The following is a 57,671-nucleotide window of genomic DNA, read 5'->3' on the forward strand; positions in this document are numbered from 1 at the left end:
TGTGCGTATTGGCGAGAACAAAACCGTCAAAATCAAACAACAGTAGGTAATCTTGTCACGCCGGGTGAGGCGTCCACGCAGAGTGGGTTCAGCAGCAACAGGATTTTGGTCGCTGATTTTATGGCTGCTTCTGAGGCACTGAGAGGTGTTATCCGTCAGGCTGCTCCCTTCGATTGGCGCAACGGGTTCAGTAGCACGACTCTACTTCTCCTGTAGAGGAACGCATACTTCAGGAGATCACGGTCATGAGCTGTCGTAAATCCAGACTCATTGTTATTTCTATCGCTGTTCCCCTGAGTGATTCTGACTCGCTCAAACATATTCAGCAGAAGTAGTTCTGATGATGCATATTGAGTCTCGTGAAACATTTTCACCTTATGCGCTGAGCACTCGACATTAGTATAAAAACTCGCTATCTTCGGGCATCTGGATGTCTAAACGTTTAAACGTATGCTTTGAGGATATAAGGTTATGCCAATTCGGGTTCCTGATGAGTTACCAGCCGTCAATTTTCTGCGTAATGAGAACGTCTTTGTCATGACGTCCTCGCGTGCTAAAACGCAGGAAATACGTCCCCTCAAAGTGCTGGTGCTGAACCTGATGCCTAAAAAGATCGAGACTGAAAACCAGTTTCTGCGCCTGCTATCCAATTCGCCATTACAGATCGATATTCAACTGCTACGTATCGATAGTCGTGAATCAAAGAATACACCAGCCGAGCATTTGAATAACTTCTACTGTGATTTCGAGGACATTCAGAATGAAAACTTTGATGGCTTGATTGTGACTGGCGCACCGCTGGGATTAGTCGATTTCTGCGATGTTGTTTATTGGCCACAGATCTCACGTGTCATCGAGTGGGCAAAAGAGCATGTTACCTCCACATTATTCGTGTGTTGGGCTGTGCAGGCTGCTCTCAATATCCTCTACGGTATTCCCAAGATGACCCGCAAGGAAAAGCTATCTGGCGTTTATTCGCATCAAACGTTACAACCCCATGCGTTGCTGACCCGTGGCTTTGACGAAACGTTCTTGGCACCGCATTCTCGCTATGCGGATTTTCCGGTTGATGTGATTCGCCAGCATACAGATTTGGACATTCTGGTTAAGTCAGAGCAAGCGGGCGCCTATCTGTTTGCCAGCAAAGATAAGCGTCTGGCGTTTGTTACCGGACACCCAGAGTATGATGCCCTCACGCTAGCGGGAGAGTTTTTCCGTGATTACGACGCTGGATTGGATCCGGTCGTACCGGTTAACTATTTCCCTGACGACAACCCTGAACTGGAGCCGAAAGCGAGCTGGCGTAGCCACGGCCATCTGCTTTTTGTTAACTGGCTGAATTACTACGTCTACCAGATTACGCCTTATGATTTACGTCGAATGAATCCTACACTGGACTAAGCCACCTCCCTTCTTGTCTCTAAGGCACCTTTTAAGGTGCCTTTCTTTTTCGTGCTGAATCATTTCATTTCTGCTGATAGGTGAAAGTCATTTCTTTTCTCTTTCTATTTTTATCTTCATTTTTATTAATGGCTTAAGTTTAAAATAATATAAAAATGGAAATTGTTTTTGATTTTGTATTTTATTGTATTACGCTTAATTCTGTCGGCTAAGAAATGTACATACTGGTTTGCCGATTTGGCGGTTGTTGATGAATGAAGCGGAATCTGAAAAGGAACCACGAATGATGCAGCAGACGATAAATAGAGAATTGACGTTTAGTCAGCGTTTTGGCGAAGGTGAGAAGCAAATTCTTACGGAGGAAGCGATTGGTTTTTTAACGGAGCTGGTCGCGCATTTCACGCCATCACGTAATCAGTTGCTTGCCGAACGGCAGGTCCAGCAGCGTAATATCGATCAGGGTAAGCTACCTGATTTTATTTCAGAAACGGCTTCCATTCGTGATAATACGTGGACAATACGCGGTATTCCCGATGACCTTCAGGATCGTCGTGTTGAGATTACCGGCCCGGTCGAGCGTAAGATGGTAATCAATGCATTGAATGCCAATGTGAAGGTTTTCATGGCGGACTTTGAGGATTCACTGTCGCCGGGATGGGAAAAGGTCATAGACGGGCAAATCAACTTACGTGATGCCGTACGCGGTACGATTTCCTATATCAATGAAACAGGAAAAATCTACCAGTTGAAACCCAATCCTGCCGTATTGATTTGCCGTGTGCGCGGTTTGCATCTGCCCGAAAAACATGTGTCCTGGCAGGGGGAAGCGATCCCCGGCAGCCTGTTCGATTTCGCGCTGTATTTTTTTCATAACTATCAGGAATTACTGAAGAAAGGTAGCGGCCCTTATTTCTATCTGCCAAAGACGCAGTCATGGCAGGAAGCGGCCTGGTGGAATGATGTTTTCTGCTATACAGAAGATCGTTTTAACCTGCCACGCGGGACGATCAAAGCAACGGTGCTGATTGAAACGCTGCCTGCCGTGTTCCAGATGGACGAGATCCTCTATCACTTGCGCGATCATATCGTTGGGCTGAACTGTGGCCGCTGGGATTACATTTTTAGCTATATCAAAACATTAAAGAACCATAGCGATCGTGTTTTGCCCGATCGCCAGTCGGTGACGATGGAGAAACCTTTCCTTAGCGCTTACTCGCGGCTGCTAATAAAAACCTGCCATCGTCGTGGCGCATTCGCTATGGGCGGGATGGCGGCGTTCATCCCAAGTAAGGATGCGGAACGCAATAACTGGGTGTTGGATAAGGTGCGCAAAGACAAAGAGCTGGAAGCGAATAATGGCCACGATGGCACGTGGGTCGCGCATCCGGGACTAGCAGATGCCGTGATGGAGGTGTTCGATCGCGCATTAGGTGAACGTAAAAATCAGCTTGATATCAGCCGTGAACAAGATGCTCCCATTCGCGCCGAGGAATTGCTGGAACCTTGTCCGGGGGCGCGCACGGAAGTGGGGATGCGCGCGAATATCCGCGTTGCGGTGCAGTACATCGAAGCATGGATATCCGGCAATGGCTGTGTTCCGATTTATGGACTGATGGAAGATGCGGCGACGGCAGAAATTTCTCGCACTTCAATCTGGCAGTGGATTCGCCACGGCAAGACGTTGAACGATGGTCGTGTGATCACCAAAGCACTGTTCCGCCAAATGCTGGCCGAAGAGATGTTTGTGATCCAGGAGGAACTCGGTGAGGCTCGTTTCAGCGGAGGACGCTTTGATGAAGCTACTCGGCTGATGGAGAAAATTACCACGCAAGATGAGCTGATCGACTTCCTGACTCTACCCGGCTACGCATTGCTTGATTAATCCTGACTGAATAATAAAAAGGAATCTCTGCTATGACGACCTCTCGTACCCAACAAGTCCAGTATATCGAAAAAGAGTGGAAAACCGCGCGCTGGGAAGGCATTACGCGCCCTTACAGCGCAGAAGATGTGATTAATCTACGGGGATCGGTGAACCCAGAATGTACCCTCGCGCAACTTGGGGCGGCGAAGCTGTGGAGTCTGCTGCATGGTGATGCCCGAAAAGGCTATGTGAATTGCCTGGGGGCGCTGACGGGAGGGCAGGCTTTACAGCAGGCGAAAGCCGGTATTGAAGCGATTTACCTTTCTGGCTGGCAGGTGGCAGCGGATGCCAATCTGGCGTCGAGCATGTATCCCGATCAGTCGCTCTACCCGGCGAACTCTGTGCCCGCAGTGATTGAACGCATCAACAACACTTTTCGGCGTGCCGATCAGATTCAGTGGGCGAACCACATTGAGCCGGGCGACAAGCGTCATACTGACTACTTCTTGCCGATTGTGGCGGATGCGGAAGCGGGGTTCGGCGGCGTGCTTAACGCGTTTGAGCTGATGAAATCGATGATTGAAGCTGGCGCGGCGGCAGTTCACTTTGAGGATCAACTGGCGTCGGCGAAAAAATGCGGGCACATGGGCGGTAAAGTGCTGGTTCCCACTCAGGAAGCGGTTCAGAAGCTCATTGCGGCGCGTCTGGCGGCGGATGTTTTAGGGGTACCGACCTTGCTGGTCGCGCGAACTGATGCGGACGCGGCGGATTTGCTGACTTCCGACTGTGATGAATACGATGGTGACTTCATCATTGGAGAGCGCACGGTCGAGGGATTCTATCGTACCCGTGCCGGGATAGAGCAAGCGATCAGCCGCGGTTTAGCGTATGCGCCTTATGCCGATCTGGTGTGGTGTGAAACGTCGACGCCGGATTTATCGCTGGCCCGCCGTTTTGCCGAAGCCATCCACGCTAAGTTCCCCGGTAAACTGCTGGCGTACAACTGTTCCCCTTCCTTTAACTGGAAGAAGAATCTGGATGACGGCACGATTGCGCGTTTTCAGGATGAGCTGTCGGCGATGGGCTACAAGTATCAGTTCATTACGCTGGCCGGTATCCACAGTATGTGGTTCAACATGTTTGACCTGGCGCATGCCTATGCGCAGGGTGAGGGGATGACGCACTACGTAGAAAAAGTGCAGCAGCCTGAGTTTGAAGCAATTAAAGATGGCTATACCTTCTCATCGCATCAGCAGGAAGTGGGTACCGGCTACTTCGATAAGGTGACGAACATCATTCAGGGAGGTGAGTCTTCAGTGACAGCGCTGACGGGATCGACGGAAGAACAGCAGTTCTGATCCTAACCCGGTCAGTGTTCGGCTGGCCGGGTTTCATCTGGAGATCATGATGACGCGTGACCTTGAAAAGCTGGTGGCGCAGACGATCCTGCAAGGGTTTGATGCGCAATATGGACGTTTTCTCGAAGTGACGGCGGGGGCGCAGCAGCGCTTTGAACAGGCCGACTGGCCTGCCGTACAACAGGCAATGAAACAGCGTATTCACCTATACGATCACCACGTTGGTCTGGTGGTTGAACAGCTGCGCTGTATTACCGGTATTCGCTGTGATGATGCGGATTTTTTGGCGCAAGTGAAGCATATCTACTCCCTATTACTGCCAGACTACCCGCGCTTTGAGATTGCTGAGAGTTTTTTTAATTCTGTCTACTGTCGTTTGTTTAACCATCGGGAACTGACGCCTGATAAGCTGTTTGTTTTCAGTTCTCAGCCTGAACAGCGTTTTCGTGAGATTCCCCGACCTATCGCCAAGACGTTTGTGCCAACCGACGGCTGGCAGAACATGTTGGAAAAGCTGCTGGGTGATGTACCGCTGCGGTTACCGTGGGAAGATTTGCCGCGTGATATTGGCTATATCGCGGCGTATTTACAGCGCACTTTCTCTGCGGAACAGCTTGCGCAGGCGATGTTACAGATGGCTAACGAGCTGTTTTATCGTAACAAAGCGGCCTGGCTGGTGGGCAAGCTGTCGCTCCCTGACGGTATTTTTCCGTTCTTGTTGCCGATTCATCACAATGAGCGGGGGGCGCTATTTATTGATACCTGCTTAACCAGTCAGGCTGATGCCAGCATTGTGTTTGGTTTCGCCCGTTCTTACTTCATGGTGTATGCCCCGCTGCCGTCTGCGCTGGTGGCCTGGCTGCGTGACATTTTGCCGGGGAAGACGACGGCGGAGCTTTATCTGGCTATTGGCTGCCAGAAGCACAGTAAAACCGAGTATTACCGTGAATACCTGCACTACATTGCGGCATCAGAAGAGCAGTTCATCATCGCGCCTGGCGTGAAAGGCATGGTGATGCTGGTGTTTACGCTGCCTTCGTTCGATCGCGTCTTTAAGGTCATCAAAGATCGTTTTGCGCCGCAGAAAGAGGTGAGCGCAGAGCGGGTTATGGCGTGCTATCAACTGGTGAAAGAGCACGATCGCGTCGGGCGCATGGCGGATACGCAGGAATATGAAAACTTCGTTATTGATAAGCATCGCATCAGCCCGGAATTGCTGGATGAACTGTGGCGTGAGGTGCCAGAGAAGCTGGAAGATCTGGGCGATCGGTTGGTGATCCGGCACTTGTACATGGAACGCCGGATGACGCCGCTGAATCTCTATCTGGAACAGGCAAATGCACAGCAGTTGCATGATGTGATTGAAGAGTATGGCAATGCCATCAAACAGCTGGCTGCGGCGAACATTTTCCCCGGCGACATGCTATTCAAGAATTTCGGCGTCACGCGTCATGGGCGGGTCGTGTTTTATGATTACGATGAAATTTGCTACATGACCGAGGTGAATTTCCGCAAAATACCGCCGCCGCGTCACCCAGAAGATGAACTGGCCGCAGAACCGTGGTACAGCGTCGCGCCGAATGATGTGTTTCCCGAAGAGTTCCCCCATTTCCTGTGTAGCGACCACCACATTCGCACGCTGTTTGAGGAAATGCACGGCGATCTGTTTTGCGCGGACTACTGGCGAGCACTACAGCAGCGTATCAGGGAAGGGCACATTGAGGATGTTTACGCCTACCGACGCCGCAAGCGTTTTAGCCAGCGCACCGAACCGCTATATATCACTACTGGGAATGATTCTGGCCTTTGCCGTTATCCGGCGTAAAAAATTATGCAGCGGTGGGCTTGACCGCCGAGTGAGCGACAGGACGTCGCGAAAGCCAGTGCCGCGTCGGGAACGCGTCACTGGCGGCTCGACTAGCGGTCAGGAACACCGATGGGACCGCGCCAGCGGCATAATTTCTCGCCGAAAGCCTGGGGTCACGGGGCGAGCGGCGTGTGAGCCGTCCCGTGTCGGGCGCGTGCTACGAGGTAGCATGAAAATGACGGTATTATCGCGCACGAAACTTTCCCCCTGGTTTGCATAAATATGTGACTAAAAGTCCTGATGAGGGCACATCTTGCTCATAACCCGCTGTATTCCTGCATAACCTGTTTAGCGGCTTTGATCACCAGCGCGCCGAGTTCTGTGACGCGGTCATCCGTGATGCGCGACACGGGGCCAGAGATGGAAATGGCGGCGAAGGCGTCGTGATGTTCATCCAGAATACAGGCCGCGATACAGCGTAGCCCCAGCGCGTGCTCTTCGTCATCGAACGAATAGCCCTGTTTGCGAATCAGCACGAGATTTTCCTTCAGGGTTTGCGGTGAACTGAAGGTGTGTGGCGTGTAGCCGTGCAGTCCTTTTTTGTGCAGCAGTTGCGTAACCTGCGCATCGGGAAAATGTGCCAGAAACGCTTTCCCGGCACCCGAAGCATGCATAGGCAGTTTACCACCGATGGGGGCGGACATGCGCATCAGCGCCGTACATTGTACCTGATCGATGATGATCGCCTGACTATCGGTCTGATCGAGCACGGCCAGATTGACTGTCTCGCCCGAATCTTCCATTAGCTTGCGTAGGATAGGATGCACGATCGCCAGCAAGTTGCGGCTTTGCAGAAAGCTGCTGCCGACGATAAACGCGTGTGAAGCAATCGTCCACAGCCCCAGATCGCCAACCTGACGCACAAAGCCCTGTTGCTGCATGGTCGTGAGCAGGCGGTGGGTCGTGGAATTCGGTAAACCGGCCTGTTGAGCGAGATCGGTTAGGGCCACGCTGCCGTTTGCTTTGGCGATATATTCAAGCAGCGTTAGGCCACGGGTCAGCGACTGAACCTGCCCGGTTGGCTGCGCGGTGGTGCCCATACTGGCTCTGGGTTTCTTCCCGCGTTTGGCTGGTTCTGGTGGCGTCATGGCGTCGATTCCTTTTTAGAGTAATGGAATTGATTTTCGTTTTTTTACCACAGAATGCAACTCTTCTTGCTCTGTGCTTTTTATCAGCGAATGAACTGAAAAAGTCTCATGCTGCACGGCGTTAGTGTGTTCATTACTTATGCTAGGATATACCCGTCATACTCCAAGCTGCATGTGCGTTGGCAATACTCGGCTCATCTCTGAGCCTCGCTCTGAAGAGCCGTCGCAAGCGACGTTCAAATCGGCTTAGCCGATTTGTCCTTACTCACCCCAGTCACTTACTGATGTAAGCTCTTGGGGATTCGTGCGATTGCCGCGTTACGATGCTCATTATTGAGCATCGCCCTAAAGGGCTAACGCTTCGCGTTGTTCAAAACGTTAACGTTTTGTCCTGCAACTCGGATTATTTTGGGTATAGACACTATATATCGTATTTATTGGCCGGGAATGGGGTTCGCGTGAGTAATCGGATAGACGAATTGCGGCGTCAGTTGGCGCAACGCATTATGGTGCTGGATGGTGGTATGGGCACCATGATTCAGGGTTATCGCCTACAGGAAGCAGATTATCGTGGCGAACGCTTTGCTGACTGGCCGAGCGATGTGAAGGGAAATAACGATTTGCTGGTGCTCACCAGGCCACAGGTGATTAGCGAAATCCATGACGCCTATCTGGAAGCCGGTGCCGATATCCTCGAAACCAACACCTTCAACGCTACCACCATTGCGATGGCGGACTATGATATGGAAGCGCTGTCGGCGGAAATCAATACCGTTGCTGCACAGCTGGCGCGTGCCAGCGCGGACAAATGGACGGCACTAACCCCGGATAAACCGCGCTATGTTGCTGGTGTGCTCGGCCCAACCAACCGTACCGCCTCGATCTCTCCAGATGTAAACGATCCGGCATTTCGCAACGTCAGTTTTGATCAACTGGTGGAGGCGTATCGCGAATCGACACGCGCGCTGATCGCAGGCGGCGTCGATCTGATCATGATCGAAACCATTTTCGATACCTTGAATGCCAAAGCAGCGAGTTTCGTGGTTGAAAGTGAATTTGAGGCATTAGGGATCACATTGCCGGTGATGATTTCCGGCACGATCACAGATGCGTCGGGGCGTACGTTATCAGGCCAAACCACGGAAGCCTTTTACAACTCCCTGCGCCATTCCCGTCCGCTTTCCTTCGGTTTGAACTGTGCACTGGGGCCAGATGAGCTGCGCCAGTATGTCGCTGAGCTGTCACGTATTTCAGAATGCTATGTGAGCGCGCACCCGAACGCTGGACTGCCCAACGCCTTTGGAGAGTACGATCTGGATCCGGCCGATATGGCGAAACATATCGGCGAGTGGGCGCGCTCCGGCTTTCTGAACATCGTTGGCGGCTGCTGTGGATCGACACCCGCACACATTGCCGCGATGGCAAAAGTGGTGGAAGGCGTACCGCCGCGCAAGCTGCCAGAGATCCCGGTCGCCTGTCGCTTATCCGGCCTGGAACCGCTGACTATCGATGCCAACACCTTGTTTGTTAACGTGGGGGAACGGACGAACGTTACCGGTTCCGCACGTTTTAAACGTCTGATCAAAGAAGAGAAATACAACGAAGCGCTGGATGTCGCCCGTCAGCAGGTAGAAAGCGGCGCGCAGATCATCGACATCAATATGGATGAAGGCATGCTGGATGCGGAAGCGGCGATGGTCCGTTTCCTGAACCTCATTGCGGGCGAGCCGGATATTGCCCGTGTGCCGATCATGATCGATTCCTCAAAATGGGATGTGGTTGAGAAAGGGCTGAAGTGCATTCAGGGCAAAGGGATTGTTAACTCTATCTCTATGAAGGAAGGCATTGAGGCCTTTGTTCACCATGCCAAATTGGTACGGCGCTATGGCGCGGCCGTGGTGGTCATGGCCTTTGATGAAGTCGGCCAGGCGGATACCCGCGCGCGTAAAATTGAGATTTGTCGCCGGGCTTATCGCATCCTGACGGAAGAAGTCGGCTTCCCACCGGAAGATATCATCTTCGATCCGAATATTTTCGCTGTGGCAACGGGGATCGATGAACACAACAACTATGCGGTGGATTTCATTGAGGCCTGTGCAGACATCAAGGCGCAGTTGCCCCATGCAATGATCTCCGGCGGCGTGTCTAACGTGTCCTTCTCATTCCGCGGCAACGATCTGGTGCGTGAAGCGATCCACGCCGTCTTCCTTTATCACGCGATCCGTAATGGCATGGACATGGGGATTGTGAATGCCGGGCAGTTGGCGATCTATGACGATCTTCCTGCGGAACTGCGCGATGCGGTGGAGGATGTGATCCTGAACCGTCGCAGCGATGCCACCGAACGCATGCTCGAGTTGGCAGAAAAATATCGTGGCAGTAAAACGGAAGATGAAGGCAGTAAAACGCAGGCGGAATGGCGCGGCTGGGATGTGAAGAAGCGTCTGGAATATTCTCTGGTTAAAGGCATTACCGAATTCATTGAGCTGGACACTGAAGAGGCGCGCCAGCAGGCTACACGGCCGATAGAGGTGATTGAAGGTCCGCTGATGGATGGCATGAACGTGGTCGGCGATCTGTTTGGCACGGGGAAAATGTTTTTGCCACAGGTGGTGAAATCTGCCCGCGTGATGAAGCAGGCGGTGGCCTATCTCGAGCCTTATATTGAAGCCAGCAAGGCCAAAGGTACGTCCGCTGGGAAGATCCTGCTGGCGACGGTTAAAGGCGATGTTCACGATATCGGTAAGAATATCGTCGGCGTGGTGCTGCAATGTAACAACTACGAAATTATCGATCTGGGTGTGATGGTGCCGACGGATAAGATCCTGAAGACCGCGCGTGAAGAGAAAGTCGATATTATCGGGTTGTCCGGGCTGATTACGCCGTCGCTGGATGAAATGGTCAACGTGGCGAAAGAGATGGAGCGTCAGGGCTTTACGCTGCCGCTGTTGATTGGCGGTGCGACGACCTCTAAAGCGCATACCGCTGTGAAGATTGAGCAGAATTATAGCGGCCCGACGGTCTACGTGCAGAATGCCTCACGCTCTGTCGGCGTGGTGTCAGCGCTGCTGTCCAGTACGCAATATGACGACTTTGTTACGCGCACCCGTAAAGAGTACGAAACCGTGCGTATTCAGCATGCGCGTAAAAAGCCGAGAACGCAGCCCGTGACGCTGGAAGCGGCTCGTGCTAATGCCTCAACGCTGGACTGGGAAAATTACACGCCGCCGGTGGCGCATCGTCTGGGCGTTCAGGAAGTGACGGCCAGCATTGAAACGCTGCGCAACTACATCGACTGGACACCGTTCTTTATGACCTGGTCGCTGGCGGGGAAATATCCTCGCATTCTGGAAGATGAGGTCGTGGGTGAAGAGGCCAAACGCCTGTTTGCTGACGCCAACGCGATGCTGGATGACTTATCCGCGCGTGGTGCGCTGAATCCCCGTGGCGTGGTGGGCTTATTCCCGGCGAATCGCGTTGGGGATGACGTCGTGATTTATACCGATGAACGGCGTGAAACGGTGCTGTCAGTCAGCCACCATCTGCGTCAGCAGACGGAGAAAACCGATTTCCCGAACTATTGCCTGTCTGACTTCGTGGCACCGAAGTCTAGCGGTAAGCCAGATTATCTCGGTGCCTTTGCGGTAACTGGCGGGCTGGAAGAAGATACGTTGGCCGATCAATGGGAAGCTCAGCATGATGATTACAACAAGATCATGGTGAAGGCGATCTCTGACCGTCTGGCGGAAGCCTTTGCGGAATACCTGCATGAGCGTGTGCGTAAGGTCTACTGGGGCTATGCGCCGAATGAGAACCTCAGTAATGAGCTGCTGATTCGAGAAAACTATCAGGGGATTCGCCCTGCACCGGGCTATCCAGCTTGCCCGGATCACACGGAGAAAGTGCAAATTTGGCAGTTGCTGGATGTGGAAAAGCATACTGGTATGAAGCTCACCGAATCCTATGCCATGTGGCCGGGCGCGTCGGTATCCGGCTGGTATTTCAGCCACTCCGACAGCAAATACTTCGCCGTCGCACAAATCCAGCGCGATCAGGTGGAGGATTACGCGGTGCGTAAAGCTATGGATGTGAGTGAGGTAGAGCGCTGGCTAGCGCCAAACCTGGGCTATGATGCGGATTAAGTTTCGACGTAAGTCGAGTATGACAATATCAGCCTCGGAGATTTAGCCATCTCAACTATGCCCGTGAGGGGGCGTTTCGTGCGTGATAAGACACATGATTTCTCTGTGGCACTAGCACCACGCCCACTCAGGGCGCTCAGTCGCCGCTGCCCTGAGAACCCAGGCTTTTTGGCGGAAATTATGCCGCTTTGCGGTTCCTTCGGCATTCGAGAACGCTAATCGTGCCGCTAGTGACGCGCTCCCGGCGCGGCACTAGCTTTCGCAGCGTCCATGCTGCTCACACGGCGTCCTCGCTCGCCTCAGCATAATTTTTAACGCCACTTGAAAAGCCAAACCGGTTAGCACGCAGATGTTTTCTGCTTCCTAGCCTATCGTCATGCAAGATTGATTGTGATGAGAATAGTTATCAGTTTATTGATGCGTTTTCATGGTAATGGTAAGGTGAGCGCCAATTAAGCAGAAAGTGCTGTTCTGTTTTCATTCCACGCATTTCCGTTAATCGCAGGCCTGATTCTGGGCGTTAAACAGGATGAGGATATCTTCTCGCCTATGCTAAAACGATTCTTTTCCATTGAGGATTTCTTCGACATCGGTGAACGTTACGGGATTGATTACCGCTTCCCGCAGTTGTCGTCTTGCCGCGATCGTACGAAAGAAAAACGTATCGTCGTGCAGGGGGATGTCGAAGAGATGACGCTCTCCTCCGGTATTTGTCTGACGAATTCCAACGTGCGCGTGTTGCAGCCTTACGAATCGACGTCTTTGCACTGTTGCCCGTTTTATACGCTGGTGGTGCTGGAAGGGGGCGTCGCGCTGCGCCTGAACGGTAAGGCGTTTATGGTACGATCGGGCATGGCATTCAGCACCCGGCTGGGCGATCCGCTAGTCATGAACGCCAGCCACCTTGCAGATTGTCACCTTCGTACCGTATCACTGGGTATTTTTCCCGCCACTTTTGCTTTGAATCCGCTGTTGGGCTCGCTGCTGAGCGAGTGGGAACAAGGGGGAAACCCGACGTTTCTATGGCAAGTTCCCGGCTATGTGTTATCTGGGTTACAGCACGCGTTGGAAAACACTACGCCGGGACTATCCCGCCAGTTGATGCTGGAAGGCGTAATGCTACAGTTGCTGGGGCAAGGCCTGTCATTTGGGCAACGTGGTAGGGAACGGCGCGTATTGCCTCCACCTGGTGAACAAGAGCGTCTGGAGAACGTGCGGCGACGTCTGGCGCAACAGCCTGAAAAAGCGTACACCCTTAATGAACTGGCGCAGTTGGCCGCGATGAGCAGCAGCAGCCTGCGCACCAAGTTTCGTCAGGCGTATGGCCATTCGGTTTTTGATTACCTGCGCGACTGTCGGCTGGAGCTGGCTCGACGTTATCTGGCGCAGGGATACAGCGTTCAGCAGGCGGCCTGGATGTCGGGCTACCAGCACGCGACCAACTTTGCCACGGCTTTCCGGCGGCGTTACGGTATGGCGCCAAGCGATGCACGTATGCCCAGCTAGCGTTTCCTTTTATTACTCTTCCGAGCTTTATTTATGTCAGAGGTTGCCCGCTTGACGTTTTCTCTCTGAGTTCCCGTTTTGTCATTGCGCATACACAAGCTGTCATCGCGCATAGCTATTGCAAGACTAAAAACGGTAATAATTCTTATTTACAATAATAAGGTCTGTGGAGATTCCCATGTTCAGAAAAACGCGGCTGGCGCTGGTGGTCGGCTGTTTCACCAGTGGATTTATTGTGTCGGCACTGGCGCAGGATACGCCATCCTCTTCTTCTCAGGGCGATACGTTAGTCGTGACGTCTCAAACACAGCGTGGTGCGACCAAGCTGGAAACGCCTGATATTGAGACTCCTCAAGCCGTTTCTATCATTACGCGCGATCAGATTCAGGAACAAGGGGCGACCAGCGTTCGGCAGGCGGTTGGCTATACACCGGGTGTGTATAACAACCAGATCGGCGCGTCCAACCGCTTTGACTACATGGTTCTGCGCGGCTTTTCCGACGGCAGTCTTGATAACGTCTATCTCGACGGGTTGAAGGTGATGGGGGATACCAACTCCCATAGCTCACTGGTTATCGATCCCTGGTTTCTCGACAGCATTGAAGTGGTCAGAGGGCCTGCGTCCGTACTCTATGGTCGTTCTTCTCCGGGCGGGATTGTTGCGCTGAATTCCCGTCAGCCATCGTTCGATCGCAGCGGACAGATCAAATTATTCGCAGGTAATAATGCACAGCGCGGTGCGGCGTTTGACGTTACCGGACCGTTGGATGATGATGAACGTTTTGCGTTCCGTCTGGGGGGAATGGTTCGCGAGGCGGATACCCAATTTGGGCCGCTGAAAGAAGAACGCTATGCGATTGCGCCTAGCCTGCTGTGGCGGATTTCCGACAAGACGCGTCTGGAATTGATGGCCTACCTGCATCGCGATCCTGAGGGCGGCAGCCATTCGGGTTTACCGTATGACGGCACGGTGGTGGCGCATAACGGGCGGAAAATCTCGAACTCTTTCTATGAAGGGGAAGAGAATTATGAGAAATACGACCGTAAGCAAAACATGGTGGGATACAACTTTGAGCACGGCTTTGATAGCGGCTGGGCAGTACGCCAGAAACTGCGTTATCTGCGTACCAAGGTGCATTTGGATCAGGTATACGCCTATGGCTGGACGCAGCCAAGCGCGGATACGCTGACCCGCTACTACTCCGGTTCCCGTGAGTCGCTGTCGGCGCTCACGTTAGATAATCAGCTTGATGGCAGCGTGGATATCGGTGCGGTAAACCACCGTCTGCTGGTGGGAATCGACTATCAACAACGCCATAATGATGTGGACTGGCCTTCCGGTTCCTTCCCTGCAATCGACGCATTTAACCCTGTTTACGGTTCCGGTCCTACGGACATGTATGCCAGCACGATGGAAAAACATAAGCTGCAACAGACGGGCATTTACGTGCAGGATCAAATGAGCTGGGAGCGCTGGCGTTTAACGCTGGGCGGTCGGTACGATCAAGTGAAAGTGACCCACATTAACCAGACGAAAGGGACACACAGCGAGCTGGATAAAAACAACTTTAGCTCGCGTGCCGCGTTGCTCTATCTGTTTGATAGTGGCTTTGCGCCGTATGTCAGCTATTCCACTGCCTTTACGCCGACCAGCTTCGCCGATGATAATGGCAATGTGCTGGAGCCAATGAAAGGCAAACAGTGGGAAGCCGGGATGAAGTATCAGCCTGAAGGTTCTCAGGATCAGTACAGCCTGTCGGTATTCCGTATTAATCAGAAAAATGTGGCGACCAAAGTTCAGCCTAACGACCCTTACCGATCTGTTGGTGAAATCGAATCGGAAGGAGTGGAGTTAGAGGCCGTGAGCCATATTACCGATAATCTGCGTCTGCAAGCGGCTTATACCTATACGGATATTCGCTACAAGAAAAGCAGTGCGGCTGAGCAAGGAAAACGTGCGGTGTACGCGCCACGCAATCAGGTCAGCGCCTGGGCCAGCTATGATGTCAAAAGCGGTCTGCTGGACGGTTTGACTATTGGTTCCGGCGTACGCTACGTGAACGGTGTGACCTCCGATCGTGCCAATACCTACACGCTGCCTTCTTATACGCTGGTGGATATGGCGGTGGGATACGATCTCTCGAAAGTGGGTCTGAAAGGGTTGAGTGCGCAACTTAATGTGAACAACCTGACTGATAAACGCTACGTGGCGGCGTGTAACTCGCTGGAGTTCTGTTACTTCGGTGCCGAGCGTAGCGTAGTCGGCAGCGTCTCTTATTCGTTCTAATCGTCTGTTTTCTCTGTGATGAAAAGCCGGGGCAACCCGGCTTTTCATTCCATTCCTTCTCCCGCGTTCAATAGAGGCCAATCACCTTCCACCACAGCAAACCCGCACTCATAAAGATCGCCTGATTGACCAGACTGACGACGAAACCGGTGCGCCACCAGATGGTGGTGGGCACGTAGCCTGCGCCGAACAGGATGGGGCCGCGCGCGTGGGTGTATTGCGTTAGTGAACAGTACAGGCTACTGGTGAATGCCAGCATGAACGCCATCGGCACAGCTGGAATGCTCAGGTTGATCCCGACACCGAGGAAAACCGCAAAAAGCGCGGCGATCTGCGCGTTGCCACTGGCGAAGAAATAGTGGGTGTAGAAATAGGCGGCATTGAGTAGCAATAGCACCAATACCCAACTGGTTCCCTGCATCAAGTGGCCGATGTTACTGCCGATGAGATCGCCAAACCAGTTAGTGAAGCCGAGCTTTTTCAACTGATTTGCCATCATCAGCAGAGCGGCGAACCAAATCAGCGTATCCCAGGCACCTTTCTCGCTCTTCACATCTTCCCAGCTCAGTACGCCGGTCAACAGCAGGAAAGACAGCCCGACAAACGAGGCCGTTGTGGCATCCACGCCTAAATTGTCGCCAAAAATCCACAGCACCAGCAGCAGGATGACGGTGAATGCCATCAGCCATTCACCGCGGCTCATGTTGCCCATCTTTGCCAGTTCGGCGATGGCCAGTTTTGGCGCATCCGGCGTATGGCGAATTTCCGGTTTGGTCAGCCAGTAGACGAGGAGGGGGACAATGGCCAGAGAAATCAGGCAGGGCACGAGTGCCGCCAGAAACCAGCTTCCCCAGGTAATGGTCACGCCTGCGTTGGCCGCCAGTTTCACCGCCAGTAGGTTGCCGGTGTAGGCGGTCATAAACAGCGCGGCTGTCACGTCGTTAACATTTCCAATACAGGTAATCAGGAACGTGCCAATCTTACTGCGCGAGGCGTCTTCCGGTTTGGAATCGAAGCTGCGCGATAGGGAATCCGCAATCGGATAAATAATCCCGCCGCAGCGTGCGGTGTTGCTCGGCATGGCGGGGGAAAGCACCAGATCGGCAAAGGCTAGGCCGTAAGCCAGACCCAGCGTACGTTTTCCTAGCAGGCGGATCATCTGCAAGGCGATGCGGCGTCCCAGACCCGTTTTGATAAATCCGCGTGCGATCATGAAGGCGACAACAATCAGCCAGATCAGTGAGCTGTTCAGGTCGCTGAGTGCGGTCTGTATCGCACCACTGGCCGTTTTATCCCCTGCGGCGTACGTCAACGCAAAGAGCGTGATACTGATAATGCCGATAGCCCCAATCGGGAGCACGTTAGCGACAATAGATACGATCGTTGCGACGAAAAGGACAGCAGAGTGCCAGGCGGCGGCGCTTAAGCCTGTTGGGGGCTCCATTCGCCAAAAAAAGGCGGCGATGGCAAGAATAACGATCAGTGGAAGCCAGTTCAGTCCATACGAAGTTTTTGTTTTCATCCATTTTCCTTACTAAAAAGCCAGAAGGAGTACAGGGGATTCGCTACTACTATGCAATGTGCTAAATGTTAAGCCTGTAACCCATAAGAATTATAGGGATAAAAAGAGCATAGCGTTAACCGGGGAAGGTGTGAGGCAAAAGTATCGGCTTATTGATTTGGATCCTATTTTTTAAATATTGTCAGTTAATTGACTTTTGTTATCGGCTGATTGCTGGGCGATGTTATCTGGCAACGGGCTGCCTCGCAGTATGGCTTGCCAACATCTGGTAAGATGGTTGCTCATTACGTCATCAACACATGTTTAGCTGGAGGCGTGGACTTTTTGTTAACACTGCTGAATCTCCTTTCTGCGATTGCGTTACTGGTGTGGGGCACCCACATTGTCCGTACCGGTATCATGCGGGTTTATGGCACCCAGTTACGGCGAGTTCTCAGCGATAGCGTTGAGAAAAAACCGTTGGCTTTTATGGCTGGCATTGGCGTCACTGCGTTGGTGCAGAGCAGCAATGCGACCGCGTTGCTGACGACCTCGTTTGTCTCACAGGGATTGGTGGCGCTAACGCCTGCGCTGGTCATTATTCTCGGGGCCGATGTCGGTACGGCACTGATGGTGCGTATCCTGACGTTCGACCTGTCCTGGCTGTCTCCGCTGCTGATTTTTCTTGGCGTAATATTTTTCCTTAGCCGCAAGCAGACGCGGGTTGGCCAGATTGGCCGTGTGGCTATTGGGCTCGGGCTGATTTTGCTGGCGCTGGAAATGATTGTCGTGGCTGCGGTCCCGATCACGCAGACAGCGGGCGTGAAGGTGCTGTTTTCCTCGTTGACGGGTGACGTCATGCTGGACGCGTTAGCTGGCGCGCTGTTCGCGGTGATTACCTATTCCAGTCTGGCAGCGGTGCTGCTGACGGCAACGTTGACGGCAAGTGGTGTGATTTCGCTGGAAGTGGCGATGTGTTTGGTTATTGGTGCCAATCTGGGCAGCGGATTACTGACGATGATGAGCACCTCGGAGCAGAATGCAGAGGGCCGGCGTGTGGCGCTCGGCAGCATGTTGTTCAAGTTGATCGGGTGTCTGGTTGTGTTGCCGCTGGTTGAGCCGCTTTCGCGCTGGCTGACGCGTATTCCGCTGGGGGCCGAAGAGCTGGTGATCTACTTCCACCTGTTCTACAACCTGATCCGTTGCCTGCTGCTGATTCCGCTTACCGGCATGGTGGCGCGCCTGTCTTGTGTGATGATTGCGGACTCACCGCCGCTTGATCTCCAGATGAAACCGCGCCATTTGGACATCAGCTCGCTGGACACGCCAGCGTTGGCGCTGACCAATGCCGCACGGGAAACGCTGCGAATTGGCGATGTGCTGGAGCAGATGCTGCGTTTATACCGTGACGTGTTGCAGGGCGACACTATGCAGCGCCGGGAGATTCGTCGGCTTGATGATGATGTCGATATTCTTTACACCGCCATTAAACTCTATCTGGCGCAGATTCAGAAAGACGGGTTAGATGAGCGGGATTCCCGACGTTGGGCTGAAGTGATCGAAGTGGCGCTGAATCTGGAGCAGGCGGGAGATATTATCGAGCGCATGGCGGACGACATCGCGAATCACTCCTCCGGTGTACGGATGGCGTTTTCCGCTCAGGGACTGGAAGAGTTGAACCACCTTCATGAACAACTGCTGGCGAATCTGCGTTTGGGGCTGTCGGTTTTCCTGTCGGAAGATATCACCAGTGCGAAACGTCTGCGTCGTGCTAAACACCGCTTCCGTATTATGAACCGCCGTTATGCACACGCGCATGTCGATCGCTTACATCAGCACAACGTGCAGAGTCTGGAAACCAGTTCGCTCCATTTGAGCCTGCTTGGGGACATGAATCGGTTGAATTCCCTGTTCTGCTCGGTGGCGTATAACGTCTTGGTTGTGCAACAGGATGGGGAAGACGAGCGTGAAGAGTCACCGCTGACACTGTGACAACCTCCGGTTGGGCTTCTTAGTTATATTTTATGCAGACTAAGAGGCAGTTTCGTGCGCGATAATGCCGCTATTTTCATGCTACGTCGTAGCACGCGCCCGACATGGGGCGGCTCAAACGCTGCTCGCCCCATGACCCTCAGGCTTTTGGCGCAAGCTTTCGCCGCGTCCATGCGGCTCATCCTAAGCCCGCTATCTCCTCAGCATAATTTTTTACGCCGGATAACGGCAAAAACCGCATTCACATAAAAACATGACGAAGAGACAGACTAAGCGGCGCGAACTTACTCGAACAGGCTGCGGTGCAGCGTCTGTACCACCCGCTCGGCGTCGTCGCCAGGCACCAGGAAGCACAGATTGTTGCTGCTAGCACCGTAGCAAATCAGGCGAATACGGAAGGGTTCCAGTACGCCAAACACTTCTTTCCCGACGCCGCAGGCCTGAGACAGCTTGTTGCCGATCAGCGCGACCAGAGACAGATTCTCTTCAACCTCGACCCGACACAGCGAGGACAGCTCGGTCAGCAGAGCGCTGGACAGCAGGCTGTCGCCCGTTGAGGTGGAACCCGTGGTATCGAGCGTCAGCGCGACGTTGACTTCTGATGTCGTGATCAGGTCAACGGAGATGTTGTGACGCGCCAGAATACTGAACACTTCGGCGAGGAATCCGCGTGCGTGCAGCATATTCAGGCTGTACAAGGTGAGCAGCGTTTGTTTACGACGCAGCGCCAGTGCGCGGAATAGCGGCGGGTTTTCGGTTTTATTGCACACCAGCGTACCGCCAGCGGCCGGATCTTTGCTGGAGCCGACGAACACCGGAATATCGCTACGCACCGCAGGCAGCAGCGTAGCCGGGTGAAGGACTTTCGCGCCAAATGTCGCCATTTCGGCCGCTTCTTCAAACATGATTTGGTCGATACGTTTTGCCGTCGGCACCACGCGTGGATCGGTGGTGTAGATGCCGGGAACATCGGTCCAGATGTCAATTCGGCTGACGTTGAGCGCTTCGCCCAGCAGCGCCGCAGTATAATCGCTACCGCCACGGCCCAATGTGGTCGTACGGCCTTTCGCTTCACTACCGATGAAGCCCTGTGTGATCACCAGACCTTGCTCAAGGCGCGGCTGTAACTGGCTGCGAGTTAGTTCACCCAAGACGTCGCAGTCCGGCTGTGCACGGCCAAAGTTATCATCGGTACGCATAATTTTGCGCACATCGAACCACTCTGCCACTACACCGCGCTGACGCAGAATTTCGACAAACAGCAAGGTAGACATCAGTTCGCCGTGGCTGACGAGTTCATCGGTCAGGGCGTTCGAGGTGGCAAGCGCCGCCGCTTCAGACAGTGTCGTGATGCTATCTAACATGCGATCAATCTCATCACGAATCACGCTTTGGTTGCTGAGTCTGTCGATAATGGCGTATTGGATCTGGCGGATTTTCGCCAGATTCTCAGCACGCGCTTCCGGTGCCAGACCTTCTGCGAGTGCGACCAGTAAATTGGTGATACCCGCCGACGCCGACAGCACCACAACGCGTACATTAGGATGAGATAACACCACATCGGCGCTGCGATTCATGGCGTCAAAATCCGCCACGCTGGTGCCGCCAAATTTGGCAATAACGGTAGAATTCGCGTTTGCGGAAATTTCAGTTGCAGACATGTCAAAAAACCTCGTGTCAGGGGGTAAGCTGTTTTCAGTCAACAGCATTCCATTAATCAGCCTTGGCACAGGGGAGAGCAGAAGTAGGGGGCAGGCGTAGAAAATCGCTACGATACACCCAGAAGCGCTCCACCTTGCTAAACGTCCATCTGGACGAATCCGGTGACAACCCAGAGGATTCAGCCTCTGTAGTCGATAGAGTGAAAGCCGTATTTCACCGCATCTCGGCGTCGCTCCCCCTCGGATATCATCAGCGGATTACGGTTCCTCCGATACCTTACCTGGGCGACGCGCCTCTTCTGGCTTGCACACCGAGTGTGCAAGTACGGTGTTACAAATAACGGGTTATGCAGTTTCTGTCAATAAACAATCTTTCAGTAAACGACAGGGCATAAACCGCTTTTAGCAAGAAAAGGGATCTCAATCGGGATTTTAAGGGATACAATCGATTCAGTCACTTTGAACTCATGCTTAGAGAGAAAGTCGCATTATGAAAAATATTAATCCAAGCCAAACTGCCGCCTGGCAGGCATTACAAACCCATTTTGACGTGATGAAAGAGGTGCAAATCAGCGAGCTGTTTGCACAGGATAGCGATCGTTTCGCGCATTTTTCCGCTACGTTCGACGATCTGATGCTGGTGGATTACTCCAAAAACCGCATTACGGCGGAAACCATGGAAAAACTGCACGCGCTGGCGCGGGAAACCGACCTGTCTGCGGCGATGCAGTCCATGTTTGCCGGCGAGAAAATCAACCGTACGGAAGACCGTGCGGTTCTGCACATTGCCCTGCGTAACCGCAGCAACACGCCGATTGTGGTGGATGGCAAGGATGTGATGCCGGAAGTCAACGCGGTGCTGGCGAAGATGAAAGATTTTAGCGAGCGCGTAATTGGTGGCGACTGGAGGGGCTATACCGGAAAAGCGATCACTGACGTGGTTAACATCGGTATTGGCGGCTCCGATCTGGGCCCGTTCATGGTAACGGAAGCGCTGAAGCCTTATAAAAATCACCTCAACATGCACTTTGTCTCCAACGTTGATGGCACGCATATTGCTGAAACGTTGAAGCCGCTGAACCCGGAAACCACGCTGTTCCTCGTGGCGTCGAAAACCTTCACCACGCAGGAAACCATGACCAACGCGCACAGCGCTCGCGACTGGTTCCTGAACACGGCGCAGGATGAGAAACACGTTGCTAAACACTTTGCCGCGCTGTCCACCAACGCGAAAGCCGTCGGCGAATTTGGCATCGATACTAACAACATGTTCGAATTCTGGGACTGGGTGGGTGGGCGCTACTCCCTGTGGTCGGCAATTGGGCTGTCGATCATTCTCTCTTTAGGGTTTGAGAACTTTGAAAAACTGCTCAGTGGCGCGCACGCGATGGATAAGCACTTTGCTTCCACGCCCGCAGAGAAAAACCTGCCCGTGCTGCTGGCACTGATCGGTATTTGGTACAACAATTTCTTCGGTGCTGAAACCGAAGCGATTCTGCCGTATGACCAATACATGCACCGTTTCGCGGCCTATTTTCAGCAAGGAAATATGGAATCTAACGGAAAGTATGTCGATCGCAACGGCAATCCGGTGGATTACCAGACCGGGCCAATTATCTGGGGTGAACCGGGCACGAACGGCCAGCATGCGTTCTACCAGTTGATCCATCAGGGTACCAAACTGGTTCCGTGTGATTTCATTGCGCCGGCTATCAGCCATAACCCATTGAGCGATCACCACAGCAAGCTGCTGTCGAACTTCTTTGCACAAACGGAAGCGTTGGCATTCGGTAAGAGCCTTGAGGTCGTGGAAGCGGAATTTGCGGCCGCTGGCAAAAGTGCGAAAGATGTGGAACACGTGGCACCGTTCAAGGTGTTTGAAGGCAACCGCCCAACCAACTCCATCCTGCTGCGTGAAATCACCCCGTACAGTCTGGGTGCGCTGATTGCGCTGTATGAGCATAAGATCTTTACTCAGGGCGCAATCCTGAACATCTTCACGTTTGATCAATGGGGTGTAGAGTTAGGTAAGCAACTCGCGAACCGTATTCTGCCTGAGCTGGAAAATGACAGTACGATCGACAGCCATGACAGCTCCACTAACGGGCTGATCAACCGTTTCAAGGTATGGCGTCGTTGAGCGTGTTGTTAGGCGTCAGGTGCTAAAATGAAAAAGTGAGGAGAAAGCTCCTCACTTTTTTTACGGTAACCCGTCACAAATTGATGGGAATTTCAATACCGATACCTGCACCGACATCATCACTGGTGCTGTGATTGCTATCGGTGTACCAGGCCATGGTATCCAGTTTGATTTTTGAGTCAAAGTCATAGCCCCACCCTAACTCAATCCCTTTTAGCGTATCTGAGCGTGGGAATGCTAGGTTGATACTCTGGCTGTTGGGATTCACTTTGGCGTACATAATGCGGGTACTCCAACGCTGTCCGTCGTCGAGCGCCAGTTCTACTCGACCAGAAAGTACCTGGGCATCGCCACCTGCGGCATATCCCAGTGGATACCCTTGCTGATAATATCCATTCCTATAGATATGGTGACTATAGGTAACATTATCCGCGCTACCATTAGTTCGTGTATCCGTTCCCTCAATGTTCCAATTGATGGTAGACGTGCCCCATTCAGGGTGGCCTTCAATACCGAGTAGGTAAAAGTTTTTGGATGGCAGTATCCCCGCTTCATCTTCACCCACTACCTGTCCATACAAACTAATCGGAGCACCGACAAGCGTTGCCATTTTCAGCTTGAAATCAAATCCCGCTAGCTGATTACCTGGTTCTTCGTTCGTACCTGTATTATCACGTCCGGCTACGCCATCCCAAAATGAACTCCACGAACGAGGACGTCCTTCTCCTCCCCATTGCATGATGCGGGAAGCGCCGAGCTCAAGAAATTCTGTCGGTTGAATCGACAAGCGACCGCCGATAATTTTTGTGTCAGGTACGGCGGTGTATTGCTCCAATTGTCCGGCAGAGAGTTGATATTGCCAGCGACCCATCCATGACAGCCAAGGCGTTTCAAACGGTGATTGATCGGCGCGCTGCAATATAAATCCTGTGATAGGACGAGCGGCGTCGGATCGTATCAAACTACCCTCATAGCCCGGTCCCCACCATTGTGAGACTTTCCCGAACGACAACCATTGATTAAAAATTTTCACCGCACCATAGGAACCGTCAATATTTCCACGGGACTGATCTGCAATGGTTTGGTTGCCTTCAATGGTTCCTTTAAGGTTGATATCCCAGAATTCATCGCTGGCGCCGACACCGATAGATAATGCATGATCGCTGTCGTGTCGGCTATCGAAGCCTTGGGGCAGGCCGGGCCTGCCTGTTGATGTGTAGCCTGTGAGACGAACATTCGATTTAAGCTGACCGATCCGTTGTTCAACGCGGGTTATCACGGCTTTTTCTGTTGCCGTGACCGGTTTGGCACGAGAAAGAGCAGATTCAATTTCTTCCTGACTCACAGGCCAGGTCGTTAAGCTAGTCTGGATAACACCGCGGTCGGATAGCCAAGCCAGATCGTTACGAAGCGTCTTGTCTGGTGCGATAAGACCTGCAGCATGGCTAGTCGACACACATAAAAACGAACCTATAAGGGTGGCTAAGCATTTTTTCATCTCCATTCAAGGGTTTCCTTTATGTATTGTCTTAATATATCTACTAATTAGTGTTAATTACGTTAATGTGCTCGATGCTCAGAGTCTTTCCCATCAGGCGGTAACGTATTTATCAGACAGAATACAGAGTATGGAATTGCTGAAATAACCATAAATGGCATTTGAGGCATTATTCAGATAATGCTGAATGTTTTCTTACTAATTTCCCAGAAAAACTAAATTTTTACTAAGTTGAGATCAATCGCGTGAATTCTCATTTTTGACGTTCACCCAGTGTAAACGAGCGGGATGACAAGAGATTGCAAGGGAAACGTCGTATGATAGGCGGTGGGCAGTGATAGGTTTTCAATCGCAAGGAGGAAGAAATGCAGGTTCGTATTTTGTTGGGTCTATCAGCGGCTGTCTTGCTGGCGGGGTGCAGCAGCACCAGTCAGCTCAGCGCTGCCGGGCAGGCCGTAACGTTCACGGATACCAAGCCAGGAAGCGAATGTCAGTTGTTGGGGCAAGCCAGCGGTAGCCAGTCTAACTGGCTGGCGGGCAACCATAGCGACGGCAGTTCTATGCGCGGTGCAGCGAACGATCTGCGTAATAAAGCGGCAGCGATGGGAGGCAATACTGTCTATGGCACGACCAGCCCGAGTGAGACCTTCTGGTCAAGCTTTGCGCCGCTGGACAGCAAGATGAACGGCAGCGTTTACAAATGTCCTTAAACTAAAGAAAAACCCGGTGAGAGTGATCCGCTCTCACCGTTGTTTACTCACTCAGTCAACGCAATAGCCCGGTATCGTCCTGATGCTGCTTCATTCCTAAATCCAACGGCGTTTTGCTGGCTTCGCCACCGATTTCCCGCGCCAGACGCGGCACCAGATAGCCGGATACCTGCTCCATTAGCGCTTTGACCAAGATGCGCGCCTCGTTGTCATCCACCAGAAAATGCGCGGCACCCTGTACTTTGTCCAGTACGTGCAGGTAATAAGGCAGAATACCTGCGTCGAATAAGGCATTGCTGAGCCGGGCAAGTGTCTCTGCGCTGTCATTCACCCCGCGCAGCAGTACGCTTTGGTTGAGCAGCGTCACGCCAGCGCGGCGCAAACGCGCCATACTTTGTGTTAAATCAGGATCAATTTCCTGCGGATGGTTAATATGCGTCACCAGCAGCACCTGAAGCGAACTGCGTGACAGGCGATCGCACAGCGCGTCGGTGATGCGGGCAGGGATAACCACAGGCAAGCGGCTGTGAATGCGCAGGCGTTTAAGATGTGCGATGTGTTCCAGTTCGGTGATCAGCCAGTCTAACTCGTGGTCTTTGGCCATCAGCGGGTCGCCGCCGGAAAAAATGATTTCATCCAGCTCAGGATGCTGGCGGATATAATCCAGTGCCTGACGCCAGTTGGCCTTATTGCCCTGATTATCCTGATACGGGAAATGGCGGCGGAAGCAGTAGCGACAGTTCACCGCGCAGCCGCCTTTAACCAGCAATAACGCGCGGTTGTGATATTTGTGTAGCAGCCCCGGCACGACGCTGTGTTGCTCATCAAGCGGATCGTGGGTGAAGCCTGGCGTAGCAATAAACTCCTCACGTGCCGTCAATACCTGTCGCAGCAATGGATCGTCAGGGTTACCTTTTTGCATCCGTGCAGCGAATGCGCGCGGTACACGCAGAGCAAAAAGCCTACGTGCATCATTACCTTGTCTGAGTTTAGCGTGATCGTTCAGTGATAAAAGTTGCAGTAATTCATCAGGATCGGTAATTACGTCTGCAAGTTGCTGCAACCAATCTTCTCTGGAAGGTATATTTAGGGTTACAATGTGTGCCATTTTTTTGGCTTCGTACCAGTATTAAATTGTAGAGGGCCTTTATGGCGACTTATTCTAGCAACGATTTTCGTTCCGGTCTTAAAATCATGTTCGAAGGCGAGCCGTATGCCATCGAATCCAGTGAATTTGTGAAGCCGGGTAAAGGCCAGGCTTTTGCTCGTGTAAAAATGCGTCGCCTGTTGACGGGCTCTCGCGTTGAAAAAACCTTCAAGTCTACCGATTCTGCAGAAGGCGCAGATGTTGTAGATACCAACATGAACTACCTGTACAACGACGGTGAGTTCTACCACTTCATGCACCCTGAGACGTTTGAACAGCACCAGGTTGAAGAGAAGACCGTTGGTGATTCTGCTAAATGGCTGCAGGATAACGCTGAATGTATCGTTACTCTGTGGGATGGTCGTGCTATCGCTGTTCAGCCGCCGAACTTCATCGAAGCTGAAATCACCGATACCGATCCAGGCCTGAAAGGCGATACCGCAGGTACTGGTGGTAAGCCCGCTACGCTGAGCACCGGCGCGGTCGTTAAAGTGCCATTGTTCGTACAGATCGGCGAAGTTGTCAGAGTTGACACGCGTTCTGGCGAATACGTATCGCGCGTTAAGTAATTAATGCGAAAAAGGCCGCCTTCTGCGAGGGCGGCCTTTTGATTGATTCTTCATTCCAGCTTTCCTTTTCTGTCCCTGCCTTAAAAATCCTCCACAATAACCAAAATTGGCTACGCTTAAAATGCAGTCACTTTCGTACAGTTGAAATCCTATTCTCATAAAGAAGGAATCGAGTATGTTGAAGAAAGCTTTTGTTGCCATTTTCTCTCTGGTTATTCTCTCTGCTGTGGTTGGGTGTAATACCACCCGAGGGGTTGGACAAGATGTTGAGGCGGGTGGGAAGGCCATTCAGCGCAGCGCCCAATAATCAACATAGGAAATAAGTCGTAATAACTTTTCCGAGTGGAAGAAAATGCCGTTTATGGTGTTTTCTTCCCCGCAGCGAGATAATGTGAAAGTGGATCACTCGGAGAAGTAATAATGTCGCCTATTTTCATTACTGTCGGCATGCTGACATTGAGTAATATATTTATGACGTTTGCCTGGTACGGGCATCTACGCTATTTCAGCGGTCGTACCTGGATAATTGCCGCGTTGGTCAGCTGGGGTATCGCATTATTCGAATACCTCTTGCAGGTGCCAGCTAATCGGATTGGCTATCAGGTTGCCTCAGCCGGCCAATTGAAAATATTGCAGGAAGTGATCAGCCTTTCCGTATTTATCCCTTTCTCGATGATCATTTTAAAAGAGCCGTTCCGCACCGATTATATTTGGGCGGGTCTGTGCCTTCTGGGCGCGGTTTTCTTTATGTTTCGCGATAAGATCATGGGATAACATTCCGGTTATCCCATTGTTGCGGTAGATATGCTCCGATCACTGATTGACCCAGATGAGCGCCTCTGTCGGGAAGCCGTAGCGTTTGGCCGTGGCGACCAGTTTGTTGCGTGTGGCAGCCTCCAGCATTGGCGTGCGTGAGAGAATCCACAGGTAGTCACGGTTCGGTCCGCAAATCAGGGCGTAGCGATACTCGTCATCCAGTTCAATAATGTTGTAACCGCCGTAGAACGGTCCGAAGAACGACACTTTTAGCGCACCACGCTGAGGCGAGCCTGTGAAATAGGCTTTCCCGGTGCTTTCTTTCCATTCTTGTTTTTCGATGTTAAAGCCACGATTGATCACCGTGATGCCGCCATCATCCCGTGGGCTGTAGGTTGCCGTCACGCGTTCCAGATTGCGCTCAAAGCGGTGGTCGAGACGGGCGATCTCGTACCATGTTCCGAGGTAGCGATTGACGTCAAAATTTTCCACTACGGTGACGTTATCGGGCGGCGTTACGCTACAAGCGACAGAAAAGAGCGCCACCAGCGCGGCAATACCTGCCTTCCCGCATCGTCTGATTTTGAAGAAAAGGGTGTTAAAGCGAATCGCGTTAAAGTGCATCATATTGACGTCTCATCATTTTCATCTCTGTTCCAGTGTAGACGATGGACGTGATCAGACGGGGAAATAAAACGGCCTGCGATGAGGTCATGCAGGCCGTTAAGGACAAATTTACCGATGTTATCTCTACAGCGTAACGACACCGATGACGGTAACCACGGTCAGGATTGCCGCCAGACCGTAGAACACCCATTTCCCGGCAGGTACGTGGATTTTTAGGTCATGCATCGCGTGGTGGATACGGTGCAGGCCACACCAGAGCGGCAGCACAATCATCAGCAGTAAAAAGACGCGGCCGATAAAGCTCTGGCTGAACGCGGCGATGCGCTCATAGGTTAGCGCATCTGGGAACAGCCCCAGGGGCAGCATCACGCCGACCAGCAGGATAATCACCGGGGCGAAGAACGCGCTCCACATCCCACCGGCGCCGAACAGGCCCCAGAAAGGTGGTTCGTCAGAACGTTTTGGCGTTGGGTTAATCACGTTATTTCTCCTGTTCAGAATAGTAAGGCGATCGCCAGAACGGCTACGGTTACCACCACGGTGACAGCCCACAGCCCTTTAATGAGCGGCTCTGGCCCCATTTTTTCATCTTTAACGATGATGATGCTGGCCTTCGGCGCCAGTTCAAACCAGGTTTTTGTGTGCAGCGCGGCGGCCAGCAGCGCAACGATATTAATCAGCAGCACCAGCGGGTTTTGCAGGAAGCTGACGAAATTTGCCCATCCTTCCGGCCCGTTCTTCAGTGCGAAGATGCCGCACATCAGTACGATACTGAACCAGACGGCAGGGACAGCCGTCCCCTCACGCAGCATATAAAAGCGGTAGAACCCCAGTTTTTTCCACCAGGTCGGCGACATGTCGCGAACATACGCTTTACGTTTAGATGTCATCATTGTCCCTCCCTTATTGTGGTTTCAGCATGGCGATCATGAAGTCTTTAGCGCTCTCGACTTTGCCTTGCTGGATAGCGGCGGCTGGGTCAACATGCTTCGGACACACTTCTGAGCAGTAGCCCACAAACGTACAACTCCAGACGCCGTTATTACCGTTCAACTGCGGCATACGTTCTTTCTTGCCGTGATCGCGGTTGTCCAGGTTATAACGGTGCGCCAGCGTAATCGCCGCCGGGCCGATGAACTCAGGGTTCAGGCCAAACTGCGGGCATGCCGCATAGCACAAACCACAGTTAATACAGCCGGAGAACTGGTGATACTTCGCCATTTGCGCTGGAGTCTGCTTGTTCGGGCCGTCAGCAGGTTTACGATCGTTGCCGATGATATACGGCTTGATGGCTTCCAGACTCTCGATGAAGTGGGTCATATCGACCACCAAATCGCGCTCGATGGGGAAATTGCCCAGCGCCTCGACCTTCAGACCATTCGTGTAGTCTCGCAGGAAGGTTTTACAGGCTAATTTAGGGACGTTGTTCACCATCATGCCGCAGGAGCCACAGATTGCCATACGGCAGGACCAGCGGTAGGAGAGGTCCGGTGCCAGGTTATCTTTGATATAACCCAACGCATCCAGCAGGGAAGTCTGCGTGTTGTACGGGACATCGAACGCCTCAAAATAGGGTTTACTGTCCTGTTCAGGGTTATAGCGCATGACTTCCATTTTCAGGGTTTTGATCGTCTCAGCCATTCGCCTGCTCCTTCTTGCTGCCTTCCTGTGCATCACCTTCTGCACCGTATACGCGTTTGGCCGGTGGAAGTTTGGTAATTTTCACATCGCTGTACTCCAGACGAGGTGCGCCTTCCGCGTTATAGAACGCCAGCGTATGCTTCAGGAAGTTAACGTCATCACGCTCGGTGCAACCCTCATCCAGACGCTGGTGTGCGCCGCGAGACTCTTTACGGTTGATCGCCGAGTGCGCCATACATTCCGCCACATCCAGGCTGTGGCCCAGTTCAACGGTGTACAGCAGGTCGGTGTTGAACACGCTGGAGCGGTCGGTGATTTTCACGCGTTTGAAGCGCTCTTTCAGCTCCGCAATCTTATCGACGGTTTTCTGCATCAGATCGGTGGTGCGGTAAATACCACAACCTTCTTCCATCGACATGCCCATTTCGTCACGGATTTTCGCCCAGCTTTCGGTGCCTTCCTGATTCATCAGATCATGCAGGCGCTGTTCGATATCACGCGTTTGTGCGTCCAGCGCCGCGCCGTTGGCTGGTGCTGCTGCCTGTGTGCGCTGTACGGCGTGTTCACCCGCGACGCGACCGAAGACCACCAGTTCAGCCAGCGAGTTGGAACCAAGGCGGTTCGCGCCGTGCAAGCCAACGGAGGAACATTCGCCGACGGCGAAGAGACCCTTGATGCGGGTTTCACAGTTTTGATCGGTTTCAATGCCGCCCATGGTGTAGTGCGCGGTAGGACGAATAGGAATCGGCTCTTTCACCGGATCGACGCCGACATAGGCTTTTGCCAGTTCGCAGATGAACGGCAGACGTTCCAGAAGTTTCTTCTCGCCGAGGTGGCGCAAATCGAGGTAAACCACGTCGCCCAGCGGGGTTGAGACGGTGCGGCCTGCGCGCCATTCGTGCCAGAACGCTTGCGATACTTTATCGCGCGGCCCCAGCTCCATGTATTTGTTTTTCGGCTGGCCGAGCGGCGTTTCCGGGCCCATGCCGTAGTCTTGCAGGTAACGGTAGCCGTCTTTGTTGACCATGATGCCGCCTTCGCCGCGACAGCCTTCGGTCATCAGGATACCGGAACCGGGCAAACCGGTCGGGTGATATTGAACGAATTCCATATCACGCAGCGGCACACCGTGACGGAACGCCATGCCCATGCCATCACCAGTGACAATGCCGCCGTTGGTGTTGTAACGGTACACACGACCTGCACCGCCTGTTGCCAGTACCACGGCATTAGCACGGATCTGAATCAGCGAACCTTCCATCATATTGATGGCAACGAGACCGCGCGCCTGGCCGTCATCGACCAGAACGTCGAGGACAAAGTGCTCGTCGAAACGTTGGATTTGCGGATATTTAAGGGAAGTTTGGAACAGCGTATGCAGCATGTGGAAGCCGGTTTTATCGGCAGCAAACCAGGTCCGTTCGATCTTCATCCCGCCAAAGCGGCGAACGTTGACAGAACCATCCGGTTTACGGCTCCAGGGGCAGCCCCACTGTTCCAGTTGAATCATCTCTTCCGGGCAGTGTTTGACGAAATGCTCAACAACGTCTTGTTCACACAGCCAGTCGCCACCGGATACGGTGTCGTTGAAGTGATAATCGAAACTATCGTGTTCCTGAGTCACTGCTGCTGACCCACCTTCTGCCGCCACGGTATGGCTACGCATTGGGTAGACTTTTGAGATCAGTGCAATTTTCAGTTGAGGGTTGGCTTCTGCGGCAGCAATTGCCGCTCGTAGGCCAGCACCTCCGGCCCCGATAATGGCCAAATCGGCATTAAAGGTTTGCAATGCATTCCTCCAGTTACTTAAGTTAATTAAGTTAAAATAAGAAAATAATATCTATTCATTTCTGTCTTTATATCCGAGCTTAATATCAAACCCGCTGAAAATTATGTGATAGATGTATAAAGAATAGATAAACCTATAATTTTTGTGTGGGAATAATTATACCGAATTGTAGGTAGATGAAATTTGATGTGATCCCGCATTTTGTCGTTTTTTCAGAGAGTCTCGTATTTATTGATAAAAACGTGATCGAAAGGCTTATTTAAAGGGAAATGATGCTTTTATTTCTTTAATAACCCTTTCGAAGGGAATATAAGAAAATGATCCACTGGATATAATTTACGGCTGCTATCCTGAACGCTCCCTTCTAGAGGATAAAACATACCGTTCTGAAAAGCGCGTCTGGCCTTTTTTCCGCTGGAAATTTGGGCTGATGCGCGTAGACTGCACCCCCTGTTTGACTTTGGAGTAAGAACCATGCGCGAGACGACAAGTTGGCAACCTAGTGCTTCTGTCGCTAATTTGTTGAAACGAGCGTCGATCATTGCAGTTATCCGACGTTTCTTCACCGATCGTGGTGTACTGGAGGTCGATACGCCTGCGATGAGCCAGGCTACGGTAACGGATGTTTTTTTGTGCCCGTTTCAGACGCGTTTCGTTGGCCCCGGTGCGGCGGATGGCATGACGCTGTATTTGATGACCAGCCCGGAATACCATATGAAACGTCTGCTGGCTGCTGGCAGCGGACCGATCTTTCAGTTATGTCGCAGTTTCCGCAATGAAGAGTCAGGGCGACACCACAACCCTGAGTTCACCATGCTGGAATGGTATCGTCCGCACTATGATATGTACCGCCTGATGAATGAGGTCGATGACCTGTTGCAGCAGGTGCTGGATTGTGAAAGCGCAGAGATGCTCTCTTATCAGCAGGCATTTCTACGCCATCTGGAGATCGATCCGCTGTCTGTTGACAAAGCGCAACTGCGCGAAGCGGCAGAAAAAATTGGGCTGGGCGATATCGCCTGCCGTGAAGACGATCGCGATTCACTGGTGCAGATGCTGTTTACTTTCGGTGTGGAGCCGCACATCGGGCGTGACAAACCGGCATTTGTCTATCATTTCCCTGCCACACAGGCCTCGCTGGCCGAGATCAGTTCGGAAGATCATCGCGTCGCCGAGCGTTTTGAGGTCTATTTCAAGGGGATCGAGCTGGCGAATGGCTTCCGTGAATTGACCGATGCCGATGAGCAACGTCAGCGATTTGAGCAGGATAACCGCAAACGTGCCGCACGTGATTTGCCACAGCAGCCGATCGATGAAAACCTGCTGGCGGCGCTGCAACACGGTTTGCCGGAGTGTTCGGGTGTCGCGTTGGGGGTAGATCGTTTGATTATGCTGGCGCTGAATGCCGAGCAGTTGAGTGACGTGATTGCGTTCTCCGTAGAGCGCGCGTAACCGGTTTGAAACAGGGCGGCGCCACATCTGGCTGCCGCCCGTTTTCCTTTCTTATAAGCTGCCCGGCGTCCGCTGCCGTGGCGTCAGCGTTTTCCCACTGCGTGACAGATTGTCCATTTTCACCTGGAACGGAGGGAAAGGAAGATCCAGATTGTGTTTGCGGTAATTTTCCAGAATCAGTTGATGCAGTTCGTGGCGCAGCGGCATACGGTGCCCCATTTCGGCGGCAAAAATACGCAGCTCGAAGATCTGAATTCCCTGTTGCAGATCGACCAGAAACACTTCAGGCTCCGGTGTATCCAGAATCAGCGAACAGCGTTTCACCGCATCCATAAGCAGATCCGTCACTTCCTGACTGTTGGCATTCGCAGGGGCAGGCACCGTCATCACAACACGCGTGACCGAATCCGACAGCGACCAGTTGATGAACTGCTCGGTGATAAAGGCTTTGTTCGGCACGATGATCTCTTTGCGATCCCAGTCTGAAATAGTGGTGGCGCGGGTATTAATGCGCATGACACTGCCCGTGAGATCGCGGATTGTGACGGTATCGCCAATACGCATGGGTTTTTCAAACAGAATGATCAGGCCGGAAATAAAGTTGGCGAAGATTTCCTGCATGCCGAATCCCAATCCCAGACCGAGAGCGGCGACGAGCCATTGTAGTTTCGACCATTCGATCCCGATAAGCGAGAAGCCCATCATGCAGCCAATTAACATCAGAATATACTTACTGATCGTGGTAATGGCGTAGCCGCTGCCCGGCGACAGATCCAGATGTTGCAGGATCGCCAGCTCCAGCAGGGCGGGAAGATTGCGTACCAACTGCGCAGTAATAATGAAGATCAGAATCGCGATCAATACCGATCCCAGCGTAATTGCCTGTACGCTCTCTACGCCTTTAACCGTGCTGGAGACATCCCACAGGCTGATGTTTTCCAGGAAGGCGAAGGCCGAATGAATCTCCGACCACAGCGCGATCACAGAAACCAAGGCGATTAGCGTCAGGATGGATCGCACCAACTGCAAGGATTTAGCGCTGATGGCGTCCAGATCGACGACGGGTTCTTCCACCGCTTCCGAGCTGCTTTCATGGGATGATGCAGATGGCGCATCTTCTTCCCCCTTGGCACGCTGCGCCAGAATCTCCGAACGCCGCTGTTTGGCACGGTCGAAAGCGATGCGACGCCGCTGAATCAACATCCAACGGCGAATAATGTGGTAAACCACCAGCAGGAAGAACCAGATGGAGACGGAGGTTTCCAAACGTGCCAGCAGCGCCTGTGCGGTTGCCAGATAGCCGATGCAGGAGGCGAGTGCGGCAACGAGCGGCATAGCGATCAGGATGTTCCACATCGCACGGTTAATAGAGTTTTCCCCTGAGCCCTCTTTATCCAGATACAGCGGGATACCGGCGCGTTTTAATCCGGTCGTGACCAGACTCAACGCCATACAGAGAAGGATGAAACAGAGCCGCCCCAGCGTGCTGGAAAATTCGCGATCGTTGAGCTTATCGAACGTAATCAGCGCCATAATCAGCGGCACGATAAAGGCGATAGAAAGGCGATAGTAGCGCATCGCTCTGGCGACGCGTTCCGGCGACCAGCGGAAGTGGACAATGAACAATCCCTGCGGATGGGCGAATGAGGCGCTGATCATCACCAGCCACATCAATGGCACGGTGGCGGTCACGCTGTCGCCGATCGCAACGGCAATCGGATAAGGCCAGGCGTTTTGCAGCCCATAGCCCAGCGCGACCCAGAGTACTGGCAGCGGCAGTGCGGTAAGAATGGACCAGAACACGGTACGCAGCGTTAGCATAAAGTGATCGAGAGTGACCTTGCCGACGCGGCTGCTGGCGCGTTCCATAAACGCATGATAGTGACGACGAGAGCTGATACTGAAGCCCACCAGTAGCAGTGCGCCCAGCAGAGGCAGCACGGTTTCCTGACTGGTGACCATCATGACCAGTGCACTACCCAACTGCGTTAGTGTATCCAGTGACAGCAGACGCGTCAGGTCCTGTACCAGCTTGAGCGGATAGGCGAACGTTACGGGATTGACATCCGCCACCCAGAACAGGTCGCGATGGGCCGCTTCCCGTGTTTCGGTTAGTGCATCTGCCAACTGGTTATTGGCGACTTTGAGTTTGGTCAGTTCCAGTATCTGTGAATCACAGCCGGAGATCAGTGAAGTCAACAGGTCGCGCTGGGTACGTATTTGGTCAGTCAGAATACGTTGCTGTGCGCTGGTCAGCGGATCGCCGTTATCCTGTTTGGCTTTATCAAGATCCTGCGGTTTGTTGATCAGGTCTTCAAAGTGCAGCCGCTGTACGCGTAACTGCGCCATGTCGCTATCCAGCAACTGAGGTTTGGGCATTTCCGGCAGACGGGCTATCTGCGCCCGTAGCGTTTCTCCCAATATTGGTGAGACGCCGAGCCACTGCGCCTGCTCGCGAATTGTGCTCAACGCCTGACGAACCTGAATGGTGTGCGTGGCAGCCTGACGCTGTTGAGAGGCAATGAGGTCCATTCGCTGCGCCTGTTGGTTCAGCGCGACGGAGAGCTCGCGGTTCACCTGTAGCTGTTTGCTGATGACGCTGGGCAAGTCACCGCTTTGTTCTGCGAGAAGTTCTGTGCGCTCTAATGCTTGTTCGGCTTCGCGCTGGCGTAGGTTATTGAGCCTGCTGCGTAAATCCTGTTGCAGCAGATCCAGCCTGTCGTGGCGCTTTTTATACAGCTCGACGCGTAGCCGGGACAGTTCCTGACGATTGCTGGCTGACAGCTGCGCCAGTTCCAGTTCGTCCACCCGGCTTTTGCGCAGAGCAGATTCGGCCTGAAGCGCGACAAGCTGCGCTTGCCCCAACGGCGTGGCGGGCGTACCGAGAGACTGAATACGGCGTTCCGCATCGCTTTGCATGCGGCTGGCTTCGGTTTGCTGCTGCGGAAGCTGACTGAGTGAATCGCCGATTTCACGCAGCCTCTCCTGTTCCTGTTGGAGCTGGCGGGCTTGTTCCAGCAATTGGCTGCTTGTTTGCAGCAGTTGCTGTTCAAGATCGTTGCTGGATAGCCCCTCTGGAATAGACGAGAGTTTGCCATCTTCGGCATTAAGCTGGCGACGCAGTTCCTGAACCAGCTTGGGGAAATCATCAATAACACGCTGATACTGTGTGGCGCGTTCCAGCGCCTCTTTGCGATCCTGCAAGGTGTTGAGTGCAGCCTGATATTCCTCAACAATTTTTGCCTGATCGGCTGCACCTTTGTTGGCTTCTGCCTGCTGTAGTTGCTGGCGTAGCTGCGCCTCATTAGGCGCAGCGGCAGCCAGCGTGGCAGTTGATAATAAACATCCCAGAAGAAAAGTCAGAATCAGACGCACGTTAGCTACCTTCTTACAAACAACACTCTGTACAAGCGACTAAGGTCAGACGCTATTTACGGCGCATCGGGTTTGCGGCCCGTCTGGCCGGAGGCGTCAGCCGCAATATTTTGTTCCGCAGCCTGAACAGACCCAGGCGTTGCAACGACAGGCGACGGTGCGGCGTCGTTTGCTGCCAGTTCGGTTCCTTCCGGGAAGACGACAGGTGTTGGTTCATCCTGACGGACTTCGGCAAACGGTTCACCCACACGGGTCACGCTCATGGTATTCAGATGGGCGGCAAACTGGAGATTATTGCCTGCGGCAAACAGGTTAATCACCGTTGAACCCAGCTTGAAGCGGCCCATTTCCTCGCCTTTCGCCAGTACGACGGCGCCTTCTTCACCCGCCTGCGGGTAAGTCCAACGCTTGATGATACCTTCACGCGGTGGCGTCACCACGCCTGACCACACGGTTTCGATGCTACCGACAATGGTCGCACCGACCAGAATTTGTGCCAATGGCCCGAATTCAGTATCGAACAGGCAAATGACGCGTTCGTTACGCGCAAACAGATTCGGCACGTTATCGGCCGTCAGCAGATTGACGGAGAACAGATCGCCCGGCACATAAATCATCTCACGCAGCACGCCATCGCACGGCATGTGAAGGCGGTGGTAATCACGCGGTGAAAGATAAATGGTGGCAAACAGACCGTCGCGGAACAGCTCGGCCATCATATAGTTGCCAGCCAGCAGCGCTTCCAGCGTGTAGTCGTGCTTCTTCGCCTGAATCAACTTACCGTCGGTAATAGGGCCAAACTGCGACAGCACGCCGTCAGCAGGTTGCACCAGACGGTGCGCATGAGAATCAATAGGGCGAATACCTGGACGCAGAGGGCGAACGAAAAATTCGTTAAACGTGCGATAGGATGCGGTATCCGGCTGCTGCGCTTCCTGCATGTTGACGTTGTATTGGCGGACAAACAGATCGATCACCAGCTTGGTGAGTTTTCCCGCACGCTTATTTGCTCCCCAGCCAGCTAAGCGAGTCAGCCAGATCTTAGGAAGCCAATACTGTAATTTGATTTTGATATTATCCAGCACGGTGAGCCTCTTGGATTAATAGTGCGCCATAAATAAGCTGCTTGGGGAACACGCCTGACGTTGCCAGCGGTAGCCCAGAGAGTCAGCGGATTCGTTAACTCTCAAAGGGGGCGCATTGTAACGATGGTCATGATAAATGTCAGTTATCTGTATCTGAAAAGCCTTTACGCGTTTTTACTTGCGCCATGCTTTCCAGAATCCGGTGATAGTTATCATAGCGCTCTACGGCAATCTCTCCGCGCTTAAGTGCGGCGTTAATGGCACAGCCCGGATCGTTTTCATGTTTACAGTCGCGGAATTTACACGAGCCGATGTATTTGCGCAGCTCGATGAAACCACGCGTAACCTGTTCGGGTTCCAGATGCCACAGACCAAATTCGCGCACGCCTGGCGAATCGATGACGTCGCCGCCGTGCGGGAAATGGTAAAGTCGGGAGGCGGTGGTCGTGTGCTGTCCTAATCCTGAGGTATCGGAAACCTCATTCACCAGAATGCGTTCTTCATCCAGTGCGAGCAACGCATTAAGCAGGCTGGATTTCCCTACGCCTGACTGTCCGGCGAAAATACTGATACGGTCGGTAAGCGCCTGTTCCAGTTCAGCCATACCCTGTTGAGTATGGCTGGAAACCATCAGCACGCGATAGTTGAGCGCACGGTAGATATCCATCAACTTATCAATAAACTGGCGGGATTCGTCATCCAGCAGATCAATTTTGTTCAGTACGATCAGCGGTTCGATCTCCAGCGTCTCGCAGGCGACCAGATAGCGATCGACAATGTTCAGTGACAGTTCAGGCAAGATCGCGGAGACGATCACGATTTGATCGATATTGGCGGCGATTGGCTTAATGCCATCGTAATAGTCAGGGCGTGTCAGGACGGAATGACGGGGATGAACGGCTTCCACGATCCCGCTGATGCCAGCGAGCGATTCATGGCCGGGTCGCCAGACGACGCGGTCGCCAGTCACCAGCGATAAAATGGTCCGACGAATGTTGCAGCGGTGCACCACGCCATCGGTGGCTTCCACATCGGCGTGCATACCGAATCGGCTGATGATAATGCCTTCCTGCACATCGCCCAGTTGGCTATCTTCCCATTCGACTTTGCTTTCCGTTTTTTTCAGGCGACGCTGGTGGTTGGCGCTAACCCGACGCTGCTGACCTTTCGACAGTTTCTTTTTGCTCACTGAGCCTCACTTAATGCGATTTATCGTTCGCGGCAGTGCGTTATCGCCCGCCGCGTTTCAACAGACTATAATACACCCTATTTGATTTTAATTAACGGATACCACCTTGTCGGTATCAGCGCTGGGACTGATACTGTTATCCTTATATCGATGACAGGGCACAAGGCAACAGTAACACCCACGCAACAGGAACACCCACGATGGTAGATGAAAATAATCTGATCTGGATCGATCTCGAAATGACCGGCCTGAACCCGGATCGCGATCGCATTATTGAGATCGCAACGCTGGTGACGGATGCTAATCTGAACGTGTTGGCCGAAGGGCCGGTACTAGCGGTACACCAGTCGGATAGCCAGTTAGCGCTGATGGATGACTGGAATGTACGCACACACGGCGCCAGTGGCCTGACGGAGCGCGTCAAAGCCAGCACCACGGACGAACGAGCCGCCGAGTTGGAAACGCTGGCGTTTCTACAAAAATGGGTGCCGGCGGGTAAATCGCCGATTTGTGGCAATAGTATTGGTCAGGATCGCCGCTTCCTGTTTCGCTATATGCCGGAGTTGGAAGCCTACTTCCACTACCGCTATCTGGATGTCAGCACGCTCAAAGAGCTGGCGCGACGCTGGAAGCCGGAAATTCTGGCGGACTATAAGAAACAAGGCACGCATCAGGCGATGGATGATATTCGTGAATCACTGGCGGAACTGGCTTATTACCGTGAAAATTTTTTGCGGCTGTAGATGAAGCAAGATGGGTAGGGCGTGATGTGCAGCGAACTGCTGCTATTTACGCCATAACGTCTATTTTGTCAGCGTATTGTTTTTTTTATCAGCAGTCAGGCTATTTTTCATTTTTTGGGGCTTGCGGTTAAACGGATTTCTCGTATAATGCGCACCCCATACCGATGAAGAATTTCAATTAAAGAACTTCAACATTGAGTAAGAATTTCCCGGGCGGGAATAGCTCAGTTGGTAGAGCACGACCTTGCCAAGGTCGGGGTCGCGAGTTCGAGTCTCGTTTCCCGCTCCACATTTTATCGCTGTTTGTCACCATACAATCAGTGTGCAGTAATCAGACGTAACGCCTGTTAATGTCTGTCCGATATGCGGGAATAGCTCAGTTGGTAGAGCACGACCTTGCCAAGGTCGGGGTCGCGAGTTCGAGTCTCGTTTCCCGCTCCAATTCTTATTCTATAGACGTCCATCACGATCTGTAGCTATCTAATTTAACAAGCTAATCGCTCTGTTGAGCATCCAGCGAAATCCACCGTCAACCACGCCGAAGTAGTACACAATTAGTACACGAATAGTACACGAAAATCGGGTGCGTTACGGATGCGGCTTGTTTGCTGAGTCGCTTCCCTGTGCGCGGTACACCTCTCTTCAACCTTGAAGGAGGCATACCCTATGGCGTTAACTGATGCCGTCGCCCGGCAGGCCCGCACCACCGGCAAAGCCTATACCCTGAACGATACCGATGGGTTGTCGCTGTTCGTGGCCGCCAGCAGTGCGACGTCAAGGCGCTGAGTCTGTCCGTAAGGCCATCTATATGACGAATGTCATCGAATCGCTGAATAGTGTGATACGGCAGGAGAAACGCAAAGTGTGCCCAACGGATGACTCAGTGCGGAAAGTTGTTTATCTGGCGATACAGTCGGCGTCGAAAAAATGGAGCATGCCAATCCAGAACTGGTGGCTGGCGATGAGCCGTTTTATTCTTGAGTTCGGTGACCGCATGACAGCCACATGCCCCCGCCTCCTGCGCTATGGCGTGGCTGCCATGCAACGCTATCTCGATGCTGGGCATAAAAAGCTGCTGCTGATCATCCCGGACGACGGCATCATGACCTACCGTAGTATGGCAGCGAGAAGGGCATTCAGTTGGGCGAGCAGAAGGGCCTCGAACGTGGCCGCGTCGAAGGCCGTCAGGAAGGCAAACGCGAGGGTGAGCGCGAGCCGGCCCTGAAAATCGTCCGCACGATGCTGGAGAACGGTCTGGACCGCAGCATGGTGATGAAAATGACCGGTCTGTCCGGAGACGACCTGGCACAGCTGTGTCACTGATTTCCCCGCCCGCGCAGACGGCCCGGCGGGAGTCGGGCGCGCTAAGGGGCTCTGATGGCATTTTACGTTCCCGGACTTACTGGCTGCGTAATTGCATTTGACTTGAGTACCCGTTTGTATTTTAGTCGGCGATCATTTGCAAATCACTTGACCATCGCCAACAAAATCTGGCCTCACATATTCGGAAGTGAAAGGATTTGGTAATCCCCGCGAAAAAACGTCTGGATATATGGGGGGCAAATCCACCCTTTAAAAAATCACAACGAACATAGTGTCATTTTATGTGACACTATGTACAAAAAACTTACAATCTCGTAAATTGAATTTCGCCTGATTAATTTAGGAGATTGTTATGAAAGCCTTACCAAGTATAGTGTTAAGTGCCTTGCTACTGGCTGGTTGCTCCTCTGGAGGGATTTCTCTTGGCGGCAATGAGGACAAGTTAAGTCATGAATATTTAACTAAGCATCTGATCGTTGGTAAAACGACTAAATCTGATGTGAGAAGAGACTTTGGTGAACCGGAGCCAAGATTTATCAGCTTCGATTCAAGTGGCACTGAAATTTGGTATTACCCTGTAGATGAAGGATTTGACTTAATTGGGGCGGCAGCGTCTCTGGTTCCTATTTCTGGCGCATCTTCAGCAGCGAAAGTCGCAAACAATCAGAGCGGAAAGGGGGCTCAACCACTTGTGATTTCTTTCGACAAGAATGGAGTAGTCGAAAGTTGGCTTCGCTAACTGTCGGCTTTCAAAAACGAATACTTCGGCCACCTTCGGGTGGTTTTTTATTTTGTATTAACTGTGATTCGGCTCACTGGATCGTTCGCATTCCCATGATGGACGCTATTCTCAACGTGTCTCCCCGGCCGGGCAAGCAGGAGTTCGTGTCGGCGCTTCCCAAGCCGCACCGATATGAGGCTACCAGTGAGATGAGCAGGACATAGCGAGGCAAATCGTCCCCTGTCGAGCTGGTGGACGTATGGTGATCGATGTATGGCTTCATGAACGTGTCTTTATTCTTCGCACGAAAAGCACAATAAACTACTTTCAATGAGCGTAGATAAACCACATGCAGGCAAGCAGCAGCAAAGGAACTGAAATGTCGGAATTTGTCGTCATTGCCTCCGATACTCTCGTAAGGACTGAGGAAATTCTTACGCGCCTGAGAAAACAGCAGAAGGAATATCTGCGGAGACGCGGTCTTGTCAGTGCTGGCTCCGGCGCGCTGGCCGATTGCTGCATAAAAGAGGGAGGTCGCCGCGACCGTCCAGCCCAACACCAACACCTCCGCGCTCTTCCTTCTGGTCCGCAAGGTTCAGCCAGAAAAGGTCCTGGCCGAACTCGCCGACATCGACGCAAGGATCATCCGCTCCTCGCTATCGCCGGAGGACGAGAAAAAACTTCAGGAGGCAATCTCACGAATCAGTTCCGAAACCTTGTCCGGATAGGCGCTGGAGGGCATGTTTGCACCCTCGGCAAACTAATGAGAGGCTTTAATAGCTTCTGTTTCCAAATGTGAAGGAGTTTGATTATGCGTTATGTGGTTATGGGGGCTGACGGCCAGCTTGGTGGTCGCGTTGCAAGCAACATGCTTGACGCGGTATCCGGTAGAGAGTTGATCTTCACCAGTCCGGATCCCTCGCGTATTCCTGTCGAAACGTTGGAAGACTGGAAGTCGAAGGGAGTAACGATCGCCGCAGCGAGCTATGACGATCGCGCGGGGATGAAAGATGTTTTCGCTGGCGCTGAGCGCGTCTGGATGGTTTCAGGGGTGTATATCGGTCTGCCCCGACAGCTTCAGCACCGTAACGTCATTGATGCGGCGGTCGATGCGGGGATAGAGCACCTGACCTACACATCCAGCTTTGGCGCCAACCGGCAGGGATATGGGCAATACGTCATCCCGGACCACACGTTTACCGAGGCCTACATCGGAAATTCGGGCCTATCCTTTAACATCATGCGTAATAACCTTTACCTCGAAAACTACTTCCTCGATGGCGTGAAGATGGCGCTGCGGTGCGACAATAAATGGACGACGACCGCAGGCGAACACCCGGCAACGTTCGTTGCCAAGGACGATAGTGGACGGGTCGGCGCTGCGTTGCTGCTCGGAAAGGGGGAGCTGAACACCGCTTATGATGTCTGCGGTCTGCCGATCACCGAAAGGAAGATCGTAGAGATGATTGCCGCCGCTTCGGGCATCCCGTTGGAATACAGGCCGGTTGATGCCGAAACCTTCTATGCGCATCTGGACAAGCTCGGCGTGCCTCGAACCAGTGAAGGCGACAGTTCGAAGTCGCCAGTGTTATGGTGCAGTGACGACATGGTGAGCAATGAAGCGGCAGTCGGGCTCGGCCAGATGGCTGTTGAGACGGATACCATCGAGCGTCTCACGGGTCGCAAGCCAACAGATCCCGCCACGCTTGTGGAGAAATATTCGCATTTCTGGCGAGAATGGGCGAAAAGTTGAGCGCTCAGGACTATTGAGGATGACAGGCAAATCATTCGCTTCCCCGTCCGGCCTGCCGCCGACTTCGTTTCCAAAGACGATGTCAATGAAGACTTCTACTCCGTCTTCGGCGAGTTGGATGTGGGCGGCCAATGGACCTGCTTGTCCATTACCTGCGGCTGAAATCGTCTGCTGCGTCAGGGACACTTCCCTGCGTTGTCAACATCGTTCTAACGTATCGTTTTGGGGGGCGGATGTTTTCCTGGGCCGCTTTATCTCGTGATTCCACGTTGTCGGACGGTACATTTCCGGGCTGACACCACCCAGAGACAGTTTGATACGACGTTCGTTATACCACCGGATATACACCCACATGCAGCATAACGTCTTCAGGTGTCACACCCGGCCACTTCCGGCCAAAATACATTTCAGTTTTTAGCCTGCCGAAGAACCCTTCGCATGTGGCATTATCAAGTGAACATCCTTTGCGTGACAATAGTGCAATCTGTTCAAGAATTGATTAACACCACCGCAGGACTTTTCGCTATTATTTGCCTCTTTTCCACCTGCATATAGTGAGTTATGGAACGTTTTATTGAGAATCTGATGTACTCATCGCGCTGGCTGCTTGCCCCGGTTTATCTTGGGTTATCGCTGGGTTTGCTGGCGCTGGCGATCAAGTTTTTCCAGGAGGTGTTCCACGTCCTGCCTAATATTCTGGATATCGCTGAAGCAGATTTGGTACTGGTGCTGCTGTCATTGATCGATATGACACTGGTTGGCGGATTGCTGGTGATGATGATGCTGTCCGGTTACGAGAACTTTGTCTCGTCTCTGGATATCTCCACAGGCAGAGAAAAGCTGAACTGGCTCGGTAAGATGGATTCCGGCTCGCTGAAAAACAAAGTGGCTGCCTCGATTGTCGCTATCTCGTCGATCCACCTGCTACGTGTGTTTATGGATGCCCGCAATATCCCGGATAACAAGCTGATGTGGTACGTGATTATCCATTTGACGTTTGTGCTGTCTGCACTTGTCATGGGGTATCTGGAACGTATGTCGCGTTACGAGAAAAGCAAAGCAGCATAATGAATGCCGCACGGTTTGCGTAGCCAGAAGAAAGAACCTATCCTATTGTTAACGAAGTGATTTTATCAACACGCTTGGTTTAACGGAGGATACGATGTCGCAAACCGATCAAATTAACCGCCGTGTGGTTCTGGCTCAGCGCCCGCACGGCGCACCGACGAAAGCGAATTTCCGTCTGGAACAACAGCCTGTTCCGCTGACCGACACTGGGCATATTCTGCTGCGTACGGTGTTCCTCTCCCTTGACCCCTATATGCGTGGCCGCATGAGCGACGCCCCTTCTTATGCCAAACCTGTCGAGCTGGATGAAGTGATGGTCGGCGGGACAATGAGCCGTGTAGTGGCGTCCAGACACCCGGATTATCAGACCGGCGATTGGGTGCTGTCCTACAGCGGCTGGCAGGACTACGCGCTTTCCGACGGTAAAGGATTAACGAATCTGGGGCAGTCGCCGACTAATCCTTCCTATGCGTTAGGCGTGCTGGGTATGCCTGGCTTCACCGCGTATATGGGTCTGACGGATATTGGCCAGCCTAAAGCAGGGGAAACGCTGGTGGTCGCTGCGGCGACCGGCCCCGTTGGTGCAACGGTTGGCCAGATTGGGAAACTGAAAGGTTGCCGGGTTGTTGGCGTAGCGGGTGGGGCGGAGAAGTGTCGCTACGCGGTTGAAGTGCTGGGGTTTGATGTTTGCCTCGACCACCGGGCGGATGATTTTGCAGAACAGTTGAAACAAGCCTGTCCGCAGGGTATTGATATCTACTTTGAAAACGTCGGCGGGAAAGTCTTTGACGCCGTGCTGCCGTTGCTGAATACCTCGGCGCGTATTCCGGTATGCGGATTAGTCTCTGGCTACAATGCAACAGGTTTGCCCGATGGCCCCGATCGTTTACCGCTGTTGGCGGGCACGATTCTGAAGAAACGTATTCGGATGCAGGGGTTCATCATCTTTGATGATTACGGGCATCGTTTCGATGAGTTCTGGGAGGAGGTGGCGCCGTGGGTGGCAGAAGGTAAGATCAAATACCGGGAAGAGATCGTCGACGGGTTGGAAAACGCCCCTGAAGCCTTTATCGGCCTGCTGCACGGTCGTAACTTCGGTAAATTAGTAGTTAGGGTCGGACCAGACACCTGATGACTGACACGCGCTGACGAAAAAAGAGTTGGCGCAAAAATTGCCTGATCTTCCCTGTTATCTTTGCGGGGGAGAAGGTCAATGCATCCTGATTCAGCGTCGTTTCGCGTGCGGCCGTTGCAGCCGTGGTTTGTTATTAATGCGGCGGAAGATTACCTGAAGAAAAGCATCAGCCAGTCTCCCATTGCCCATTTTTACAGCTTCACGGTCGATCGTGCCGAGCCGATGACGCTGGCCGTGCCGGATGGCAGTGTTGATCTCCTATTGCACTGCTGTCGTGATGCGCCTGGTGGGCGCGTTTGCGGTAGCACGGCATCGGCGCAGATTACCCGGCTGATGCCCGGCGAGCGCTATTTTGGCGTACGCTTTATGCCGGGGATCATGCCCGCTTTTCTCGATCTTTCTCCGATGGAACTGGCAGGGCAGGAAATCCCTTTCGACGAGGTGGCACCTGATGTGCCACGTCTGCTGCGGCGGCTGGTGAATAGTCAGGATTTCAACGAGCAAGTTGATGTGTTTCTACACTATTTTTCCTACTGGACGAACCGCTCTGCACCGTCGCTGTTATTGCAGATTATAGACCTGATTATGGCGCATGACGGCAAAATTCGGGTAGACGAGCTGGAGAGGAAAACGCTCTATTCTGCACGCTATATCCACCGTTTGTTTCATGATAACTGCGGCATGTCGCCCAAAACATTCTGCCGCACGATCCGCTTCCAGAGAGCGCTTGCGTTACTCAACCAGGGAAATATCGACAGCCTGACTACGTTGGCGCAGCGCCTTGAATACGCCGACCAGTCGCATTTTTTCCGCGAATTCAAGGCGTTCTCTTCCTGTTCACCACAACACTATCTGGCACGGCTACAGGCTGTGCGCTATCAGAACCGTATCCGCCAGTGCTGAACCGGCGTTGCTATATCACCGAGACGCTGAAGGTTATATTCTGCGCTGCGTTTTTTGGTGCTCAGTTCTATTTTTTGGCGCAGTGTGCACCAAAAAGACGCTAACGCTGCACCGTGGCGTGTACCGATTTATTCTATTTTGCCCACCCTAGCCATTGCTATAAACGCTCCACACCGTGCGCTATTGCACATTTCTCTTGTGAAGCTGTCCCTTGTGAATATTGTGAGGTTGTTTATGGCACAGGCAAAAGACGTTGTACCGGGTTTTTACACCATTGATGATGCGATCGCACTGGATGGTGACACCACGCGCGCGCTGCAATTGACCCACTTGAACCGCATGCGGTCTCTGGACGGCCATGCCAAATACTTTGTTCGGGCTGAGGGCTGCACCTTTATCGACGATAAAGGCGAGAAGCATCTGGATATGATTGGTGCCGTCGGGGTGGTGACTGTCGGCAATAACAATGAGTTCGTGTGGTCCTGTTTGCAGAAGTGTTTCGACAACCGCTTGTTCATGATGGGCGCAATTTCCTATCACAACGTGGCGGCGGCGCTGGCACATAACATGGCGCTGCTCTCGCCGCAGGGCAAATTGACCAAAATGGGCACCGCGACTGGGGGCGCGGAGGCGATTGAAGGGATGATCAAGCTGGTTAAGCTCGGTACCCGCGATAAAGCGCACAAAACCCATTTGTTGGCGACGCTGGGCGCGTTTCACGGCAAGACATCCGGCGCGGTCTCACTCGGCGGCAAGGATAAATGGCGTGCAGGGCAGCAGCCCACGCTGGGCAATATCGATCATGTGACCTACGGTTCTGTCGCGGAGCTGGAAAGTGCGCTGGCGACCGGAAAATACAAAGCGTTTGTCGTGGAGCCGATTCAGGGGGAAGGCGGCATTATTGTGCCACCGGCTGGCTATCTGAAGGCCGCGCGTGAACTGTGTGACCGCTATGACACGCTGCTGGTTCTGGATGAAATTCAGTGTGGTGCGGCGCGTACTGGTAAGTTCTGGTGCTGTGAACACGACGACGTGGTGCCGGATTGTATTGTCTTTGCCAAAGGGCTGTCCGGTGGGCTGGTGCCGTTTGGTGGCTATCTCTGTACGGAAGCGTTATATGAAGCCGCGTACGGCACTATCGAAACCTGCTATCACCATACCGCCACCTATCAGGAGAACACGCTGAGCGCCGCGGCGGCACTGGGCGCATTACAGTTCATCATCGAACACGATCTCTGCGGCATGGCGGAGCGCAAAGGTGCGCTGATGATGCAGCGGTTACGTGATATTCAGGCGCGTCATCCGCAGGTGATTAAAGACGTTCGCGGTAAAGGCCTGATGATTGGTCTTGAGTTCGGGCGTTTACCGGAGGCGCTGCACGCCAGCATGGGGGAATACTATTCTGCGGCGATTGCCGGATTGCTGGTGGAAAAATGGCGTATCCAGGTGAACTTCACCATCAATAATCTGGCGGTGTTCCGCTTCCTGCCGCCGCTAACGATCAGTGAAGAAGAGCTGGACTATGCGCTGAATGCGTTTGAATCTGCGCTGAACAGCGTAGTCGAGCAGGCCGAGCACGCCAGTGCCTCTGCGGCAACGGTGTGAGGAGACGGTGATGACATTTACCTATTCACAACCGGTCAAACTTTGTATTGGCCGGGGAGAGGTCACCCGCGTTGGTGAGGAAGTCGCGCAGTGGGGGAAATGCGTGCTGCTGGTAACGGGAAAAACCAGCTGCCGTCAAACGGGGCTGCTTGCACGATTGACCGATCTGCTAACCCAGCGCGGCGTGCGCTGGGTGCTCTTCGACAGCGTTGAGGCAAACCCGCTTACCACCACCGTAGATGATGGCGCCGCGCTGGCGCGTGAACAACAGTGTGATGTGGTGCTTGGCGTCGGCGGCGGGAGCGTGATGGACGCGGCGAAAGGCATCGCGTTTATGGCATGTCATACGGGCAATCTGGTGGATTATCTCTTTCAGCCGCCAACCAGCAATGAAGCGCTGCCTCTGGTGCTGGTGACCACCACAGCGGGGACGGGCAGCGAAGGCAACTGCGTCGCCGTCTTCACGAATCCTGAAACCCATGATAAACCGGTGTTTTTCTCGCCTGCGCTGTACGCGAAAACCGCCATTGTCGACCCAACGCTAATGGTCACGCAGTCATCCCGTATGGTGGCGTCAACGGGCTTTGATGCACTGAGCCATAACATTGAAGCCCGGGTGGGCAAGTTCTGCAATCCGATGACGGAAATCATGACCGAGCGCGCCATTCGGCTACTGACCACCTATCTACCGCGTGTCTGCCGGGATGTGACCGATCTGGATGCCTGGGATCAGGTCTGCTGGGCGAATACGTTGGGCGGAATGGCGATAGGGATGTCGGCCTGCGGTTTGCCGCATGCGATGGAACACCCGCTGAGCGGGTTGTACAACATCACTCACGGTGAAGGGCTTGCCGCGTTGTATCCCGAACTGATGCGTTTTTCCTGTGATGACAATGTTGCGGGGTTCGCTGCCGTTACCGGTGCGATGAGCGATAGCGTAACGCATCTGGATGACGCCGAACGGGCAAGGCATAGCGTCTATCTGGTACAGCGTTTGCTGGAAAATATCGGGTTGACGTTTACACTCCGCGATCTGGGCGTACGCGAACAGGATATTCCCTGGCTGGCGGACAACTGCATGCAGACGATGGGCGTGAGCCTGGAACAGAATCCGCGCCCAGCTTCGCGTCAGGACATCGAATCGCTGTATCGCGCTTGCCTGTAAGGTGGCATGACGGCAAGGGATTTACCACCAGCCCGATTGCACAGTATTACGCTATCGGGTTCGTTTTGTGTATCCGAGGGCAAGATGAATACGCATCAATTGAAGAAAAACAGTCTGGGGCTGTGGTCGTTGGTCTTTTTTGTGGTCGCTGCCGCTTCGCCGTTGACCGGCGTGGTCGGCGGTCTGCCCGTCGCCATCTCCGCAGGCAACGGTGCGGGAATCCCTGCGGTCTATCTGATGGCTGGCGGTATACTGCTGATTTTCTCTTTTGGCTATATCGCCATGAGCCGCTATGTGACTAACGCCGGTGCATTTTACAGCTATATCACGCTGGGATTGGGGCGCCGTGCGGGCTTTAGTGCCTTATCCGTCGCGCTGCTGGCCTATTTTGCCATTCAGATCGCGGTGGTTGCGATGTTTGGCTTCTTCAGCAGCATGTATTTACAAGAACATCTTGGTATTGAACTGCCGTGGTGGGGCTACAGTGTAGCGATGCTTTTGCTGATGTGCCTGTTGGGGGTTGAGAGTGTGGAGGTCGGCGGACGCGTACTCGGCGTACTGATGCTGATGGAAGTGGGCATCATGCTGGTAGTGGATATCGCGGTGCTGCTGTCGCACGATACACCACCGCTCACGCTGGAGGCGTTTTCGCCCAGTGTGATTAATCAAGGCAGCATTGGCATTGCGCTGATTTTCAGTATCGCTGCGTTTATCGGATTTGAATCCACGGCGATCTACGGTGAAGAGTGCCGTAACCCGGAAAAAACGATTCCTCGTGCGACGCTGGCCGCGGTTATCTTGATTATGCTGTTCTTTTCTTTCACCAGTTGGATGATGGTACAGGCCTACGGGGTCGATCAGGTTAGGCTGCAGGCGATTAACGACCCTGGACGTTTTATTCTTAATGTGTCGACTGCGCTGATTGGCAAATGGTCTGAGCAGATGATATCGCTGTTGTTGATCACCAGTCTGTTTGCGGCTGCGCAGGCGTTTCACAACAATATCTCACGCTACCTGTTTAGTATTGGGCGTGATGGTGTGCTGTCTTCCAGGCTGGCGATGGTCAGCAAAAATAAAGGGACGCCTTACGTGGCGAGCATGGTACAGACGGTCCTTGTGCTCGCCGTGCTGTGTGCGATGGTGGTGGCGGATCTCGATCCAATGATGCAGATCTTTGCGTTAGGATCGGCGATTGCGACGATGGCGATTCTGTTGCTTCAGGTTGGTGTTTCGCTGGCTGTCATTCGTTTTTTCCAGCGAGAAACACATCTTCCGGTATCAAACTGGAGCCGCTTATGGGCACCGCTGATCTCCACCGTGGCTATGCTTCTGGCGCTGATTATGGTGGTCAGAAACGTGGATGTGCTGAGCGGTTCATCGTCCCAGATCGTTTCGCTACTGCCTTGGGGCGTGTTTGGTATTGCCATCGTGGGTTACCTGTCCGCCAATCGGGTTCGCATCCCCTCGCCGCAGGAAAATATGCCGTAATTCTCCATCATCAACTGGGCTTATTATGGCGAGATAAGCCTGGTTTATGAGGGGCATGAACGGAAATTTAAGATATTTATTTTCATCATCACATTGCTTATCATTTTTTTCCGCATATTAATGATGCTTTTTTTATAACCCATAGGCTAGTGTGCAAAGGTGTTATGGTTTTTTATTTTAGCAAAAATTAAATCTAATATAAAAACTCCAAAAATAATAAAATAATAAAATAATAAAAGTGATTGCCCTAGCTAAACTTTTCTTTACAATAAAGAAGGGGATAGATAGCGGAATAATAATAAACGAAAAGAAACCATCGGAATCTCCTTCAGGTATCTCACAGAGATTTCTTATTTCTACCCCATCAACCATCCCTTCGTAATCTCTTATTGACGTGATCAATATAATAAAAGCGCAGAGAATTGAATAAAAATAAAATAGAATGTTGTAAGTCATGTTGCTATAGTTTGGCATATAAGAGTTCTCGTAATTTTAATTACTGTCACTATTTTGGGGCGGAGTCGTAACCTCATAAAGCAGTTTTGTTATTTTTTCTCGATGGTTTAGCATCGATCTACCGTATGATGACCAGTTCCTTTCTTCATAAGAGATTTTTTCTACATCATTTATCGATCGAATAAAATCACTGCGGCTGCGTTCAATACCTCTGTTGTAGCGCGAACCTGCAAGGATGAACTGCTCGTCGGTTAGGTTCAAAGTATCAGTACCGGGATAATCATAATTTATTAACTCGTAAAGATGGCGGGCGACCATTGCTAGGTTAAAATTATCCTTATTTAAGCAGATAGAGATGTATGTTGCTTCAGCATTCCTTAGTGCACTGGGATTCTTGCCGAAAATTTCGGCAACCACCCTAATTTGCATGGCGATAATACCTATTGATGTTTTCTCTGGGGGCGGTATGATCTTTTCCATTCCTGACCAACCACCGTAAGAATACACCACCTGTCTACCAAATAATGTTGGATATTTGAAATAATCAACCATTCCTCCGGCCTCTGCATGGGCAACAGATGCGAGAAGAGTCGCAGGTATTTTATATTGTCGAGCAATCTCTTTTATTTTCTCCCGGTGGAAAATGACATATCCATCTTTGTATTTATTTAAGTAATCATTACCGCCAAATGTTTTCCACCAAGCTGCATCAAGCGAAGACCAACGTGGGTAGTTCTTTCCCCAATCGGAAAAGCTAAGGTCGCATTCGTTGATAATATCATTGAATTTATTCATGGCTTATCAGTACATATTCTCAGTTAATATGCTGTACCCCGATGTACCCGCGATATTGTGCTGGCAGGTAATGCTTTCATAGCGCAGGCTCAGGGTTTCAAACGGCTGCATGTCGCTATGCGTCAATGAGTTGGGATTCTGATTAGAGAGATTGACAATAGACGCATCCCTCAATGTGATGGTCATGTAGTTCTCTTGTGTACCGCTGGCTGAGGTACGGTAATACCTCAATTCAACTTCCAGAAGTTCATTGTTGGAGATGCTGGTGAGTAGGAGCGGTGTCGATTTATCAACGACCTTGGTCACGGAAAAGGGGTGATGGTTGACGTGCCGATCTCGTGATAGGTCGTAATTTGTGGCATAAACAAAAATTTCATCCTCGTGGCCAGAAATATGTTTATTCCCTACAGAGTCGATGCTTAAACACCCCTCGGAGATCAGTCCCTGAATTTTTCCCGTTATTTTCATGAAAATAGAATTAGCCATTCGTGTAACTCCTTGTTAAACCATCCTTGTTGTGGACGTTATAACGTAAATTTTTCTTGAATAGAAGAGGAATGCGAAGGTTTAATGATAAATATGACTTCACCCATGTCACTATCTTGAAATAAATTAATTTAATTGTTTGTTTTTTATATAAAATATTAATTAATGTAAATATAATGATGTTGCTAATTATATTGAAAGAATAAGGTGGATATTCGAGAAATGCTGATTGAATAAAGGCGGGTGGTTAAATACGTTAGGTGTTTAATTAATATCTCGCCGCTGACACGGCGAGAGGTATTATTTATTCCGGTTTTACTATTTTCCGGCGCTAAGCCAGTCTGGCAGATCGTGCAATCCCATTGCCTGACGTACTAGCGTAGGTTTAATGCCGGGCAGTTTATCCGCCAGTACCAGACCGACATCACGCAGCAGTTTTTTCGCTGGATTGTCGCCGTTAAACAGCTCACGGAATCCCTGCATGCTGGCGAGCATCACGGCGGCGCTGTGTTTGCGGCGGCGCTCATAGCGTCGTAGATAAATGTGTTGGCCAATATCTTTGCCCTGCGTCTGTAAACGCTTCAGCTCCGTAATCAGCTCGGCGACATCCATGAAGCCCAGATTAACGCCTTGTCCTGCCAGCGGATGAATGGTGTGCGCCGCGTCGCCGACCAGTACCAGCCGATGTGCCGCAAAACTGCGGGCGTAGCGTCCGGTCAGCGGGAAAGTCTGGCGCTCGCTTTCCAGTTCACACAGCCCCAATCGCATATCAAATGCCATCGCGACCTGACGATTGAATGCTTCTACAGGCAGATTCTGCATCGCCTGAGCCTGTTCCGGTGACAGCGACCAGACAATCGAACAGAGGTGCGGATCATCCAGTGGCAGAAAGGCCAGAATCCCGTCACCGTGAAACGCCTGACGTGCCACAGACTGATGCGGATGTTCGGTACGAATGTTGGCGACCAGCGCGTGGTGGCCGTAATCCCAAAAGGTCAGCGGAATATCCGCATGCTGACGCAGCCAAGAGTGCGCGCCGTCCGCACCCACCACCAGCCGGGCGGTCAGCATGCTGTCATCCTGCAACGTAATAAAGGCTTCATTCTCGCCCCAGGCGACCTGTTTTAGCGATGCGGGGGAGAGCAGAGTGATGTCACTTAACTGAGCGGCACGTTGCCACAGTACCTGCTGAATCACGGGGTTTTCAATGATGTGCCCAAGGTGGGAAAAGCCGAATTCTTCGCCGCTAAAGCTGATTTTTCCGAAGCTGTCTTTGTCCCATACCTGCATGTCGTTATACGGGCTGACGCGTTGCGCCACGAGGTTTTCCCAGACGCCGATGTGGCGCAGGAGACATTCACTGGCGGCATTGATGGCGGAGACGCGCAGGGCATGGTCTTTCCCGATCGGCTGAGGTTCAGCCGCCTGTTTCTCCAGCACGGCGATACGCAGGCCGCTGCCCTGTAAGCCGCAGGCTAACGCTAGGCCGACCATACCGCCACCGGCAATAACCACGTCGAATGATTGCATTTCCGTCTTTTCCTGTTGGCGAACTTCGTTAACGTTCTACCCAGCCCAGCGTGCGACGAGCAAAGGCGTCGCGCATCAGCGGCAGGTTATTCATGGCAATGAGGCCGAGGTTACGGCCGACAGCCAACGCGGTATAGCGGTTGGCAAACAGCCTGACCAGCCCATCGGTGATCGCCACCGTGGTGTGTTGATCGGGTTTGCGCCGCTGCTGATAGCGGTTGAGTACCGTGTACTGACCGATATCCTGCTGATTTTTTGCCGCCCCGACGAGCGTTTCTGCCAGCGACATGACATCGCGAATCCCCAGATTAAAGCCTTGTCCGGCAATCGGGTGCAGCGTTTGTGCCGCATTACCCACCAGCGCTAGCCGATGGCTAATATGCTGGCTGGCTGTCAGTAAGCGCAGCGGATAGCTGTGGTGTTCACCGATATGAGTGAATCGCCCCAGACGCCAGCCGAAAGCCTGTTGTAACTGTTGACGAAATTCAGCTTCGCTCCAGCCATCGACCTCATGTTGACGGTGTTTATCATGGCACCAGACGAGTGAGGAGCGGCCATTGCTCATGGGTAGTAGCGCCAGCGGGCCGTGCGGCGTGAATCGCTCAAACGCGCGCCCATGATGAGGTTCGGCAGTCGTCACATTCGCGATCACGGCGATCTGATCATAATCATGCTGTTGCCACTGAATACCGCAAGCGTGCGAGAGCATAGAGCGAGAACCATCGGCGGCAACCATCAATTGACCCGTTAGCTCGGTACCATTGTCCAGCGTTAGTGCCGCGTTCTCTTGTGTCCGCGTGACGGCAACCACTTTGGCTGGGCAGTGCAGGCGCACGCCCGGCGACTGTTGCAGCAGGGCAAACAGACGTTGTCCGACGTCGTGCAGTTCAACCACATGGCCCAATGCCTGAACGTGATAGTCCGAAGCTTTCAGGTTCACTACGCTGGCGTGCCCGCGTTCGCTGACGTGAATGTCGGTTATCGCGGTTGCATGGCTGCATAGCGATGACCAGATGCCCAGTGCCGCTAGCTGCTGGCGTGTGCCGTCAGACAGAGCGATGGCGCGTGCGTCAAAACCCGGATGTTCCTTGTCGAGCGGCGAATGTGCCTCGATAAGATCGACCGGGATTGTGCCCTGTGAAAGCCGAGAGATCGCCAGCGCCAGCGTCGCGCCTGCCATTCCGCCACCGACAATCATGACTGCCATGCTGTTGTCCTTTGCAATGATGCCGTTATTCTTTGAAAGTACAGTTTAGTGTTGCTTGTCATGCCATTGCGCCATCAGCGCTTCAATGTCATCGGCGTCTTTGACTACGCCAGCCGTCAGGTTTTCGTTGCCGTTTTCGGTGATCACGATGTTGTCTTCAATGCGTACCCCGATGCCCCGATACTGCTGCGGCACCTTGGCATCCGGCGCGATGTAAAGGCCGGGCTCGATGGTCAGGACCATACCGGGCTCAAGCGGACGGCCTCGATCGGTCGTGCCGTAATCTCCCACGTCATGCACGTCCAGACCCAGCCAGTGGCTGAGGCCATGCATGAAGAACTGGCGATGTGCCTGTTCAGCAATCAACTCTTCCACGTCGCCTTTCATTACGCCGAGTTTGATGAGCCCATTGACCATCATGCGCACCACTTCTTCATTCACTTCGCGGATGCTACGACCTGGGCCAAACAGCTCCAGCGCCCGCAGTTGTGCGCGCAGCACAATGTCGTAAATGGCGCGCTGCGGCGCGGTAAACTTGCCGTTGACGGGGAAGGTGCGGGTAATATCGCCAGCATAGCTTTTGTATTCACAGCCTGCATCAATCAGCACGAGATCGCCGTCGCGCATTTGCATTTCGTTTTCGGTGTAATGCAGGATGCAAGCGTTTTCACCGCTGCCTACGATCGTGTTGTAAGAAGGGTAGCGTGCGCCGTGGCGGGTAAACTCGTGGTGAATTTCGCCTTCCAACTGATATTCATACATGCCGGGACGGCATTTTTGCATGGCGCGTGTGTGAGCCAGCGCTGTAATTTCACAGGCGCGGCGCATTACACTGATTTCTTCAGGCGATTTAAATAAACGCATTTCATGCACCCACGGGCGCCAGTCAGTCAGCGTAGCAGGGGCTGCAAATCCCTGACGAGTGCCGTTGCGCAAGGTGTCCAGTGCGGCGAAGATCAGCTTGTCGGCATAATCGTACTGACCCTGTGCGTGATACACCACGTCCAGACCATTCAATAATAGATGCAGTTGTGTGCCGATTTCGCCAAACGGCAGGGCGCGATCAACGCCGAGTTTGGCGGGAGCCGCTTCCTGACCGAGACGACGACCAAACCAGATTTCGGCCGTCAGATCGCGTACGCGGTTGAAGATCACACTGTGATGATGTTTGGCATCGCTTTTTACCAGCAGCAGAACCGCTTCTGGTTCGTTGAATCCCGTGAAATACCAGAAATCACTATTTTGACGATAAGGATAGTCACTGTCGGCATTGCGCTGCGCTTCCGGCGCGGCAAAAATAATCGCGGCGCTGCCCGGTGCCATTTTTTCCAACAGACCCTGACGACGACGAAGAAATTCTTGTGGATTCATCACCTGCTCCTGAAAATAGTCCGTGCGGTTGCCTTTCTCTTCCGCCCTGAATAAGGCATGCCTTTCTACGTTATTTAGTGCAGCGTTGGCTTTTGCTGTTCGGGCGCAGTCACAACGCGTTGGCTGGTAAATTCGGTATGGCACAAAATGGCAGAAACGCGAACATACTCAATCACTTCTTCCAGTGATTGTTCCAGCTCTTCCTGATCTTCATCTTCGTCGTAGCCAAGCTGTGCGATGTTGCGCAAATCTTCGATGGCTTCTTTCAGCTCGCCTTTGGCTTTGTTCAACTGTGGCTGAGCCACGCCCAGTCCGAGCAGGAAGTGGTTGACCCAGCCTGCCAGCGCGTCGGCGCGATCGAAGACGCTTACGTCATCCTGTGTGTCGTCCGGGAGGAAAAGCTGGAAGAGGAAACCGTCATCTTCCAGCGCTTCACGCGTGGCCTGATACAGCTCCTGAATCGGCTGCGATAGCGTTTGGGTAAACGCCATCCCTTCGTTAGTCAGTTCAAAAACCAGCGTTCTCCAACTGTCGTCATGGTTTCCACCACACAGCATCCCACTGATCAAACCGTGCATTTCTGCTGCGGTCAGCGCGACTTGCTGTTGGTGAAGCAGATGGTTAAGGCCTTCATAGGCGGGAAACGTATTCTCTATAGACATGCGGATTCGTCATCGTTGGCTGGATTGGTTCGTGCTATGCTACCACCAAGCTCCCTTTCGATACCAGAAAGGGCTTGTATCTTAGATCTCGGCTATATATAGTTGCGCCCGCTTTAACGAGCCCGATGTAACGGGTAATGCTCACGCTATGCGGCACGCGGGCGCAAGAACGACAAAAGGCAGGAAGGTGGTATGTCTGCACAACCAGTAGATATTCAAATTTTTGGCCGTTCGTTAAGAGTGAATTCCCCGCCAGAACAACAGGAAGCGTTGAATCAGGCGGCGGAAGATCTTAACCAGCGGTTGCAAGATCTTAAAGTTCGCACTAGAGTCACAAACACTGAGCAACTGGTGTTTATTGCCGCGCTGAATGTGTGCCATGAGCTGGCGCAGGAGCGAGGTAAGACGCGTGATTATGCGTCGAATATGGAACAGCGTATTCGTATGTTGCAGCAGACCATCGAACAGGCGTTGCTGGAACAGGGTAAGATCACCGAACGTCAGGGTGCGCAATTTGAATAACGTCGTATTTTGACAAAAGTACGGTGTTTTTACGCGGTAAGACGTGCTAAGGTTTATCGCGAGTAACGAATAAAATTTCTCTGAGATGTTTGT

46 protein-coding genes, 2 tRNA genes, 1 other RNA gene, 4 pseudogenes and 1 riboswitch (1 of these 54 running past the window's edge) are annotated in these 57,671 nt (G+C 52.7%); of the genes and pseudogenes, 31 read left to right on the forward strand and 22 right to left on the reverse strand.

Annotated elements, in window-relative coordinates; all coding sequences use genetic code 11:
* From ACKQAD_RS12165 to aceK, 5 genes and pseudogenes are all read left to right on the forward strand, one after another.
* Window positions 1-216 (forward strand): annotated as a pseudogene (locus tag ACKQAD_RS12165) (hypothetical protein); the annotation flags it as partial.
* Window positions 217-471: 255 nt separating this feature from the next.
* Window positions 472-1,401: a homoserine O-acetyltransferase MetA gene (gene metA, locus ACKQAD_RS12170; protein ID WP_409160399.1), complete on the forward strand. Its 930-nt coding sequence runs from the start codon at window positions 472-474 to the stop codon at window positions 1,399-1,401.
* A gap of 283 nt (window positions 1,402-1,684) precedes the next feature.
* On the forward strand, window positions 1,685-3,283 hold the full coding sequence (aceB, locus tag ACKQAD_RS12175) for a malate synthase A (RefSeq protein WP_409160400.1): 1,599 nt from the start codon (window positions 1,685-1,687) through the stop codon (window positions 3,281-3,283).
* Window positions 3,284-3,315: 32 nt separating this feature from the next.
* Window positions 3,316-4,623, forward strand: a complete 1,308-nt coding sequence (gene aceA, locus ACKQAD_RS12180) for an isocitrate lyase (protein WP_409160401.1) — start codon at window positions 3,316-3,318, stop codon at window positions 4,621-4,623.
* A 49-nt stretch (window positions 4,624-4,672) separates the two neighbouring features.
* A complete protein-coding gene (aceK, locus tag ACKQAD_RS12185; RefSeq protein ID WP_409160475.1) occupies window positions 4,673-6,448 on the forward strand; it encodes a bifunctional isocitrate dehydrogenase kinase/phosphatase in 1,776 nt (591 codons plus the stop codon).
* Window positions 6,449-6,747: 299 nt separating this feature from the next.
* On the opposite strand, the gene iclR is transcribed toward aceK, so the two are convergent.
* Entirely contained in the window at window positions 6,748-7,578 is an 831-nt protein-coding gene (iclR, locus tag ACKQAD_RS12190; RefSeq protein WP_409160402.1) for a glyoxylate bypass operon transcriptional repressor IclR, read from the reverse strand.
* A gap of 458 nt (window positions 7,579-8,036) precedes the next feature.
* Here iclR and metH point away from each other — a divergent pair, with 458 nt between their 5' ends.
* The 3 genes from metH to foxA all read left to right on the forward strand — a co-directional run bounded on the left by metH (window position 8,037) and on the right by foxA (window position 15,513).
* Window positions 8,037-11,720 carry a methionine synthase gene (gene metH / locus ACKQAD_RS12195; RefSeq protein WP_409160403.1) on the forward strand — a complete coding sequence of 1,228 codons (3,684 nt, stop codon included), beginning with the start codon at window positions 8,037-8,039 and terminating at the stop codon, window positions 11,718-11,720.
* Between the two features lie 549 nt (window positions 11,721-12,269).
* Window positions 12,270-13,226, forward strand: a complete 957-nt coding sequence (locus tag ACKQAD_RS12200; RefSeq protein WP_409160404.1) for an AraC family transcriptional regulator — start codon at window positions 12,270-12,272, stop codon at window positions 13,224-13,226.
* A gap of 178 nt (window positions 13,227-13,404) precedes the next feature.
* Entirely contained in the window at window positions 13,405-15,513 is a 2,109-nt protein-coding gene (gene foxA, locus ACKQAD_RS12205; RefSeq protein ID WP_409160405.1) for a ferrioxamine B receptor FoxA, read from the forward strand.
* A gap of 67 nt (window positions 15,514-15,580) precedes the next feature.
* Here the strand turns inward: foxA and ACKQAD_RS12210 are convergent, their stop codons facing one another.
* A complete protein-coding gene (locus ACKQAD_RS12210) occupies window positions 15,581-17,035 on the reverse strand; it encodes a DASS family sodium-coupled anion symporter (protein ID WP_409160406.1) in 1,455 nt (484 codons plus the stop codon).
* 324 nt (window positions 17,036-17,359) lie between these two features.
* On the opposite strand from ACKQAD_RS12210, the gene ACKQAD_RS12215 reads away from it, so the two are divergent.
* Window positions 17,360-19,006: a Na/Pi cotransporter family protein gene (locus ACKQAD_RS12215; protein ID WP_409160407.1), complete on the forward strand. Its 1,647-nt coding sequence runs from the start codon at window positions 17,360-17,362 to the stop codon at window positions 19,004-19,006.
* A gap of 284 nt (window positions 19,007-19,290) precedes the next feature.
* Here ACKQAD_RS12215 and lysC read toward each other — a convergent pair whose 3' ends face one another.
* A complete protein-coding gene (gene lysC / locus ACKQAD_RS12220; protein ID WP_409160408.1) occupies window positions 19,291-20,667 on the reverse strand; it encodes a lysine-sensitive aspartokinase 3 in 1,377 nt (458 codons plus the stop codon).
* A 114-nt stretch (window positions 20,668-20,781) separates the two neighbouring features.
* Window positions 20,782-20,974, reverse strand: a riboswitch (Lysine riboswitch).
* Window positions 20,975-21,157: 183 nt separating this feature from the next.
* Here lysC and pgi point away from each other — a divergent pair.
* Complete coding sequence (gene pgi, locus ACKQAD_RS12225; RefSeq protein WP_409160409.1) at window positions 21,158-22,807, forward strand: glucose-6-phosphate isomerase; 1,650 nt, start codon at window positions 21,158-21,160, stop codon at window positions 22,805-22,807.
* Between the two features lie 73 nt (window positions 22,808-22,880).
* On the opposite strand, the gene ACKQAD_RS12230 is transcribed toward pgi, so the two are convergent.
* A complete protein-coding gene (locus ACKQAD_RS12230) occupies window positions 22,881-24,311 on the reverse strand; it encodes a capsule assembly Wzi family protein (RefSeq protein WP_409160410.1) in 1,431 nt (476 codons plus the stop codon).
* 359 nt (window positions 24,312-24,670) lie between these two features.
* On the opposite strand from ACKQAD_RS12230, the gene ACKQAD_RS12235 reads away from it, so the two are divergent.
* Window positions 24,671-25,015 carry a DUF4156 domain-containing protein gene (locus tag ACKQAD_RS12235; protein ID WP_409160411.1) on the forward strand — a complete coding sequence of 115 codons (345 nt, stop codon included), beginning with the start codon at window positions 24,671-24,673 and terminating at the stop codon, window positions 25,013-25,015.
* Between the two features lie 55 nt (window positions 25,016-25,070).
* On the opposite strand, the gene epmB is transcribed toward ACKQAD_RS12235, so the two are convergent.
* Window positions 25,071-26,123, reverse strand: coding sequence for an EF-P beta-lysylation protein EpmB (gene epmB, locus ACKQAD_RS12240; RefSeq protein WP_409160412.1), 1,053 nt, complete (start codon window positions 26,121-26,123; stop codon window positions 25,071-25,073).
* A 41-nt stretch (window positions 26,124-26,164) separates the two neighbouring features.
* Between epmB and efp the strand changes: the two genes are divergently transcribed.
* The 3 genes from efp to ACKQAD_RS12255 all read left to right on the forward strand — a co-directional run bounded on the left by efp (window position 26,165) and on the right by ACKQAD_RS12255 (window position 27,505).
* Window positions 26,165-26,731: an elongation factor P gene (gene efp, locus ACKQAD_RS12245; RefSeq protein WP_015841891.1), complete on the forward strand. Its 567-nt coding sequence runs from the start codon at window positions 26,165-26,167 to the stop codon at window positions 26,729-26,731.
* A 175-nt stretch (window positions 26,732-26,906) separates the two neighbouring features.
* Window positions 26,907-27,038 carry an entericidin A/B family lipoprotein gene (locus tag ACKQAD_RS12250; protein ID WP_005972977.1) on the forward strand — a complete coding sequence of 44 codons (132 nt, stop codon included), beginning with the start codon at window positions 26,907-26,909 and terminating at the stop codon, window positions 27,036-27,038.
* 113 nt (window positions 27,039-27,151) lie between these two features.
* Window positions 27,152-27,505, forward strand: a complete 354-nt coding sequence (locus ACKQAD_RS12255) for a DMT family protein (RefSeq protein ID WP_015841889.1) — start codon at window positions 27,152-27,154, stop codon at window positions 27,503-27,505.
* A 39-nt stretch (window positions 27,506-27,544) separates the two neighbouring features.
* Here ACKQAD_RS12255 and blc read toward each other — a convergent pair whose 3' ends face one another.
* The 5 genes from blc to frdA all read right to left on the reverse strand — a co-directional run bounded on the left by blc (window position 27,545) and on the right by frdA (window position 31,544).
* Window positions 27,545-28,114 (reverse strand): outer membrane lipoprotein Blc, encoded by a 570-nt coding sequence (blc, locus tag ACKQAD_RS12260; RefSeq protein WP_409160413.1) that lies wholly within the window; start codon window positions 28,112-28,114, stop codon window positions 27,545-27,547.
* Between the two features lie 123 nt (window positions 28,115-28,237).
* Window positions 28,238-28,594, reverse strand: a complete 357-nt coding sequence (frdD, locus tag ACKQAD_RS12265; RefSeq protein WP_005972985.1) for a fumarate reductase subunit FrdD — start codon at window positions 28,592-28,594, stop codon at window positions 28,238-28,240.
* Between the two features lie 14 nt (window positions 28,595-28,608).
* On the reverse strand, window positions 28,609-29,004 hold the full coding sequence (gene frdC, locus ACKQAD_RS12270) for a fumarate reductase subunit FrdC (protein WP_409160476.1): 396 nt from the start codon (window positions 29,002-29,004) through the stop codon (window positions 28,609-28,611).
* Window positions 29,005-29,017: 13 nt separating this feature from the next.
* Window positions 29,018-29,755: a succinate dehydrogenase/fumarate reductase iron-sulfur subunit gene (locus ACKQAD_RS12275; protein ID WP_409160414.1), complete on the reverse strand. Its 738-nt coding sequence runs from the start codon at window positions 29,753-29,755 to the stop codon at window positions 29,018-29,020.
* Window positions 29,748-31,544 carry a fumarate reductase (quinol) flavoprotein subunit gene (frdA, locus tag ACKQAD_RS12280; RefSeq protein ID WP_409160415.1) on the reverse strand — a complete coding sequence of 599 codons (1,797 nt, stop codon included), beginning with the start codon at window positions 31,542-31,544 and terminating at the stop codon, window positions 29,748-29,750. The genes ACKQAD_RS12275 and frdA overlap by 8 nt, the downstream gene beginning before the upstream one ends.
* Window positions 31,545-32,018: 474 nt before the next feature.
* Here frdA and epmA point away from each other — a divergent pair, with 474 nt between their 5' ends.
* Window positions 32,019-32,996: an elongation factor P--(R)-beta-lysine ligase gene (gene epmA / locus ACKQAD_RS12285; protein ID WP_409160416.1), complete on the forward strand. Its 978-nt coding sequence runs from the start codon at window positions 32,019-32,021 to the stop codon at window positions 32,994-32,996.
* 51 nt (window positions 32,997-33,047) lie between these two features.
* Here epmA and mscM read toward each other — a convergent pair whose 3' ends face one another.
* The 3 genes from mscM to rsgA form a co-directional block, all read right to left on the reverse strand.
* Window positions 33,048-36,371: a miniconductance mechanosensitive channel MscM gene (gene mscM / locus ACKQAD_RS12290; RefSeq protein ID WP_409160417.1), complete on the reverse strand. Its 3,324-nt coding sequence runs from the start codon at window positions 36,369-36,371 to the stop codon at window positions 33,048-33,050.
* Between the two features lie 56 nt (window positions 36,372-36,427).
* Window positions 36,428-37,456, reverse strand: coding sequence for an archaetidylserine decarboxylase (asd, locus tag ACKQAD_RS12295; protein ID WP_409160418.1), 1,029 nt, complete (start codon window positions 37,454-37,456; stop codon window positions 36,428-36,430).
* Window positions 37,457-37,595: 139 nt separating this feature from the next.
* Window positions 37,596-38,645: a small ribosomal subunit biogenesis GTPase RsgA gene (rsgA, locus tag ACKQAD_RS12300; protein ID WP_409160419.1), complete on the reverse strand. Its 1,050-nt coding sequence runs from the start codon at window positions 38,643-38,645 to the stop codon at window positions 37,596-37,598.
* Between the two features lie 200 nt (window positions 38,646-38,845).
* Here rsgA and orn point away from each other — a divergent pair, with 200 nt between their 5' ends.
* The 6 genes and pseudogenes from orn (at window position 38,846) to ACKQAD_RS12330 (ending at window position 41,450) form a co-directional block, all read left to right on the forward strand.
* Window positions 38,846-39,388 carry an oligoribonuclease gene (orn, locus tag ACKQAD_RS12305; RefSeq protein ID WP_409160420.1) on the forward strand — a complete coding sequence of 181 codons (543 nt, stop codon included), beginning with the start codon at window positions 38,846-38,848 and terminating at the stop codon, window positions 39,386-39,388.
* 213 nt (window positions 39,389-39,601) lie between these two features.
* Window positions 39,602-39,677, forward strand: a tRNA-Gly gene (locus ACKQAD_RS12310).
* A gap of 76 nt (window positions 39,678-39,753) precedes the next feature.
* Window positions 39,754-39,829 (forward strand) — tRNA-Gly (locus ACKQAD_RS12315).
* A gap of 349 nt (window positions 39,830-40,178) precedes the next feature.
* Window positions 40,179-40,385: pseudogene (locus ACKQAD_RS12320) on the forward strand (transposase); the annotation flags it as partial.
* A 149-nt stretch (window positions 40,386-40,534) separates the two neighbouring features.
* Window positions 40,535-40,711 (forward strand): annotated as a pseudogene (locus tag ACKQAD_RS12325) (Rpn/YhgA-type helix-turn-helix domain-containing protein); the annotation flags it as partial.
* A gap of 352 nt (window positions 40,712-41,063) precedes the next feature.
* On the forward strand, window positions 41,064-41,450 hold the full coding sequence (locus ACKQAD_RS12330; protein ID WP_409160421.1) for a hypothetical protein: 387 nt from the start codon (window positions 41,064-41,066) through the stop codon (window positions 41,448-41,450).
* Between the two features lie 73 nt (window positions 41,451-41,523).
* On the opposite strand, the gene ACKQAD_RS12335 is transcribed toward ACKQAD_RS12330, so the two are convergent.
* Entirely contained in the window at window positions 41,524-41,991 is a 468-nt protein-coding gene (locus tag ACKQAD_RS12335) for a hypothetical protein (RefSeq protein ID WP_409160422.1), read from the reverse strand.
* Between the two features lie 22 nt (window positions 41,992-42,013).
* On the opposite strand from ACKQAD_RS12335, the gene ACKQAD_RS12340 reads away from it, so the two are divergent.
* Together ACKQAD_RS12340 and ACKQAD_RS12345 are read left to right on the forward strand one after the other, a co-directional pair.
* Window positions 42,014-42,160, forward strand: coding sequence for a DUF1269 domain-containing protein (locus tag ACKQAD_RS12340; RefSeq protein ID WP_409160477.1), 147 nt, complete (start codon window positions 42,014-42,016; stop codon window positions 42,158-42,160).
* Between the two features lie 83 nt (window positions 42,161-42,243).
* Window positions 42,244-43,185 (forward strand): NmrA family NAD(P)-binding protein, encoded by a 942-nt coding sequence (locus tag ACKQAD_RS12345; RefSeq protein WP_409160423.1) that lies wholly within the window; start codon window positions 42,244-42,246, stop codon window positions 43,183-43,185.
* A 251-nt stretch (window positions 43,186-43,436) separates the two neighbouring features.
* Here the strand turns inward: ACKQAD_RS12345 and ACKQAD_RS12350 are convergent.
* Window positions 43,437-43,660, reverse strand: a pseudogene (locus ACKQAD_RS12350) (IS3 family transposase); the annotation flags it as partial.
* 86 nt (window positions 43,661-43,746) lie between these two features.
* Between ACKQAD_RS12350 and ACKQAD_RS12355 the strand changes: the two are divergent.
* From ACKQAD_RS12355 to ACKQAD_RS12380, 6 genes are all read left to right on the forward strand, one after another.
* Window positions 43,747-44,253, forward strand: coding sequence for a TIGR00645 family protein (locus ACKQAD_RS12355; RefSeq protein WP_409160424.1), 507 nt, complete (start codon window positions 43,747-43,749; stop codon window positions 44,251-44,253).
* Window positions 44,254-44,347: 94 nt separating this feature from the next.
* A complete protein-coding gene (curA, locus tag ACKQAD_RS12360; protein ID WP_409160425.1) occupies window positions 44,348-45,385 on the forward strand; it encodes an NADPH-dependent curcumin/dihydrocurcumin reductase in 1,038 nt (345 codons plus the stop codon).
* 81 nt (window positions 45,386-45,466) lie between these two features.
* Complete coding sequence (locus tag ACKQAD_RS12365) at window positions 45,467-46,291, forward strand: helix-turn-helix domain-containing protein (protein ID WP_409160426.1); 825 nt, start codon at window positions 45,467-45,469, stop codon at window positions 46,289-46,291.
* A 234-nt stretch (window positions 46,292-46,525) separates the two neighbouring features.
* Window positions 46,526-47,896 (forward strand): aspartate aminotransferase family protein, encoded by a 1,371-nt coding sequence (locus ACKQAD_RS12370; protein WP_409160427.1) that lies wholly within the window; start codon window positions 46,526-46,528, stop codon window positions 47,894-47,896.
* A gap of 10 nt (window positions 47,897-47,906) precedes the next feature.
* Window positions 47,907-49,061: an iron-containing alcohol dehydrogenase gene (locus tag ACKQAD_RS12375; protein WP_409160428.1), complete on the forward strand. Its 1,155-nt coding sequence runs from the start codon at window positions 47,907-47,909 to the stop codon at window positions 49,059-49,061.
* An 84-nt stretch (window positions 49,062-49,145) separates the two neighbouring features.
* Window positions 49,146-50,549: an APC family permease gene (locus ACKQAD_RS12380; protein ID WP_409160429.1), complete on the forward strand. Its 1,404-nt coding sequence runs from the start codon at window positions 49,146-49,148 to the stop codon at window positions 50,547-50,549.
* Between the two features lie 177 nt (window positions 50,550-50,726).
* Here the strand turns inward: ACKQAD_RS12380 and ACKQAD_RS12385 are convergent, their stop codons facing one another.
* The 7 genes from ACKQAD_RS12385 to ACKQAD_RS12415 all read right to left on the reverse strand — a co-directional run bounded on the left by ACKQAD_RS12385 (window position 50,727) and on the right by ACKQAD_RS12415 (window position 57,056).
* The gene (locus ACKQAD_RS12385) at window positions 50,727-51,023 is read right to left on the reverse strand and encodes a DUF2645 family protein (RefSeq protein ID WP_409160430.1); all 297 of its coding nucleotides are present in this window, start codon (window positions 51,021-51,023) and stop codon (window positions 50,727-50,729) included.
* Window positions 51,024-51,041: 18 nt separating this feature from the next.
* Window positions 51,042-51,800, reverse strand: coding sequence for a hypothetical protein (locus tag ACKQAD_RS12390; protein WP_409160431.1), 759 nt, complete (start codon window positions 51,798-51,800; stop codon window positions 51,042-51,044).
* Window positions 51,801-51,806: 6 nt separating this feature from the next.
* Window positions 51,807-52,286: an Hcp family type VI secretion system effector gene (locus tag ACKQAD_RS12395; RefSeq protein ID WP_409160432.1), complete on the reverse strand. Its 480-nt coding sequence runs from the start codon at window positions 52,284-52,286 to the stop codon at window positions 51,807-51,809.
* A 318-nt stretch (window positions 52,287-52,604) separates the two neighbouring features.
* Entirely contained in the window at window positions 52,605-53,816 is a 1,212-nt protein-coding gene (ubiI, locus tag ACKQAD_RS12400) for an FAD-dependent 2-octaprenylphenol hydroxylase (protein WP_409160433.1), read from the reverse strand.
* Window positions 53,817-53,844: 28 nt separating this feature from the next.
* Window positions 53,845-55,023: a 2-octaprenyl-6-methoxyphenyl hydroxylase gene (gene ubiH, locus ACKQAD_RS12405; protein ID WP_409160434.1), complete on the reverse strand. Its 1,179-nt coding sequence runs from the start codon at window positions 55,021-55,023 to the stop codon at window positions 53,845-53,847.
* Window positions 55,024-55,068: 45 nt separating this feature from the next.
* A complete protein-coding gene (pepP, locus tag ACKQAD_RS12410; RefSeq protein WP_409160435.1) occupies window positions 55,069-56,394 on the reverse strand; it encodes a Xaa-Pro aminopeptidase in 1,326 nt (441 codons plus the stop codon).
* 74 nt (window positions 56,395-56,468) lie between these two features.
* On the reverse strand, window positions 56,469-57,056 hold the full coding sequence (locus tag ACKQAD_RS12415; RefSeq protein ID WP_039355082.1) for a YecA/YgfB family protein: 588 nt from the start codon (window positions 57,054-57,056) through the stop codon (window positions 56,469-56,471).
* A 192-nt stretch (window positions 57,057-57,248) separates the two neighbouring features.
* Here ACKQAD_RS12415 and zapA point away from each other — a divergent pair, with 192 nt between their 5' ends.
* Entirely contained in the window at window positions 57,249-57,578 is a 330-nt protein-coding gene (zapA, locus tag ACKQAD_RS12420) for a cell division protein ZapA (RefSeq protein WP_409160436.1), read from the forward strand.
* Window positions 57,579-57,652: 74 nt separating this feature from the next.
* A non-coding RNA gene (gene ssrS, locus ACKQAD_RS12425) (6S RNA) lies at window positions 57,653-57,671 on the forward strand; it runs 165 nt beyond the window's last position.

The organism is Pectobacterium artocarpous, from assembly GCF_046159765.1.
In the GTDB taxonomy this organism is placed as follows: domain Bacteria; phylum Pseudomonadota; class Gammaproteobacteria; order Enterobacterales; family Enterobacteriaceae; genus Pectobacterium.

Bases quoted from the DNA above. Each gene is read 5' to 3' on its own strand.
- metA (WP_409160399.1), top strand. From the start codon at position 472: ATGCCAATTCGGGTTCCTGATGAGTTACCAGCCGTCAATTTTCTGCGT.
- aceB (WP_409160400.1), top strand. From the start codon at position 1,685: ATGATGCAGCAGACGATAAATAGAGAATTGACGTTTAGTCAGCGTTTT.
- aceA (WP_409160401.1), top strand. From the start codon at position 3,316: ATGACGACCTCTCGTACCCAACAAGTCCAGTATATCGAAAAAGAGTGG.
- aceK (WP_409160475.1), top strand. From the start codon at position 4,673: ATGACGCGTGACCTTGAAAAGCTGGTGGCGCAGACGATCCTGCAAGGG.
- iclR (WP_409160402.1), bottom strand. From the start codon at position 7,578: ATGACGCCACCAGAACCAGCCAAACGCGGGAAGAAACCCAGAGCCAGT.
- ACKQAD_RS12200 (WP_409160404.1), top strand. From the start codon at position 12,270: ATGCTAAAACGATTCTTTTCCATTGAGGATTTCTTCGACATCGGTGAA.
- foxA (WP_409160405.1), top strand. From the start codon at position 13,405: ATGTTCAGAAAAACGCGGCTGGCGCTGGTGGTCGGCTGTTTCACCAGT.
- ACKQAD_RS12210 (WP_409160406.1), bottom strand. From the start codon at position 17,035: ATGAAAACAAAAACTTCGTATGGACTGAACTGGCTTCCACTGATCGTT.
- lysC (WP_409160408.1), bottom strand. From the start codon at position 20,667: ATGTCTGCAACTGAAATTTCCGCAAACGCGAATTCTACCGTTATTGCC.
- pgi (WP_409160409.1), top strand. From the start codon at position 21,158: ATGAAAAATATTAATCCAAGCCAAACTGCCGCCTGGCAGGCATTACAA.
- ACKQAD_RS12230 (WP_409160410.1), bottom strand. From the start codon at position 24,311: ATGGAGATGAAAAAATGCTTAGCCACCCTTATAGGTTCGTTTTTATGT.
- ACKQAD_RS12235 (WP_409160411.1), top strand. From the start codon at position 24,671: ATGCAGGTTCGTATTTTGTTGGGTCTATCAGCGGCTGTCTTGCTGGCG.
- epmB (WP_409160412.1), bottom strand. From the start codon at position 26,123: ATGGCACACATTGTAACCCTAAATATACCTTCCAGAGAAGATTGGTTG.
- efp (WP_015841891.1), top strand. From the start codon at position 26,165: ATGGCGACTTATTCTAGCAACGATTTTCGTTCCGGTCTTAAAATCATG.
- ACKQAD_RS12250 (WP_005972977.1), top strand. From the start codon at position 26,907: ATGTTGAAGAAAGCTTTTGTTGCCATTTTCTCTCTGGTTATTCTCTCT.
- ACKQAD_RS12255 (WP_015841889.1), top strand. From the start codon at position 27,152: ATGTCGCCTATTTTCATTACTGTCGGCATGCTGACATTGAGTAATATA.
- blc (WP_409160413.1), bottom strand. From the start codon at position 28,114: ATGATGCACTTTAACGCGATTCGCTTTAACACCCTTTTCTTCAAAATC.
- frdC (WP_409160476.1), bottom strand. From the start codon at position 29,004: ATGACATCTAAACGTAAAGCGTATGTTCGCGACATGTCGCCGACCTGG.
- ACKQAD_RS12275 (WP_409160414.1), bottom strand. From the start codon at position 29,755: ATGGCTGAGACGATCAAAACCCTGAAAATGGAAGTCATGCGCTATAAC.
- epmA (WP_409160416.1), top strand. From the start codon at position 32,019: ATGCGCGAGACGACAAGTTGGCAACCTAGTGCTTCTGTCGCTAATTTG.
- orn (WP_409160420.1), top strand. From the start codon at position 38,846: ATGGTAGATGAAAATAATCTGATCTGGATCGATCTCGAAATGACCGGC.
- ACKQAD_RS12330 (WP_409160421.1), top strand. From the start codon at position 41,064: ATGAAAGCCTTACCAAGTATAGTGTTAAGTGCCTTGCTACTGGCTGGT.
- ACKQAD_RS12345 (WP_409160423.1), top strand. From the start codon at position 42,244: ATGCGTTATGTGGTTATGGGGGCTGACGGCCAGCTTGGTGGTCGCGTT.
- ACKQAD_RS12355 (WP_409160424.1), top strand. From the start codon at position 43,747: ATGGAACGTTTTATTGAGAATCTGATGTACTCATCGCGCTGGCTGCTT.
- curA (WP_409160425.1), top strand. From the start codon at position 44,348: ATGTCGCAAACCGATCAAATTAACCGCCGTGTGGTTCTGGCTCAGCGC.
- ACKQAD_RS12365 (WP_409160426.1), top strand. From the start codon at position 45,467: ATGCATCCTGATTCAGCGTCGTTTCGCGTGCGGCCGTTGCAGCCGTGG.
- ACKQAD_RS12370 (WP_409160427.1), top strand. From the start codon at position 46,526: ATGGCACAGGCAAAAGACGTTGTACCGGGTTTTTACACCATTGATGAT.
- ACKQAD_RS12375 (WP_409160428.1), top strand. From the start codon at position 47,907: ATGACATTTACCTATTCACAACCGGTCAAACTTTGTATTGGCCGGGGA.
- ACKQAD_RS12380 (WP_409160429.1), top strand. From the start codon at position 49,146: ATGAATACGCATCAATTGAAGAAAAACAGTCTGGGGCTGTGGTCGTTG.
- ACKQAD_RS12385 (WP_409160430.1), bottom strand. From the start codon at position 51,023: ATGCCAAACTATAGCAACATGACTTACAACATTCTATTTTATTTTTAT.
- ACKQAD_RS12390 (WP_409160431.1), bottom strand. From the start codon at position 51,800: ATGAATAAATTCAATGATATTATCAACGAATGCGACCTTAGCTTTTCC.
- ACKQAD_RS12395 (WP_409160432.1), bottom strand. From the start codon at position 52,286: ATGGCTAATTCTATTTTCATGAAAATAACGGGAAAAATTCAGGGACTG.
- ubiI (WP_409160433.1), bottom strand. From the start codon at position 53,816: ATGCAATCATTCGACGTGGTTATTGCCGGTGGCGGTATGGTCGGCCTA.
- ubiH (WP_409160434.1), bottom strand. From the start codon at position 55,023: ATGGCAGTCATGATTGTCGGTGGCGGAATGGCAGGCGCGACGCTGGCG.
- pepP (WP_409160435.1), bottom strand. From the start codon at position 56,394: ATGAATCCACAAGAATTTCTTCGTCGTCGTCAGGGTCTGTTGGAAAAA.
- ACKQAD_RS12415 (WP_039355082.1), bottom strand. From the start codon at position 57,056: ATGTCTATAGAGAATACGTTTCCCGCCTATGAAGGCCTTAACCATCTG.
- zapA (WP_409160436.1), top strand. From the start codon at position 57,249: ATGTCTGCACAACCAGTAGATATTCAAATTTTTGGCCGTTCGTTAAGA.